The organism is Pseudomonas sp. Gutcm_11s (assembly GCF_028649395.1).
Classification (GTDB): Bacteria; Pseudomonadota; Gammaproteobacteria; order Pseudomonadales; family Pseudomonadaceae; genus Aquipseudomonas.
Genome location: NZ_JAQSUW010000009.1, coordinates 407,916 through 454,295 on the forward strand (window position 1 = coordinate 407,916; position 46,380 = coordinate 454,295).

At 65.9% G+C, this 46,380-nt stretch carries 36 protein-coding genes, 1 tRNA gene and 2 riboswitches (1 of these 39 cut by a window edge); of the genes, 14 read left to right on the forward strand and 23 right to left on the reverse strand.

What is annotated here, in order from left to right:
* The 6 genes in view from flgH to PTT45_RS04550 are tightly spaced (at most 16 nt apart) and all read left to right on the forward strand, a layout consistent with a single transcriptional unit that may run on beyond the window.
* Window positions 1–591, forward strand: partial view of a flagellar basal body L-ring protein FlgH gene (flgH, locus tag PTT45_RS04525; protein ID WP_273811737.1) — the 3' portion only. 69 nt of this gene lie to the left of the window's left edge; the window shows 591 of its 660 coding nt (coding positions 70–660); its start codon lies off the left edge, out of view; the stop codon is at window positions 589–591.
* A 13-nt stretch (window positions 592–604) separates the two neighbouring features.
* Window positions 605–1,705, forward strand: a complete 1,101-nt coding sequence (locus PTT45_RS04530; protein ID WP_273811738.1) for a flagellar basal body P-ring protein FlgI — start codon at window positions 605–607, stop codon at window positions 1,703–1,705.
* Between the two features lie 3 nt (window positions 1,706–1,708).
* On the forward strand, window positions 1,709–2,824 hold the full coding sequence (locus PTT45_RS04535; RefSeq protein WP_273811739.1) for a lytic transglycosylase domain-containing protein: 1,116 nt from the start codon (window positions 1,709–1,711) through the stop codon (window positions 2,822–2,824).
* Window positions 2,821–4,188 carry a flagellar hook-associated protein FlgK gene (gene flgK / locus PTT45_RS04540; protein ID WP_273811740.1) on the forward strand — a complete coding sequence of 456 codons (1,368 nt, stop codon included), beginning with the start codon at window positions 2,821–2,823 and terminating at the stop codon, window positions 4,186–4,188. Before PTT45_RS04535 ends, flgK begins: the two co-directional genes overlap by 4 nt.
* Before the next feature lie 14 nt (window positions 4,189–4,202).
* The gene (gene flgL / locus PTT45_RS04545) at window positions 4,203–5,120 is read left to right on the forward strand and encodes a flagellar hook-associated protein FlgL (RefSeq protein ID WP_273811741.1); all 918 of its coding nucleotides are present in this window, start codon (window positions 4,203–4,205) and stop codon (window positions 5,118–5,120) included.
* A 16-nt stretch (window positions 5,121–5,136) separates the two neighbouring features.
* Window positions 5,137–6,174: a hypothetical protein gene (locus tag PTT45_RS04550; protein WP_273811742.1), complete on the forward strand. Its 1,038-nt coding sequence runs from the start codon at window positions 5,137–5,139 to the stop codon at window positions 6,172–6,174.
* On the opposite strand, the gene yddG is transcribed toward PTT45_RS04550, so the two are convergent.
* On the reverse strand, window positions 6,158–7,063 hold the full coding sequence (gene yddG, locus PTT45_RS04555; RefSeq protein ID WP_273811743.1) for an aromatic amino acid DMT transporter YddG: 906 nt from the start codon (window positions 7,061–7,063) through the stop codon (window positions 6,158–6,160). The genes PTT45_RS04550 and yddG overlap by 17 nt on opposite strands.
* 236 nt (window positions 7,064–7,299) lie before the next feature.
* On the opposite strand from yddG, the gene PTT45_RS04560 reads away from it, so the two are divergent.
* Both PTT45_RS04560 and PTT45_RS04565 read left to right on the forward strand, forming a co-directional pair.
* Window positions 7,300–11,295, forward strand: coding sequence for an autotransporter outer membrane beta-barrel domain-containing protein (locus PTT45_RS04560; RefSeq protein ID WP_273811744.1), 3,996 nt, complete (start codon window positions 7,300–7,302; stop codon window positions 11,293–11,295).
* 45 nt (window positions 11,296–11,340) lie between these two features.
* Complete coding sequence (locus tag PTT45_RS04565) at window positions 11,341–11,799, forward strand: hypothetical protein (RefSeq protein WP_273811745.1); 459 nt, start codon at window positions 11,341–11,343, stop codon at window positions 11,797–11,799.
* On the opposite strand, the gene PTT45_RS04570 is transcribed toward PTT45_RS04565, so the two are convergent.
* On the reverse strand, window positions 11,779–13,572 hold the full coding sequence (locus PTT45_RS04570) for an ATP-binding protein (protein WP_273811746.1): 1,794 nt from the start codon (window positions 13,570–13,572) through the stop codon (window positions 11,779–11,781). The genes PTT45_RS04565 and PTT45_RS04570 overlap by 21 nt on opposite strands.
* A gap of 132 nt (window positions 13,573–13,704) precedes the next feature.
* Here PTT45_RS04570 and PTT45_RS04575 point away from each other — a divergent pair, with 132 nt between their 5' ends.
* Complete coding sequence (locus PTT45_RS04575; RefSeq protein ID WP_273811747.1) at window positions 13,705–14,457, forward strand: SIR2 family NAD-dependent protein deacylase; 753 nt, start codon at window positions 13,705–13,707, stop codon at window positions 14,455–14,457.
* Window position 14,458: 1 nt separating this feature from the next.
* Here the strand turns inward: PTT45_RS04575 and PTT45_RS04580 are convergent, their stop codons facing one another.
* Window positions 14,459–14,914 (reverse strand): Lrp/AsnC family transcriptional regulator, encoded by a 456-nt coding sequence (locus PTT45_RS04580; RefSeq protein ID WP_273811748.1) that lies wholly within the window; start codon window positions 14,912–14,914, stop codon window positions 14,459–14,461.
* 124 nt (window positions 14,915–15,038) lie between these two features.
* On the opposite strand from PTT45_RS04580, the gene PTT45_RS04585 reads away from it, so the two are divergent.
* Entirely contained in the window at window positions 15,039–15,575 is a 537-nt protein-coding gene (locus tag PTT45_RS04585) for an RBBP9/YdeN family alpha/beta hydrolase (RefSeq protein WP_273811749.1), read from the forward strand.
* On the opposite strand, the gene PTT45_RS04590 is transcribed toward PTT45_RS04585, so the two are convergent.
* The 4 genes from PTT45_RS04590 to PTT45_RS04605 all read right to left on the reverse strand — a co-directional run bounded on the left by PTT45_RS04590 (window position 15,576) and on the right by PTT45_RS04605 (window position 21,027).
* Window positions 15,576–15,875: a hypothetical protein gene (locus tag PTT45_RS04590; protein ID WP_273811750.1), complete on the reverse strand. Its 300-nt coding sequence runs from the start codon at window positions 15,873–15,875 to the stop codon at window positions 15,576–15,578.
* A gap of 15 nt (window positions 15,876–15,890) precedes the next feature.
* Window positions 15,891–16,883, reverse strand: a complete 993-nt coding sequence (locus PTT45_RS04595; RefSeq protein WP_273811751.1) for a TerC family protein — start codon at window positions 16,881–16,883, stop codon at window positions 15,891–15,893.
* 215 nt (window positions 16,884–17,098) lie between these two features.
* Window positions 17,099–19,390, reverse strand: coding sequence for an ATP-dependent DNA helicase (locus PTT45_RS04600; protein WP_273811752.1), 2,292 nt, complete (start codon window positions 19,388–19,390; stop codon window positions 17,099–17,101).
* A complete protein-coding gene (locus PTT45_RS04605; RefSeq protein ID WP_273811753.1) occupies window positions 19,387–21,027 on the reverse strand; it encodes a VRR-NUC domain-containing protein in 1,641 nt (546 codons plus the stop codon). Before PTT45_RS04605 ends, PTT45_RS04600 begins: the two co-directional genes overlap by 4 nt.
* A 168-nt stretch (window positions 21,028–21,195) precedes the next feature.
* On the opposite strand from PTT45_RS04605, the gene PTT45_RS04610 reads away from it, so the two are divergent.
* Complete coding sequence (locus PTT45_RS04610) at window positions 21,196–21,426, forward strand: hypothetical protein (RefSeq protein ID WP_273811754.1); 231 nt, start codon at window positions 21,196–21,198, stop codon at window positions 21,424–21,426.
* 395 nt (window positions 21,427–21,821) lie between these two features.
* On the opposite strand, the gene PTT45_RS04615 is transcribed toward PTT45_RS04610, so the two are convergent.
* The 14 genes from PTT45_RS04615 to PTT45_RS04680 all read right to left on the reverse strand — a co-directional run bounded on the left by PTT45_RS04615 (window position 21,822) and on the right by PTT45_RS04680 (window position 36,764).
* Window positions 21,822–21,896: transfer RNA gene (locus tag PTT45_RS04615), tRNA-Gly, on the reverse strand.
* Window positions 21,897–21,948: 52 nt separating this feature from the next.
* On the reverse strand, window positions 21,949–22,824 hold the full coding sequence (locus tag PTT45_RS04620; protein ID WP_273811755.1) for an alpha/beta fold hydrolase: 876 nt from the start codon (window positions 22,822–22,824) through the stop codon (window positions 21,949–21,951).
* A gap of 318 nt (window positions 22,825–23,142) precedes the next feature.
* Complete coding sequence (locus tag PTT45_RS04625) at window positions 23,143–23,835, reverse strand: pseudouridine synthase (RefSeq protein WP_273811756.1); 693 nt, start codon at window positions 23,833–23,835, stop codon at window positions 23,143–23,145.
* A gap of 2 nt (window positions 23,836–23,837) precedes the next feature.
* Window positions 23,838–24,068 carry a cysteine-rich CWC family protein gene (locus tag PTT45_RS04630; protein ID WP_337961732.1) on the reverse strand — a complete coding sequence of 77 codons (231 nt, stop codon included), beginning with the start codon at window positions 24,066–24,068 and terminating at the stop codon, window positions 23,838–23,840.
* Window positions 24,038–25,519 carry a sensor domain-containing diguanylate cyclase gene (locus PTT45_RS04635; RefSeq protein WP_273811758.1) on the reverse strand — a complete coding sequence of 494 codons (1,482 nt, stop codon included), beginning with the start codon at window positions 25,517–25,519 and terminating at the stop codon, window positions 24,038–24,040. Before PTT45_RS04635 ends, PTT45_RS04630 begins: the two co-directional genes overlap by 31 nt.
* A 31-nt stretch (window positions 25,520–25,550) precedes the next feature.
* Complete coding sequence (locus PTT45_RS04640; RefSeq protein ID WP_273811759.1) at window positions 25,551–26,399, reverse strand: DUF4824 family protein; 849 nt, start codon at window positions 26,397–26,399, stop codon at window positions 25,551–25,553.
* Window positions 26,396–27,463, reverse strand: a complete 1,068-nt coding sequence (locus tag PTT45_RS04645; RefSeq protein WP_273811760.1) for a DUF2157 domain-containing protein — start codon at window positions 27,461–27,463, stop codon at window positions 26,396–26,398. Before PTT45_RS04645 ends, PTT45_RS04640 begins: the two co-directional genes overlap by 4 nt.
* Window positions 27,464–27,502: 39 nt before the next feature.
* Entirely contained in the window at window positions 27,503–31,102 is a 3,600-nt protein-coding gene (uca, locus tag PTT45_RS04650; RefSeq protein ID WP_273811761.1) for an urea carboxylase, read from the reverse strand.
* Between the two features lie 175 nt (window positions 31,103–31,277).
* Entirely contained in the window at window positions 31,278–31,913 is a 636-nt protein-coding gene (locus PTT45_RS04655; RefSeq protein WP_043309581.1) for an urea amidolyase associated protein UAAP2, read from the reverse strand.
* A gap of 11 nt (window positions 31,914–31,924) precedes the next feature.
* Window positions 31,925–32,653 carry an urea amidolyase associated protein UAAP1 gene (locus PTT45_RS04660; protein ID WP_273811762.1) on the reverse strand — a complete coding sequence of 243 codons (729 nt, stop codon included), beginning with the start codon at window positions 32,651–32,653 and terminating at the stop codon, window positions 31,925–31,927.
* A 2-nt stretch (window positions 32,654–32,655) separates the two neighbouring features.
* A complete protein-coding gene (locus PTT45_RS04665; protein WP_273811763.1) occupies window positions 32,656–33,438 on the reverse strand; it encodes an ABC transporter ATP-binding protein in 783 nt (260 codons plus the stop codon).
* Window positions 33,435–34,250, reverse strand: coding sequence for an ABC transporter permease (locus PTT45_RS04670; RefSeq protein WP_273811764.1), 816 nt, complete (start codon window positions 34,248–34,250; stop codon window positions 33,435–33,437). Before PTT45_RS04670 ends, PTT45_RS04665 begins: the two co-directional genes overlap by 4 nt.
* Window positions 34,251–34,296: 46 nt before the next feature.
* Window positions 34,297–35,364: a putative urea ABC transporter substrate-binding protein gene (locus PTT45_RS04675; protein WP_273811765.1), complete on the reverse strand. Its 1,068-nt coding sequence runs from the start codon at window positions 35,362–35,364 to the stop codon at window positions 34,297–34,299.
* Between the two features lie 70 nt (window positions 35,365–35,434).
* Window positions 35,435–35,538, reverse strand: a riboswitch (guanidine-I (ykkC/yxkD leader).
* A gap of 167 nt (window positions 35,539–35,705) precedes the next feature.
* Window positions 35,706–36,764, reverse strand: a complete 1,059-nt coding sequence (locus PTT45_RS04680; protein ID WP_273811766.1) for a putative urea ABC transporter substrate-binding protein — start codon at window positions 36,762–36,764, stop codon at window positions 35,706–35,708.
* Between the two features lie 54 nt (window positions 36,765–36,818).
* A riboswitch (guanidine-I (ykkC/yxkD leader) is annotated at window positions 36,819–36,922 on the reverse strand.
* Between the two features lie 309 nt (window positions 36,923–37,231).
* Here PTT45_RS04680 and PTT45_RS04685 point away from each other — a divergent pair.
* The 3 genes from PTT45_RS04685 (at window position 37,232) to lapD (ending at window position 40,430) form a co-directional block, all read left to right on the forward strand.
* Window positions 37,232–37,714: a hypothetical protein gene (locus PTT45_RS04685; protein WP_273811767.1), complete on the forward strand. Its 483-nt coding sequence runs from the start codon at window positions 37,232–37,234 to the stop codon at window positions 37,712–37,714.
* 70 nt (window positions 37,715–37,784) lie between these two features.
* Window positions 37,785–38,477: a cysteine protease LapG gene (gene lapG, locus PTT45_RS04690; RefSeq protein ID WP_273811768.1), complete on the forward strand. Its 693-nt coding sequence runs from the start codon at window positions 37,785–37,787 to the stop codon at window positions 38,475–38,477.
* Between the two features lie 21 nt (window positions 38,478–38,498).
* A complete protein-coding gene (lapD, locus tag PTT45_RS04695) occupies window positions 38,499–40,430 on the forward strand; it encodes a cyclic di-GMP receptor LapD (RefSeq protein ID WP_273811769.1) in 1,932 nt (643 codons plus the stop codon).
* Between the two features lie 74 nt (window positions 40,431–40,504).
* Here lapD and PTT45_RS04700 read toward each other — a convergent pair whose 3' ends face one another.
* Window positions 40,505–40,846, reverse strand: coding sequence for a tryptophan synthase subunit beta (locus tag PTT45_RS04700; RefSeq protein WP_273811770.1), 342 nt, complete (start codon window positions 40,844–40,846; stop codon window positions 40,505–40,507).
* A 70-nt stretch (window positions 40,847–40,916) separates the two neighbouring features.
* Window positions 40,917–46,380, reverse strand: a 5,464-nt coding sequence (locus PTT45_RS04705) for an Ig-like domain-containing protein (RefSeq protein WP_273811771.1), incomplete at its 5' end; no start/stop codon positions are given.

The window sequence follows — 46,380 nt, forward strand, 5'->3', positions numbered from 1 at the left end:
CCGGACGAGGACTCCACCGCCTACCAGCCGCCGGAGCTGGACTACAGCCTGCCGCCAACCACCGGTGGCGGCCTGTACCGCACCGGCTACGGCTCGCTGACCCAGGACCAGCGCGCACTGCGTATCGGCGACATCCTCACCGTGGTGCTGGAGGAGCAGACCCAGTCGAGCAAGAGCGCCGGCACCAGCTTCGGCAAGAGCGGCAGCATCTCGCTGCCGATGCCGACCATCCTCAACAAGGAATACGACCAGCTGACCACATCGGCCGAGGCCGAGCGCGACTTCGACGGTTCGGCCAAGAGCTCGCAGCAGAACTCCCTGCGCGGCTCCATCGCCGTCACCGTGCACCGCGTACTGCCCAACGGCACCCTGGTGGTCAAGGGCGAGAAGGCGCTGCGCCTGAACCAGGGCGAGGAGTTCATTCGCCTCACCGGCCTGGTGCGGGTCGACGACATCAACCGTTTCAACCAGATCTCCTCGCAGAACGTGGCTAACGCGCGCATCTCCTACGCCGGCCGCGGCGTGCTCAACGACAGCAACTCGGCCGGTTGGCTGACGCGCTTCTTCACCAGCCCCATCTTCCCGCTCTGAGGCGACGCCGTTCATGCGCCCGATCTATTTCCTCCTGTCCTCGCTGCTGCTGTGCTGGCCGCTGGCGGCACGCGCCGTACCGCTGCTCGACCTGGCCGACGTCGAGGGCATCCGCGGCAACCAGCTGATCGGCTACGGCCTGGTGATCGGCCTGGACGGCACCGGTGACAAGAACCAGGTGAAGTTCACCAGCCAGTCGGTGGCCAACATGATCAAGCAGTTCGGCGTGAACCTGCCGCCGAACGTCGATCCCAAGCTGAAGAACGTCGCCGCGGTGATGGTCACCGCCGAGGTGCCGCCGTCCTACAGCCCCGGGCAGACGGTGGACGTCACCATCGCCTCGCTGGGCGACGCCAAGAGCCTGCGCGGCGGCCAGCTGCTGATGACCCCGCTGCGCGGCGTCGACGGCGAGACCTACGCCCTGGCCCAGGGCGCGCTGGTGGTCGGTGGCCTCAATGCCAGCGGGCAGAGCGGCTCCAGCGTGACGATCAACAGTGCCAACGGTGGGCGCATCCCCAATGGCGGCACCATCGAGCGCATGATCCCCAGCGACTTCGCGACCCGCCCGGACATCATGCTCAACCTGCGCCAGCCCAGCTTCCAGACCGCGACCAAGGTGGTCACCGCGCTGGAGCGGGTGTTCGGCCCAGGCACCGCGCAGGCCCTCGACGGCACCAAGATCAGCGTGCGTGCGCCGCAGTCGCCGAGCCAGCGCACCAGCTTCATGGCCCTGCTGGAAACGGTCGAGGTGCAGGAAGGCCGCGAACGGCCCAAGGTGGTGTTCAACAGCCGCACCGGCACCGTGGTGGTGGGGCAGGGCGTGCGCGTTAAGGCCGCCGCCGTGGCCCACGGCACCCTCACCGTGACCATCAGCGAGAACCCCCAGGTCAGCCAGCCCAACGCCTTCTCCCAGGGCCAGACCGCCGTTACCCCGCAATCCGATGTGGCGGTGACCCAGGACAAGAACGCCATGTTCAAGTGGCCGGAAGGCGCCAGCCTGGAGAGCATCATCAACACGGTGAACAGCCTGGGCGCCACGCCTGACGACGTGATGAGCATCCTGCAGTCGCTGGAGAAGGCCGGCGCGCTGAACGCAGAACTGATAGTGATCTGACGCATGAGCATCGTTTCCCTGCCGACCACCCTGAACACCCTGCGCCGCCCTGCCGGCAACGATCCGCGCGCGCAGCTGGAGGTCGCCTCCGAGCAGTTCGAGGCGCTGTTCCTGCAGCAGATCCTCAAGCAGATGCGCAAGGCCGGCGACGTACTGTCCGCCGGCAACCCGATGCGCAGCCGCGAGCTGGACACCATGCGCGACTTCTACGACGAGGTGCTGGCCGAGACCCTGGCTGAGAAGAAGCAGACCGGCATCGCCGACCTGCTGGTGCGCCAGCTCTCCGGCGGGACGCCGAGCGCCGCGCAACTGGCCGCCGCCGAACAGAGCGCGCGTGGCGCCGAGCTGCAGCGCAGCTCCATCGCCAGCGTCAACGTCACGCCGCTGGCCGGCGTCTGGCGGCGCGGCGTCGAGGCGGTCGAGCATGCCTGGCAGCGCGGCACCGATGCCTTCTCGGCACTGGTCGACAGCGTGATCAAGCACGAGTCGGCCGGCAACGTCGCCGCCGTGTCGCCCAAGGGCGCGCGCGGCCTGATGCAGCTGATGCCGGACACCGCGCGGGAGATGGCGGCCAAGCTCGGCCTGGACTTCGACGAGCAGCGCCTGACCGCCGACGGCGAATACAACAAGCGCCTGGGCATCGCCTACCTGGACGAGATGATGCAGCGCTACGACGGCCACCAGGCCTTGGCCGTGGCCGCCTACAACGCCGGCCCCGGCAAGGTCGACGAGTGGCTGCAGAGCCTAGGCGACCCGCGTACCGGCCAGGTCGGCACCGAGGCCTGGGTGCAGCGCATCCCCTACGAGGAAACCCGCAATTACACGCGCAACATCCTCCATGACCTGCGCCGCAACCAGGCCAGTGTGGAGCCTGCGCGCGAGCTGCCGCGTGGCGAGCTGGAACGTGCCCTGCAGCGCAACGAACAGCTGCGCAGCGGCGAGCTGCTGAGCCAGGTCGAAGACCTGCGCCCGGCGCTGCACGACGAATTTAATGAAGTGGCCGATTCCGTCGCCTATCAGCAGAAGAACTCCCCTGATCCGCAGGCGGGCCTGCACCAGTCGCTGTCCGCGGCCTTTGCCCAGCCCATCCGGATCGAGCCGAAAGGAAGAATTTCGTGAGCATCCTCAGCCAGATCGGCTACAGCGGCGTACGCGCCTCCCAGGTGGCGATGAACACCACCGGGCAGAACATCGCCAACGTCAACACGCCGGGCTTCAGCCGTCTGAATACCCAGATGAGCTCGCTGTCGGGGCGTGACCGCCTGAACGCCGGAGGAGGCGTCGAGGTCACCAGCATCCGCCGCCTGGCCGACGACTTCCAGAACCAGCAGCTGTGGCGCGCCACCACCGAGCAGTCCTACTTCGAGGGCGCGCAGCAGTACCTCGGCGCCCTGGAGAAGCTGATGAGCGGCGATGGTGCCAGCATCAGCGTGGGTCTGGACAACTTCTTCGCTGCGCTCAGCGCCGCCAGCTCCACGCCGGAATCCCTGGCCATGCGCCAGCAGATCGTCAGCGAGTCGAAGAACCTGGCGCAGCGCTTCAACAGCCTCAACGGCAACATCGGCGCCCAGCTCGCCGCGCTCAACGAACAGCGCGTGGCGATGACCGACGAGATCAACGGCCTCAACGCCAACATCGCCGAGCTCAACCGGCAGATCACCGAGACCCAGGCGGTCGGCGGCGATACCTCGGCCCTGCGCGATCACCGTGACAGCCTGGTCGGCCAGCTCAGCAAGTTCGCCAAGATCCGCACCCACGAAGTACCGGACGGCTCGCTCACCGTGTCCCTGGCCAACGGCCAGCCGCTGGTGGCCGGCAATTCCGCCGGCGCCCTGCAGGTCAGCCAGTTGCCCACCGGCGAACAGCAGATCGCCCTGACCTTCGCCGGTACCAGCTTCCCGTTGCAGCAGGACGGTATCGGCGGCTCGCTCGGCGCGCTGTACGACAGCGAGTACGACAACCTGCGGCCGATGCAGAATGCCCTGCACGACATGGCCGAGCAGCTGGCCGACATGGTCAACACCACCCTGGGCGGCGGCTTCGATCTGGCCGGCAACCCGGGCCAGGACCTGTTCGTCTACAACCCGGCCAGCACCAGCGCCATGCTCCAGGTTGCCGACCTGAGCGCCGAGGAACTGGCCTTGTCGTCGGCCTCCGGCGAGGTGGGCAACAACCAGGTACTGCTGCAGCTGCTCGACCTGAAGAGCCAGACCATCACCCTGAATGGCAGCTCGGTGACCCTCAACGACGCCTATGCCGGGCTGATCGGGCAGATCGCCAGCGACAGCCGGCAGAACCAGGCCGACCTCAAGTCGGCCACCGTGGTGACCCAGCAGGCCCAGGCCCAGCGCGACGGCGTTAGCGCGGTGAACCTGGACGAGGAGGCGGTCAACCTGATGACGTACCAGCAGGCCTACCAGGCCAACATGAAGGTCATCAGCACAGCCAAGGAAGTCTTCGACGCCGTGCTGGCGGCCTTCTAAGGGGAGTCGAAACCATGCGTATCACCAACGCCCAGATCACCGCGATGATGCACAGCTCGATGAACGCCAACTCGGCCGAGCTGGGCAAGCTGATGCAACAGATGTCCAGCGGCCAGCGCATCCTGCAGCCGTCCGACGACCCCATCGCCAGCGTGCGCATGCTGCGCATCCAGCGCGAAGAGGCGAGCCTCACGCAGTTCCGCAGCAATATCACCATGGTCTCCGGCAACCTGTCGACCCAGGAGACCAACCTCTCGGCCATGTCCGACCTCAGCCTCAACGTGCGCGACCTGCTGCTGTGGGCGGCCAACACCGGCGCCAACGCCGGCGAGGACGTGGCGGCGATGGCCGGCGAACTGGCCAGCCTGGAACAGACCCTGGTCAGCTATGTGAACGTGCGCGACGAGGAGGGCCGCTACCTGTTCGCCGGCACTCTCAGCGACCGTCCGGCGGTGGTGTTCGACGCCGCCACCCAGACCTACGTGGCCAACGGCAACGACAAGCATCGCCAGGCGGCAGTGGCCAACGGCGTGCTGGTCGACGAGAACACCACGGCGCTGGAAATCTTCGGCCCGGGCATGGACCTGCTCAACCAGCTGCATGCCACCGTCACCGCGCTGCAGGACCCCGCCCTGGACATCACCGACCCGGCAGTGGTCCAGCAGATCCGCGACACCATCGACCAGCTCGACCTGACCCACGGCGAAGTGCTCGGCGCCATCACCGAACTGGGCGGCCGGCAGAACACCCTGACCCTGCTCAATGGCAGCAACGAGGAGGTGTCGCTGGTCAACCAGAAGCTCGACGGCGAGCTGTCGCAGCTCGACTACGCCGGTGCCAGCATCGACCTGAACAACTATCAGCTGGCGCTGCAGGCCTCGCAGAAGACCTACCTGAAGATCAACCAGCTGTCCCTGTTCCAACTGTTGTAAGGCCCGGAGAGCGCCGATGAAGGTCGACAAGCAGCTGCCCGTACTCACGAGCATCGACACCCAGGGGCAGCGCCCGAGCGTGTTGCGCGAGAGCGCGCCGGCCAAGACCCGCCGCGCCGAACCGCGCCAGGCCGAGCAGGCGCCGCCCGAGCGTGGCCAGGGCAAGGGCGCCAGCTTCAACCTGCAGCTCAACCAGCAGCTGTCGTCGATGCAGTCGGCCGAGAGTTACCTCGATCAGCTGGCCAGCCGCCTGCGCCAGCTCAAGCTGAGCCTCAGCCGCGAGCTGAGCGGCAGCCAGCCAAGCGACCGCGAGGGCGTCAAGCAGGCCATGCGCGAGGTCGAGCAACTGCTCGACGAACGCAGCCAGCGCTCCGCCGGCACCCTCGATGCCAACCTGCGCCTGCGTCTCACCGAGCCGGTGCGCAGCCGCTTCAGCATCCAGGGCCTGGAGTCCATCGAGCAGGTGCAGCAGGCCGGCAAGGAGACCCTGCTGTTCGGTGCCGGTCGCCAGCTGGCCGAGCCGCTGGCCGTGGTGCTGGACGAGGGCATGAGCACCGAGCAGGTGCTGCGCCGCTTCAACGCCGGCCTCGGCCAGGCCGGCATCCGCGCTGAGCTGGAGCAGGGCGGCACGCTGAAGTTTTCCGCCCGCGAGAGCGACTGGCAGGAGTTGCGTGGCCAGCTCACCGTACAGGGTGAAGGCAAGCTGGCGGCCAAGGCCCAGAGCCGGGTGCAGACCCAGGAAGAGGAGCTGCTCAGCTTCCCGCCGGAAGTCAGCGCCGACAGCTACCGCGAGCTGCGCCGGGTGCTGGACAGTGTGGTGTCGGCCCTCGACCGGGTTGGCGCGATCCGCGACCAGATCAGCCATCGCCAGCAGGAGATTCGCGAGTTCCTCGCCCGTCAGGCCGAGCTGGACGAGAGCCAGTGGGCCCGCGACTACGCCGGCCAGGTGTTCAACCTGATGCAGCGCAGCCCGTCGAGCTACGCGGCGGTGACCCAGACCGTGGTGGCCCAGGCCAACATCAGCCGCTTCTCGGTGGTCAGTCTGCTTTCGTAGTTTCCCGGGTGGCCAGCCAGCACAGCAGCGAGCCACCGATCACCATCGCTACACCCTGCCAGAACGAGGCGCCCAACGGCGTGCTCAGCCAGACCATGGCGAACAGGGCGGACAGCACCGGGGTGAAGTAGGACGCCGTGGCCATCAGGGTCAGGTTGCCGCGCAGGATGCCCAGGTTCCACAGCGCGTAGCCGCCGGCCATGGCCGCCGCCGCGGCGAGCAGTTCCAGGCTGCCCGGCAGGGTGAAGACCAGTGGCTGCTGTTCACCCGACAGGTACTTCAGCCACAGCGTGGCCGCCACCAGGATGAAGAACAACACCACGCCGTTGCGGCCCTCGGCATAGCGCTTGGTCACGTTGCAATACAGCCCCCAGAGCACAGCTCCGGTGAACGCCAGGCCGTAGGCGAGCGGGTTGCTGGCAGCGTTGGCCAGGGTCCGCTGCAGCGACACCTGCTGGTCGCCGCTGGCCACCCAGACGATGCCGAGCAGCGACAGGGCAATGCCCGGCACTATCGGCCAGCGCGCGCGCTGGCCGTTCATGACGATGGCCAGGAGGATGGTGAAGCACGGCCACAGGTAGTTGATCACGCTGATCTCGATGGCCTGGGCGCGGTTGTCCGCAAAGCCCAGCGACAACGACAGGCACCATTCGTAGGTGACGAACAGCAGGCTGCCGAACACCAGGTAGATGGGCGGCAGACCCCGCAGGCGCGGGCGCCCGAGCAGCGGTATGAGCAGCAGGGCGCCGACCGTGTAGATCAGCGCCGCGCCGCCGATGACGCCGAACTGCTCGCTGACCCCACGGATCAGCCCGACGATGGTGCTCCACAGGAGGATGGCGGCGAAGCCGCAGAGGGTGGCCGCGTTGCGGCCGAGGGATGAGGACATGCTGACTCCGGAACTGCATACGAGGGTTGTTTACCCTCGGCACGCGAGTCTAGTGTCCTGCTGCGTCAGTTCAAAGGCTCCGCTGCGATTAACTGGCCTTGAGGCCGCCTTCGTGGAGTCGTGCATCGCGGCCAGGTAAATCGGATATCTACTACAAGGGTCTCGGAAAACCCTCGCATACCGCCACGAGTGCACTGCGGAGACTGCCAGCAACGAAACTTGCTGGAGTCGCCGTCATGAAACAGCCTCTTCGCGTTACCCCCCCGTCGCTGAGTCAGCTTCGCCGCAATCGCCTGGCCCAGGCCGTCAGCCTGGTGCTGGCGGGCATGTTCGGTCTGCGCATTCTCGAGGTCGAGGCAGAGGATGCCGTGGTCTCCGCCAGCCCGGAGGATCTCAGTCTGCCATCCCAGGCCGGACTGAACATCGATCGGCAGTCCTCCTACCTGGATATTGCCCTGCAGGCTGCACGCTCTGCCCCCATGGCTTTCGGCGCGCCAGCCCCGATCACCGTCACCACCAATGGCGGCGTAGGCATCGCCGCTGCGGGTGATCATGGCGAGGCGCTGGTGAAACTCGCCGCCGCCAATACCACGGGCGTGCTGGCCGGAGCGGGCGTGGTGATCGGTTTCGATCAGGGCAATATCGTCAGCACTGCCGTCTCCAGCTCCACCGCTGCCGGGCAGAAGGGCCTGGTAGCCAAGGATGGCGGCAGTATCAGCGCCAACGGCGCCACCATCAGCCTGACGCCGAAGGTGGTCGCGACCGGGGCGACCGTGAAGGCCAGCAACATGATTGGCGTCACGGCCGAGAGCGGCGGTAGCGTCGTGCTGGACAACACGCGGGTCGAGACTGCCGGCGGCACCGGTACGGGCAACCATGGCGTGCTGGCGAAGGGCGCCGGCAGCCGCGTCGAGTTGCGCGGCAGCGAGGTGAGCAGCCACTCGACGCTGTCCCATGGCGCCCTGGTGCAGGACTCGGCCAGCCTGGTGGTGAAGAACAGCAGCATTGCCACCCATGGCGCGTCCTCCAGCGGCGTGCGTGCCGAGACCGGCGCGCATGTGAGCCTCAGCGATAGCCATATCAGCAGTGATGGCAGCGCCACTTCCACCAGCTCCACCGCCGTGCTGCATGGCTTGTCAGGTGCCGAGATCGAGGGTGAGCGGCTGGTGGTGGAGGCCACCGGCAACTACCTCAGTGGCATCCGCGCCGATGGTGCAGGCAGCAGCGTGAAGCTGACGGCCAGCCAGATCGAGGTGACTGGTTCGGGCTCGGTGGCCGAGCCCAGCGCCGCCGCCCGGGCCAAGGATGGTGGGCACATCGGGCTGAGTGGAGCCGGCACCAGCCTCAGTGCCAATGGCACCTATGCCCATGGCCTGTCGGTGGAAGGCGCCGGCTCCAGTGCCGATGTGCTGGATGCGCGCATCCAGGTCCAAGGCCCGCGTTCGATTGGTATCAATGTGGTAAACGGCGCTACTGCCAGGATCGGCGGCAGCGAAGTGCTGCATTCCAATTCCGGCACCGGCGCGCCTGCCGTGCTGGTGGATGGCGCCGGCTCCGGCTTGGAGGTGGGCGCCAGTTCGATCACCTCGCTGACCGACAACGGCATCGGCCTGCGTGCCAGTAACGGTGCGGATGTGCGGATCGGCGCCAGCGCCATCACTACCTCTGGCAAAGACGCTGCTGGTCTGCATGCCGCTGGCGCCGACATCCTGGCCAACAATGTCACCATCGAGACCCATGGCGACAACAACGCCATGGGCGCGGTAGCCGACGGCAACGGCCACATCGTGCTCAACGGCGGCTCGGTCACCACCCATGGCGACTCGGTGCGCCAGGGCTCCTTCCCCCACGGCCTGGCGGCGCGCAACCCTGGCGGCACAATCGTCGCCAACGGCACCAGCGTGCACACCACCGGCAACACCGCCTACGGTGCGGTGACCGACGACGGCGGCAGCATGACTCTCAACGACCTGTCGGTGGTCACCGAGGGCGACAACTCCATCGGCCTGTATAGCGTGGTCGAGCAGGCCGGTCCGCAGTTCGCGGCCAGCATGAAGGGCAACAACATCAGCGTTGAGACCTTCGGCAATCGCGCTGCCGGTGCCATGGTGCAACAGAGCTTCCTCGATGCGCCCGCCACGCTGAGCCTGGATGGCGCGACCATCGCCACCCACGGCGATGCTTCGGTCGGCCTGCACGCCGGCACCGGTGGCAGCCTGGTGGGGCACAACACCAGCGTGGTCACCGAGGGCGATGGCTCCCATGGTGCGGTGGTGAAGAGTGCGCCAAGCTCGCTGAGCTTGCAGCAGGCCAGCATCCTCACCAGCGGCGAGGCTGCCCACGGCTTGCTGGCCCGCGATGGCGGCCGGCTCGACGTACTGGATGCCAGCATCCGCGCCAGCGGCCAGGACTCCTCGGCGCTGCATGCACAGGGCAGGGCAGACGCACTGACCGAGATCAGCCTGGGCAACAGCGTATTGAGCAACGCCAGCGGCGCCACTTTGGGTGTCGACGGCGTGGCGGATCTGAAGCTGGACCAGATTATCGCCGGTGGTAGCGGGCAGTGGCTGCAGGTCGGTGCGTTGGACGAGGCAGGCGTGGTGACTCCCGGCCTGGCCAATATCGACCTCGGCAAGTCATTGGTCAGCGGTTCGGCGCTGACCGAGGTGGGCAGTGCCTCGCACCTGAATATGCGCGACACCAGCCTCTGGCAGCTGACCGGTGACTCCAACCTGACCAGCCTGCGCAACGATGCCAGCCTGATCGACTTCAGCGCCCCGCTGGCTGGTGCCTTCAAGCGCCTGACAGTGCATGACTACCACGGGGCCAACGGCACCATCGCGCTCAATACCCACCTGTATGACGACGCCTCGCCGTCGGACCGCCTGGTAATCGATGGCGGCAAGGCCGACGGCAGCAGCAACCTGGCGATCAAGAACGCCGGTGGCGCCGGGGCACTGACCACCGGCAACGGCATCATGGTGGTCGATGCAGTCAATGGCGGAAGCACCGAGCAGGGTGCCTTCCGCCTGCTCGATCAGGTCAAGGCCGGGCCCTACGAGTACCTGCTCTATCGCGGCAGTCGCGACAACAGCAACGAGGAGGCCTGGTACCTGCGCTCGACGGTCGAGTCGGATGACCCAGATGATCCGGATGATCCGGATGATCCCAATCAGCCGATCGGTCCGAAGGATCCCGTTGATCCCGACAAACCCGTACCGCCACGCAAGCCGGCCAAACCCAACTACCGTGCCGAAACCTCGCTCTACAGCGCCGTGCCGGAGATGGCTCTGCGTTACAGTCACGCGCTGCTGGATACCCTGCATGAGCGTGTCGGCGAGGAGCGCCGCCTGTCCACCGATCCGCTACCAGCCGAGGAGGTGGACGAATACGGGCCATCCCTGGGTTGGGGCCGGGTGATCTACCAGACCGGTGAGGCGGCAGGACGTGGCGATAGCGCGGCCAGCTTCGACTACGACGTCAACGCGTTCCAGGTCGGCCTCGATCTGTACCGTAACGAGGATGTCGACGGCAGCCTCGATATCGCCGGCCTGTCCTTCTCTGCCGGCAAGATGTACGGCAGCGTCGACCATGTTGATGGCCGCGATGCCGGCCATGATCGGTTGCGCGCCCATAGCCTGGGCGGCTACTGGACCCACTTCGGTCCCGAGGGCTGGTACCTCGACGGCGTGTTGCAGTTCAGCACCTTCGATATCGAATCCAACTCCGTCGATGACCAGCACCTGGAGACAGACGGTCGGGGCATCAGCGCCTCGCTGGAGGCCGGTTATCCCATAGAGGTGGACGACGACCTGTTCGTCGAGCCACAGGCGCAGGTGGTGGTCAGCCGCATCGAGCTGGACGATGCCCATGACGAGGCTGCCGACGTGCGCTTCGAGGATGTCGATTCGCTAGTCGCCAGGCTGGGCCTGCGCATCGCCCAGGACTGGTTCGACGAGGACGACGATGGCGATATCCATCGCACTACCGCCTGGATTCGTCCGAGCATCTGGCACGAGTTCAAGGGGCAACCGCAGACCGAGTTTTCCTCGGCCTCCGGATACGTGCCCTTCGGCTCCGACATGCGTGGCACGACTGGCGAGATCAACCTGGGGATCGATCACCAGGTCGATGACGACACCACCATCACCTTCTCCGCCGGCTATCAGGAAGGGTTCGACGACGACAGCAGCGGCTTCGAAGGCATCATCGGCGTGAAGGTCGATTTCTGAGTCAGCGCCGCGGCCGGCTCTGCCGGCTGCGGCGGAGGAGGCATCATGAACAGCAGCACCAAGCGGGTGATCGAGCACTGCAGCAACTCTCTCAATCAAGGCCACGCCAGCCTGGTACAGGTCATCGACCGGCTTGGCATAGCCGGCGTCGAATCCTGCCACGCCGACTACCGGATTCCCGCATTGGTCTTCTACTCGGCGGAAGGAGACGCCTACAGCCTGCCGCTACCGCTTCCCGAGGAGCCTGTCGCCGCCACCTTCGACCGGCCCGCCCTGCAGATCGCCCTGGACGCCACTCATAGTTTCACCGAGTTCAAACGGTGCACCCTGGAGGCGGGTTGCATCGGTTTCTTCCTCTGGCTCGATGGGCGCCACGCTACCTTCCTCGGCCGGCATGGGGAGATCCACGACATGCCGCTCGAGGGTCACGACGTCGAGAGTGTCCGCGGCCAGGTGATCCCTTTCCGCCAGCCAGCCTGGCGCTCATTCCTGCATGACGCCTGAGGCCGGCGCGCGGGCCTCGGTGAGCATCAGTTCGATGCGAATACGAGTGCCCTGGCCGGGCTGGCTGTGCAGCTGGATTCGGCCATTCATCTGCTCCACCAGGCGCTTGCACAGCGCCAGCCCCAGACCACTACCGCCCCGGTGCAGATGCTGCGGATCGAGCGCCGCGGCGAAGGGTTCGAACAACCCGGCCTGTTCCCCTGTGTCGATGCCGGCGCCCTGGTCCTCGACTTCCAGGGCGACCTCCACCAGCCCGCGGCCGCGGCCGTGGGCATCCAGGCGCAGCACTATCTCGCCGTGCTCGCCAAACTTGAGAGCATTGTCCAGCAACTGGCCGAGCATCTTTCGCAGGCGCCGGGCATCGACCCAGACCAGCGGATGGCGCGCCGCGTCCAGGTCCAGGCTCAAGCGCAGGCCGGCGGCCTCGACGCGCTCGCGATAGTCGTCCGCCAGCTCCGTGAGCAGCCTGCGCAGATCCAGTGGCTCCGGCTCCAGCGGATAACGATCGGCCTCCAGCTGGTTGAACTGCTGCAGGTCGGCAATCACGGTCAGCAACTGGCGGGCCGTGGCACGTGCCACCTCCAGAGGTTCTTGTCGCGCTTCACCGCGTGTCTCGATCAAGGCCAGATCGAGCATGGCCAGCAGACTCTGCAGTGGCCCGCCCAGCTCGCTGGCCAGGGCGCCGAGGAAGCCGCTCTTCGCACGGCTGGCGGCCTCGGCCCGTTCGTTGGCATTGCGCAGGTCGAGCAGCGCGCTGTCGCGGTCGGTGAGTTCGACGTTGCCGCAGATCATGCCGAGCAGCCGGCCCTCGGCGTCGTGATATGGACGTGCCCAATGGCGGAAGGTGCGCTGCTGGCCGTGCAGGTTGAGCACCACGTCGCGGGTCCTTGGTTCGCCCTGGCTCAGCGTCTCCATGAAGCGCTCGTGGATCAGTCTGGCGTTCTCCGTGGGCAGCTCGTCGGTCTCGTAGATGCGCTTGCCGCGGATGTCCTCCAGGCGCACGCGGAACTGCTCCAGATGCTGGCGATTGCAGGTGACCAGGCGACCCTCGGTATCGCGTACCACGGCGGTGTAGGGGAGGGTGTCGAGGATGCGATGCAGTAGCTCCAGCTCCTTGATCTGTTCCTGGCTCGGCGGCTCAGCGTTGGCTTCAGGCTCCACCGTATCGACCAGCAGTCCCTGATGGCGGGCGATGTCGATCAGCTCCAGCAGCGAGCCAGCCTGCAGTTTCTGCTTGAGGCGGATCTTGTAGGTGCTGACAGTCTTGTCGCTCAGCGCCAGTTGCTCGCCGATGGCGATGTTGCTCAGGCCCCGGGCCAGCAGTTGCAGCACGCTCAGCTCGCGGGCCGACAACTGCCTGATGCCTTCGCCCGGATTGACGCTGCCGAGTGCATGGCTGGGGAAATGGCTATGCCCATGCAGCACGGCGCGAACCGCCAGCTTCAGCTCGGCGACATCCTCGTGCTTGCTGACGAAGCCAACGGCCCCGGCTTCCAGGCAGCGAATGGCGAAGTACTCGGAGTCTTGCCCGGTCAGCACCAGGATCTTCGGCGCCCCGGGCTGGGCGGCAAGCCGCTGGATCACCTCCAGGCCGCCCAGTCGTGGGATGGCCAGTTCGATGATCATCAGTTCTGCCTTCGCTGTCCGTGCCAGCTGCAGCGCCTCCAGGCCGTTGCCAGCCTCGCCGAGCACCCGGTGCCCCTCGGCCTCCATCAACAGGCGCAGGGCGTGGCGCGCCACCGGCTGTTCGTCGATGATCAGGATTCCGCTCATTCCCTGCTCCTCCTTGAAACTGCCATAAGCCTAGAGGGTCTGGCCCGGCGCGGAGGTGCGGCGGCGGACGAGTGGTCACGGTCGGCCTCTCTCGGCGAGAATGTGATCTCCCTTCCAGGCTGCGAGCCCGTCATGTCCCCTGCGATTGCCGAAGCGCTGCGCGACTGCCGTCACCTGCTGGTGTTCACCGGTGCGGGAGTGTCCGCCGAGAGTGGTATTCCTACCTTCCGCGATGCCTTGACCGGTCTGTGGGCGCGCTTCGATCCGGCGCGCTTGGCCACGCCGGAGGCCTTCGAGGCCGACCCCGAGTTGGTCTGGGGGTGGTACGAATGGCGCCGCCAGCGGGTGCTGCGCGCCGTGCCCAATCCGGCACATCGGGCCATCGCCGAGCTGGCCAGGCGAGTGCCGCGCCTGACCCTGGTGACGCAGAACGTCGACGACCTGCACGAGCGTGCCGGCAGCGCCGAGGTGATTCACTTGCATGGCAGCCTGCATGCACCGCGCTGCGTCGTTTGCGCTGCGCCCTATGCCGGGCTGAGCGATGAGCTGGATGAGCCGGAGGAGGGCCGCCGCCTGGCGCCGCCGCGCTGTACGTCCTGTGATGGGCTGGTGCGGCCGGGCGTGGTGTGGTTTGGCGAGTCGCTGCCGCAGGCTGCCCTGCAGCAGGCCTTCGATGCAGCGGCTCAGTGCGACCTGCTGTTGTCGATCGGCACGTCCGGGCAGGTCTACCCGGCCGCGCAGGTACCGCAGATCGCCGCGCAGGCCGGCGCTACCGTCGTGCATATCAACCCGCAGCCGGTGGCCTGCAGCGGCGCCTGTGAGCATGCGTTGCAGGGCGCAGCCGGCGTGCTGCTGTCGCAGTTGCTGGCGGCGGCCTTCGCTTGACTCAGGCCTCGCTGCGCAAGGGCTTGGTCGGATAGCTGGCCAGGACGATGGAGGTGGTGACCGGGCCGAAGGCGGCCAGGTGGTCGATGATCGCCTCCAGTCGCTCCATCTGCGCCACCACCACGCGCACCACGAAGCAGTCTTCGCCGGTCACGCGCATGGCCTCGATCACTTCCGGTAGCTCGTCGAAGGCCTGCAGGCAGGCGGCGATCTGCGCGTGGCTGGTGCGCAGGCGGATCAGTGCGCGGATGTTGCGCCCGAGCAGGCGTGCGTTGATCCGCGCCGAATAGCCCTCGATCACCCCCTGTTCCTCCAGGCGGCGGATACGCGCGGTGACCGCCGGCTGCGACAGGCCGATGCGCTTGCCCAGCTCGGTATTGCTGATGCGCGCTTCGGCTTGCAGGGTTTCGAGGATGCGCCAGTCGAGGCGGTCCAGTTCTGCTGGCTTTTGATTCATTTGCAGGGTGGCCAAATTTGCTGGGATTGAACGGCAATCTAGCAGGATTTCATCGGTTCCCGACTGGGGGCTTGCCGGGCCTTGGCTTAGCCTGTGCCTTCCATTTCTTCGCAGAGGTGCAGCCATGCAGCGTCCCGTTCTGATCGTTCCCGGCATCGGCAATTCCGGCCCGCAGCACTGGCAGAGCCTGTGGCAACAGGTCGAGCCTGGCTGGCGGCGGTTGCGCGTGCCGGACTGGGAGCAGGTGCAGGCCGGTGATTGGCTGGTGGCGCTGGAGCGCGAGGTCGCCGAACTGGGCGAAGGTGTGGTGCTGGTGGCGCACAGCCTGGGCTGCCTGGCCGTAGCGCAGTGGGCGGAGCAGTCGGAGCTGGCTGATGGTATCGCCGGGGCGCTGCTGGTGGCGCCGCCCGATCCGCAGGGGGCGGCCTTTCCTGCGCAGCAGGCGCAGGGTTTCCAGCCGGCGCGTGCGCCCTTGCCATTCTCGGCGCTGGTGCTGGCCAGTAGCGACGATCCCTATGCCGCCATAGAAAAGGCCCGCGACATGGCGCGGGCCTGGGCTGCCGAGCTGCTGGAGCTCGGCCCGCTGGGGCACCTGAATGCCGCCAGCGGTCTGGGCGAGTGGCCGCAGGGCAGGGCCCTGCTCAGCCGTTTCGGAGTCTGATCAGGTCTCGATCATGTCCTTCTGCTTCTCGGCTTCCTGCTGCGGCTGTTCTTGCTCGGACTTCGGCTGCGCCTGGTCCAGCCATTCGCGGGTGCCTTCCTGGGCCTGGTCGACCTTGTCGTTGAGCTGCTCGACCTGTTCATCGAGCCCCTTGAGGGTGTCGCCCAGGCTCTCTTTAACCTGATCGACGGCGGCCTGTTCGACCTTCTCGGCGAAGTTGGAGGCAGCCTGTTCGGCGCTGTCGCAGCCGGCCAGGGCGAGCAGGCCGAGGCCCAGTAGCAGCGGTTGGTAACGGTTCATGTGCGGGGCCTCCGATCAGGATTCGAGTTTGTGGGCGGGCTGGTTGCGGGTCTTCCACAGCGACAGCAGTACGCCACCGGCCAGCAGGCCCACGGTCACGCTGAGCGAGATCACGGCCGGCACCTTGCCGATGATGCCGTGCAGGAAGATCTTGCCGCCGATGAACACCAGCACCAGGGCCAGGGCGTACTTCAGGTAGGCGAAGCGATGGATCATCGCGGCCAGGGCGAAGTACAGGGCGCGCAGGCCGAGGATGGCGAAGATGTTCGAGGTGTAGACGATGAACGGGTCCTGGGTGATGGCGAAGATCGCCGGCACGCTGTCCACGGCGAACACCAGGTCGGCCAGTTCGATCAGGATCAGGGCCAGGAATAGCGGGGTGATCCACAGTTTGAGCTTGCCGCTGGCGTCTTCCTGGCGCACGAAGAATTTCTGCTCGTGCAGGCGGTCGGTCACTGGCAGGTGGTTGCGCAGCCATTTGACGAAGCGGTTGTTGGCCAGGTCCGGCTCGTCATCGACCTTGGAGAACAGCATCTTCACGCCGGTCAGCAGCAGGAAGGCGCCGAATACGTAGAGGATCCAGTCGAACTCGCTGATCAGCGCGGCGCCCAGGCCGATCATGATGGCGCGCAGCACGATCACGCCCATGATCCCCCAGAACAGCACCTTGTGCTGGTACTGACGCGGGATCGCCAGGAAGCTGAAGATCAGCGCCATGACGAAGACGTTGTCCATCGACAGCGACTTCTCGATGAGGAAGCCGGTGAGGTAGTCCATGCTGGCGTCGCCGCCTTTCTGGAAGAACACCCAGACGGCGAACAGCAGGCCCATGGAGATGTAGCCGGCCGACAGCAGCAGGCTCTCCTTGACGCCGATCTCGCGGTTGTCGCGGTGCAGGATGCCGAGGTCGAAGGCCAGCAGAGCGGCTACCAGGGCGAAGAAGGTCAGCCACAGCCAGGTGGCGGTGCCGAGCAGGTCGGCGAAGAGGAACGAATCTAGGGCAGTCATGAGCCCCTCCTTTCAGTCGTAGTTGTACCAACTATGACTCCGACATGGCGGCTGCAAACCGTCAGAGGGGCCCGGCGTCACGGCGCGCAGGATAAGGATTTTCCGGGCCGCCTCAAGCGCCGGGGTTTTGCAAAGTGTGTATTGCCTGGTTCGCTGCCGTCTGGCGCAGGGCGCGCGAGCCCTGCGGGTCGATACGATCTGACCGGCGGCGCCCGCTACGAACTGGGCTGCAGAGGCGGCAGGTAACGACTGCGCTCGACCTGCCACCAGCTGGGCAACAGCTGGCGTACCTCGCTGCGGGTGAAGCGGTCGTCCAGCAGATAGACCACGCCACTGTCCTCGGTGGTGCGGATCACCCGCCCGGCGGCCTGCACCACTTTCTGCAGGCCGGGGTAGAGGTAAGCGTAGTCATAACCGTTGCCGAACATCTGCTGCATACGTGCCTTCACCTCCTCATTGACCGGGTTGACCTGCGGCAGGCCGAGGGTGGCGATAAAGGCCCCGATCAGGCGCTTGCCCGGCAGGTCGATGCCCTCGCCGAAGGCGCCGCCTAGCACGGCGAAGCCGATGCCCTGGGAGCCTTCGCGGAAGCGTTCGAGAAAGGCCTGGCGCTCGGCCTCGTTCATGCTGCGCGACTGCGCCCACACCGGGATGTCCGGGTGCGCGCGGCGGAAGTTCTCCAGCGCCTGTTCCAGGTAGGCGTAGCTGCTGAAGAAGGCCAGGTAGTTGCCCGGCTGCTCGCGGAACTGGCGGGCCACCAGGTCGGTGATGGGCGCCAGGCTGGTTTCGCGATGCTGGTAGCGGGTGGACAGGTTGGCCAGCGCCTGGACCCTAAGCTGCTCGGCGCTGAACGGCGACTGCACCTCCAGCCACTGCCAGTCGCGCGGCAGGCCGAGAAGGTCGGCGTGGTAGTGGCCAGGGCTCAGGGTGGCGGAGAACAGCGTGGCGCTGTGGGCGTTGGCAAAGCGCTCGGCGAGGAAGCGCGCCGGCACTATGTTGCGCAGGCACAGGGTCGACAGGCTGCGGCTGCGGTGGGAGTCGTGGCGGGTGATGTCGAACAGCGAGTGCGGGCCGAACGCCTCGACCAGGCGGCAGAACAGCATGGCGTCGAGGTAGAAGCGCAGCAGCGTGGCCTGGTTGCCTTCCGGCTGGTCGGTGAGGTGATCGGTGATGGCGCTCACCGCCTTCTGCAGGGCGATGATGAACAGGTCGGAGATGGCCGGGTAGATCTGGTACGGCACTTCCTGGTCGCGGTGCAGCTGGTTCCAGTGGCGGCCGACGCGTTCCAGCACGCCCTTGAGGCCGGCCGGGGCGACCTTGCGCAGGGCGTTGAATTCGGCCTGGTCCAACTCGGCGCTGTACATGCCGCGGGCGCGGTCGATCAGGTTGTGTGCCTCGTCCACCAGCAGGGTGACCTTCCAGCCGTTGAGCACGGTCAGCCCATGCAGGAGGGCGGTCATGTCGAAGTAGTAGTTGTAGTCGCCGACCACCACGTCGCTCCAGCGGCACAGCTCCTGGGACAGGTAGTAGGGGCAGACCTGGTGCGCCAGGGCAATCTCGCGCACGGCCTCCTGGGTTAGCCAGCGGTGGTCGAGGGCGGCGGCGCGGGCGGCCGGCAGGCGGTCGTAGAAGCCCTTGGCCAGCGGGCAGGAGTCGCCATGGCAGGCCTTGTCCGGGTGCTCGCAGGCCTTGTCGCGGGCCACGTGCTCCAGCACCCGCAGCGGCATGTCGTTCTCCTGCTCGCGCAGGCTGGCCAGCGCGTCCAGCGCCAGGCGCCGGCCCGGGGTCTTGGCGGTGAGGAAGAACAGACGGTCCAGGCCCTGGCCGGGAAATGCCTTGAGTTGCGGGAACAGGGTGGCCAGCGTCTTGCCGATGCCGGTAGTGGCCTGCGCGACCAGGAAGTCGCCATCGCGGGCAGCGCGGTACACGGATTCGGCGAGCTGGCGCTGGCCGCGGCGGAAGCTCGGGTAGGGGAAGCGCAGCGTCTCCAGGCTGGCGTCGCGCTCCAGGCGGTGGGCGCTTTCCTGCTCGGCCCAGGCGACGAAGCACGAGCACTGCAGCTCGAAGAAGGTGCGCAACTGCTCGGCGGTGAAGTGCTCGCGAAACACCGTCTCCTTCTGCGAGAGGACGTTGAAGTACACCACCGCCAGGTCGATCTCCTCCAGGCCCAAGCTATCGCACAGCAGCCAGCCGTAGACCTTGACCTGGGCCCAGTGCAGCACCCGGTGGTTGTCCGGGATGCGCGCCACGTCGCCGCGGTGGGTCTTGATCTCCTCCAGCAGGTTCTGCGCCGGGTCGTAGCCGTCGGCGCGGCCGCTGACCAGCAGCCCGGGATACTCGCCGGCCAGCGGCAGTTCGGCGAGGTAGCCGGCACCGCGCCGGCCGACCACCGTGCTGTGCCCGGCCATGCCTTCGGCGGCGGTGGGTGCGGGGGTGAAGCGCAGGTCGAGATCGCCCTGTTTGGCGGTGAACTCGCACAGCGCGCGCACGGCCACGGCGTAACTCACGCGGTTGCACTCCAGCGCACGTAGCAGACGTCCACCGGCATGCCGTGCTCGGCACAGAAGGCCAGCCAGCGCTTCTGGTTGTCCTGCAGGCGGTCGCCGGGGCCCTTCACCTCGATCATCCGGTAGCGCCGCTCGGCCGGCCAGAACTGGATCAGGTCCGGCATGCCGGCACGGTTGGCGCGGATGTCACCAAGCAGGCGCTCGAACCACGCGCGCAGGTGCGCCGGTGGCAGGCAGTGCAGGGCAATCTCCAGTAGCTCGGGCGTCAGTACCGCCCAGTGCACGAAGGGCGAGACGATGCCGTGCTTGGCGGTGTAGGTGGTGCGGATCGCCTCGGCATGGCTGCCGTCATCGAGCCGCGCCAGGCAGCGCTCGAACAATTCGGCCCGGCGGCGTCGGAAGTCGGCGTCATGCAGGTCCACCGGCCCGGCGTGGAAGGGGTGGAAGAAAGCGCCGGGCAGCGGGGCGAAGATCGCCTCCCAGCAGAGCAGGCCGAACAGGCTGCAGACCAGGGTGTTCTCCACATAGAAGGCCGGCGCCTGCTCGTCGTGCAGGTGCTGCTGCACCGCCCATTCCACGCTGAGTTCCAGCGGTTGCGGCAGCTCTAGTTCGATCAGCCCGGCTTCGGCTGGCGGCTTGCGTGGTTGCTTGGGCAGGCCGAGCAGGCGCTGCAGGCGCGGTAGAGCGCGTTCCAGGGCCTGGGCTTCGGCGTCGTTGCGCGGGGTGAGCAGGGCGGTGGTTGCCAGGTCGTGGGCCTGTTGCAGCTCGCCGAGCTTTTCCAGCACTCGCACGCGGCGCTGACGGGCTTCGGCGTGGCTGCTGACGGCATAGAGCGCGGCGGCGCGCTCCAGCTCGACTTCGCGTTCCAGTTGCTGGCCGAGATGGAACAGCAGCTTGGCGTGGCGGCGGGTAAGGTGCGGGTTTTCGCTGGCGAATTCGCCCAGCTCGAGCAGCACTTCGGCAATCGAAAGGCCGGCCTCGAACAACTCGCGGCAGTGCTGCAGGTGCAGGTAGTCGTCCAGATCCTTGCGGCTGCGGAAGCCGCGCGACTCGGCGCCGATGGGCACGCTCTCGTAGCGGTAGACGCCCAGCTCGGCGAGCACGAACTCGGACCAGTCCTGCGCCAGGTTGCCGAAGAACAGCAGGCGCAGGCGATCGCACAGTGGTCCGATGGTAAGGCTGAACAGGCGGTCCAGTTGCGGGCACCAGTGCGCGAAGGCCTGTGCCTGCATATAGGAGGGAAGCAGCACCTGTAGCTGCTCGTCCTTCTTCAGTCCGCGTATCGGTGCCAGCTCGGCGAAGCTGGAAAGCAGCTCGTCCTTGCGTAGCAGGGCGAACAGTTCGGCCAACTCCAGCCTGGCGTCCTCGATCAGCCAACCCTGCTGCAGCAACGGCTCTGCGGCCGAGGCGATATCGCCGATCTCTGCATAGCTCAGCTTGCTCGCCCTGAAATGCAGGCCTTTGCGCATGATCAGACGCACCAGCAAGGCCTGGGATGCCTGCGGCAGTTCAGCGAATTGCTGCAGGAAGGCCAGCTCCTCGGCATCCAGCAAGTCGCCATAACGCTCGCTGATCCACGCCAGCGCGGTGCGGAAGTTGTCGAGGTAGTAGAGGGGCGAGTCGAGAGAGGCGAGCATGGTAAATAACTGGCTTTATATACAGTTATGGTGCGTGAGATACGCCAGCAGGGCAACCCTGCACCGACCGCCTGCATTGCCGTCTGGCTCATAGCCTGAACCGCAGGCTGCCACGCCGACTCGAAAGCTTTACGCAGGCGTCTGGCCCGCACAGCGCAGGAGGTCACCATGGCGCAATGGACCATCAGCTACAGCAAGGACAACAACACCTGCACCCTGGACATGCAGGCCCAGCAAAAGCCTGAGATGGAAGAGGCGGTACGTTTCGTCCTCGACTGGGCCGGCGCAAATCTGGAAAAGGGTGAGTATGGCGACGGCCAGGACAAGCGCAGCCGCGAGCCGGCGGTGCTCTTGCTACGCCACTACGGCATCACGATCACGGGAATTTCGGAGTCCTGAAGGCGGACATGAAACAGCCCCGGACAGGGATCGCCGGGGCTGGTGAGACACTACGCCGTCAGGCTGCAGCGGAGTTGCCGATCAACATGCCGTGTTGAACACGGAAGAGATGGCCTTGGATACGGAGAGTGAAAGGGCTGCGGTTGACTATCTGTGCTCCATCCCGAAGCAGGGTTTCGACATGCGCACGCAAAGCTAGGTATTTCCGTTGTTCCTTCATCGGAAAGCTCCTGGTTGAGTTCGCCAGAGGCTACCAGAGCTTGTGACCAAGTCGACATTCCAGATGGCGAAAAAGCGTGATGCGATTCGCATTTTGTAGTGGCTATTTGATACTCACCGCTGCCGCCGCCCCCGAAAACGACAAAGCCCCGTGAGGTGCGAGGCTTTGGAGAAAGTGGAGCGGGTGATGGGAATCGAACCCACGTCATGGGCTTGGGAAGCCCAGGTAATGGCCATTATACGACACCCGCTCGGGCGGCTGACTTTGTACCAGAATCGCCCGTGCAGGTGAAGCTGAGTTGCTCAGACTGCCACTGCGTGAAGCTCTCGCACCTCGTCGTGCGAGCGAAGATCTCGTGGCAGCAGGAAGGCCAGTAGCGCGTCGCGGGTCTGCATCCAGGCGGCCTTGTGTTCCATGTCGAGGAAGTGGCCGGCCTGGGCGATGGTGCGGAATTCGCAGTGGCGCACGTACTGGGTGAACATGCGCGCATCGGTCGGCGTGGTGTACTCGTCCCATTCGCCATTGACGAACAGCAGTGGGATCTCGATTTCGCCGGCGAAGCGGATGCATGAGCGGCCCTCCATTTTCAGCACGTTCTGCACATGGAAGTTCATCTGCTCGTATTCATAGGCTTCCAGGCTGGTGATGTGGCGGTGGTTGTAGCGCTTGAACAGCGAGGGCAGGTGCTTGCCGATGGTGGCGTTGAGCACCGCGCCGATGCTTTCCCGGTCGCAGGCATCCATCACTTCCACGCCGCGGGTCAGGTAGCCGAGCATGGCCTGGTTGACGATGGGCGAGAACGAGTTGATCACCGCCCGCTCGATCCTTGCCGGCTTGCGCGCTAGCGCCTGCAGCGTGGCGATGCCGCCCCAGGAGAACGACAGCACGACGTCGCAGGCGAAGTGCTCGATCAGTTCGAGGAGGATGTCGGCTTCTTCTTCACGGGTGAGGAAGCGCTCGTGGCGGTTGTGCTCGCGCGATTGCCCGGCATAGGGCAGGTCGAACAGCAGCACGTTGAAATGCGGGTGGAGATAGCGAACCGTCTGCGCGAAGGATGCTGTGGTCGACAGCGAGCCGTTGACCAGGATGATGGTCTGCTCGGCGTTGTCGGCCCGGTAGAACTCCGTGTAAACCCGATGTTGCCCCTGGATATCCAGCACAGTGGTTTCTGCTTTCATAGTCATGCCCCTGACAGCGTATTGCGGACGCGCAGCGAGACGTCGAGGCTGCGCGAGCTTCAGGACAGGTAGGCATGGGCCTGGGAAATGGGGCCTGGTCGGCTCGAGAGGCTGGCCGATGATTATTGTTGGAGGCGGGGCGCTTTTCGTCCGGGCATCGAAAGTTCGATTGGCAGACCCGTGTGGTGCGGCGAAAGGCGTGTTAGATGTCTTTTGAGACTTATCGGTCACTAATGGACCGTTGATTGGATTCAAGCAGCCTCGTGTTACCGATGCAAGTCATGCCGGTGAATTGCGCCTGCCGCTGGTCGGGCATCCTCAGACCAGCGCGATTTCCTCTGCGGACAGGGCGCGGTACTGGCCAGGCGCCAGCGCCGGGTCCAGTTGCAGCGGGCCCATGCGCTCGCGATGCAGGCCGATGACCTTGTTCTGGAAGTGGCCGAACATGCGCTTGACCTGGTGATAGCGGCCCTCGTGCAGGGTCAGCAGGGCGCTGTGGCTGTCGAGAATCTCCAGCTCCGCGGGCAGGGTGGTGAGGTCCTCGTAGGCGAAGTACAGGCCCTGGGCGAAGACCGCGATGTATTCCTCGGTGATCGGTTGCTCGGTGCGAACCCGGTAGACCTTGCCCAGGCGGCTGCGCGGCTCGGTGAGGCGGCGTGACCAGAGGCCGTCGTTGGTGATGACCAGCAGGCCGGTGGTGGTCAGGTCCAGGCGCCCGCCGATGTGCAGCTCGTGCTTGTCCGGCTCGTCGAACAGGTCGAGCACGGTGCGATGCTCGGGGTGTTCGGTGGCACTGACCACCCCAGCGGGCTTGTTGAGCATGAAGTAGCGCGCCGGCTTGCCAGCCTGCAGCAGTTCGTCGTCCAGTTCGATGCGGCTGAATTCACGCACCTCAAAACGGGCATCGCGTACCGCGACGCCATCCACCCGCAGACGCCCGGAGGCGAGGAGCAGGCGGGCATCGGCGCGGCTGAAGCGGGGCAGGTTGCTGAGGAAGCGGTCGAGGCGCATCGCTAGTCTGGCTTGCGCTCGTCCAGGGCGCGGGCGCAGTTGAGGCAGAGGCAGGTCTTGTCACGCAGCTCGGCTGGCAGTTCTTCGAGCACTTGTGGGGCGATCGGCGTATGGAAGCACCAGCAGTCCTGCACCGGCTGCTCCTGGCCGGCCTGTGTGCAGCTATTGGGCTTGCCGCAACGCGGGCAGCGCTCCGCATCACTCACTGCTGCAGGCCGCCGGTGTCTTCGCACACGCGGTTACGGCCGGACTGCTTGGCTCGATACAGCGCGCGGTCGGCGCGGGCGATGAGGCGCTCGAGGCTCTCGTCTCCCTGCAGTTCGGTGACGCCGATGCTGGTGGTCACCTGCAGGTCGACGCCATTGAACGGGAACAACTCTTCCTCGGTCTGCTGGCGGATCTTCTCGGCCAGCAGGCGTGCGGTGGTGGTGCCGGTGTCCTTGAGCAGCAGGATGAACTCCTCGCCACCCCAGCGGCAGATGATATCGGACTGGCGCAGATTGCCCTGCAGCGAGCGGGCGAAGCCGCGCAGCACCTGGTCGCCGGCCAGGTGCCCGTGGGTGTCGTTGAGCAGCTTGAAGTGGTCCAGGTCGATCAGTAGAGCGCTCAGAGGGCTGCGCTCGCGTACGGACTCATGCAGGGCCTGGGTGGCGAGCAGGTCGAAGCCGCGGCGGTTGGGCAGGCCGGTGAGCACGTCGGTGGTGGCCAGGGCGGCGATGCGCTTCTGGTAACGACGGGTCGCCAGGTAGACCAGTACGATCACCAGCAGGCTGACCAGGGCGCAGATCAGCAGGTTGAGGTATAGGCCCTGGCGGATGTCGGAGAGGGCGCCGTCCTCGATCTTGTCGACGAACAGGAACCAGTCCAGCTCGGGGATGTAGCGCACGTTGAGGAAGTGGCGGTGGCCGCCTTCCACGTATTCGTAGCGCCCGCTATCGGGCTTCGGCAGTACTGCCAGCAGCGGCTGCAGCGCGGGCAGATCGCCGAGCACCTGGCCACGCTGCAGGCCCAGCGGGCCGCCACCGGCGCTGGTCAGCACCAGTCGCCCGTTGCGGTCGGTGAAGTAGATGGTGCGGTCGTAGCGGCGCTGATAGTCGTCGACCAGCTTGACCACTGCATCCACGGTCAGACCGACGCCAGCCACGCCGATGAACTGTTCCTGGTAGTCGAACACCTTGAAGTTGATGAAGAACGTCAGGCGGTCGCTGTTGGCCATGTCCGGATCGACGCTGATCTCGTAGGGCTCGGCCATGCCTCGCACGCGGAAGTACCAGGCGTCGCGCGGTTCGTCTTCCTTGACCTGCTTGAGCACGCCCTTGGCCTGGTAGTAGGTTCGGGTGCGTTCGGAGATGAAGAAGCTGGTGAAGGTGCCGTAGTGGTCCTGGATCTCGCGCAGGTAGCGCGTCATCGGCCCGATGTCCTGCTCGCCGTTCAGCGCCCAGTCGCGCAGGAAGGTGTCGCGCGACATCATCGAGGCGATCTGCGTGGGGCGGATCAGGTCCTTCTGGATCTCCGAATAGATGTTGTCGGAGGTCAGCGGCAGCTCGGTGTTGACGATGTTGTCGCGGATGCTGTCGCGCGAGACGTAGTAGCTGACCAGGCTGGTGGCGAGGAAGCCGCCCAGCAGGAGAATGGTCAGGAGCAGCAGGGTGATCTGGGCCTTGCGGGACGTGCTGAGCGGCATGGGACTGAGGCCTTTAGGACGTGGCGCAATGCTAGCGCGGCGCGCCGTTTTCGTCATCGCGATTGCTGGTTTTATCGGTAATTCGCACGTCGCTCAGCCAGGGCTCCAGGCGTTGGCCGAAGCTGATCTCGGCGCTGAATGGCTGGTCCGCATCGTTGTAGTAGGTGGGCAGCCGCTCGGCCAGCGCCTGGCGCCAGGTATGGGGCACGTTGATGCTGGCGTTGCTCGGGTCGAAGGTACCGCTGAGCGATGTGTCGGTCTCGTTGTAGCAGCGGCGCCAGACGCGCACTGTACCGCGCAGCAGCATGTAGCGGTCGCGGTCCGGATAGCGCTGGCGCAGGGCCGCGGCCTCCAGGCCGACATCGGCGAGGAACAGCCGGCTCTCCTTGCTGCGCTCGTCTGCCAGGGCCTTGCTCGCCGCCTTCTCCTGCTCCTGCCGCTCCTTGTCGCCCGGCAGCTCCTGCAGTTTGGCGCTGGCCTGCTGCAGATGCTGCTCGGCCTGTTGCAGTGATTGCTGATAGAGCGGGCCGTCCAGCTCCAGGATCGCCCAGGCCGCGCGGGTGTCCTGGCGTGGCTCGGGGCCGCTGCTGGGCAGGCCCACGGCCTGCAGTTGCGCCTTGGTCAGTCCGCGGTCGCTGTAGCAGTGATTCTTGTCGGCCTTGGGGTGCACGGGCATGCGCCAGTCCAGGCGCATGCTCAGGCCGCTGTTCTCCTTTCTCGGACCGTCCCAGTCCCTGTGCAGCTCGCGCTGGGACAGCAGCAGGCGGCTCTCCGGCTCGCCCTGGCGGTTGTACCAGACGCCGGCGAGGGCCACGGCGTTGCTCAGCAGGATCAGGCCGAGGCCGGCAAGCAGGCCGTGGCGGGGTTTGATGGCGATCATGCGTGGTCACCTCCCTTGCTGCCGCGGCGCAGGCGGCCGAGCACCAGCAGCGCCAATATCGCCGTGAGGCCGAGGATGAGGAAGAACAGGTACTTGGGCAGCACGTCCCACCACCAGTCGACCATCTTGATGAACAGGAACAGCAGGAAGGACAGCTGGCCGAGCAGGGTGACTTCCGCCCAGTCGCGACGGATGCCGAGCCAGATGAACAGGGCCGAGGCGGCGAAGCCGAGCAACTGGTAGGCCTTCTCGATGCTGGCGTATTCGAACGGCAGGTAACTGCCTCGGCCCCAGTTGGCCAGCACCAGCATCGGCACCAGCAGCGCCAGCATGCCGACGATGCGGTAGGTGGCGGCGAAGCCGCTGAAGCGTGCCTGGGACAGCAGCGCCGGCAGCACGAACACCAGCAGGCCGCCGGGCAGGAAGTGTTCCGGCCTCTCGGCTGCTTCCAGCCACAGCCAGCCGCACCATTCGCTGAGGCGCGTGCCGCTGTAGGCCAGCAGGCAGATCAGGCCGGCGGCCAGCAGCAGGCGTGCATTGCAGGCGTAGGCCAGCAACAGGGAGTAGGCGGCCCAGCACAGCAGGGCGTTGTCCGAGGGCGTGATGTTGAAGATCTGCCCGAGCATATGGATGTTGAGGACGAAGCAGGCCAGGGCCAACACGCCGGCCAGCTTGGCGAAGTAGCCAGAAGCGTCGCGGCGCTGTAGGGCGAAGGTCAGCAGCAGGCTGCCGAGCGAGAAGCCGACCAGGATGCCGACCTGCAGCGCTTCGCCGAACAGGCCCCAGAACTGGTAGAAGAAGAACAGCAGGCTGGCGGCCAGGGCCACCGCACCGAGCAGCGAGACCACGCGCATGCTCAGCGACAGGCGCTTGGTCTGCAGGTCGTGGTCGATATCGAAGCTGCTGCGGTACTGGGCCAGCAACTGGTCATGATGGGCGGCGATGCGGGCAAGCGGTTCGTCGCCCAGGGCCAGGGCGTCCTCGGTGCGCAGGCGCTGGGCCTCGCGGCGGAACGCCTGGATATCGTCGGCCCGTTGCTGGGCCTGGTCGCGGGTCAGCGGCATGGTTCTTCCCTGTGGATGCGCTGCCCGCGACTGTAGCCCTTATGCCTCCTCCAGTACCACCACCCGTTGCCCGGCACGTACCGGTGAGCCGGGTTGCACGCGGACTTCACGGACCACGCCATCACGCGGGGCGGTGAGGGGGATTTCCATCTTCATCGACTCGAGGATCACCAGCACATCGCCTGCCTTCACCGAATGGCCTGCCTCGACCTGCACCTGCCAGAGGTTGCCGGCGATATGGCTGTCGATGCTGTGCTGGCCGGCCGCCAGCGGCGCGTCGTCGCCCAGTTCGGCGACCACTTCCTCGTTCTCGTAGTGGGCTTGGCCGGAGGCGATCCAGCGCTGGCGTTCGGCGTCGAAGGCGGCGCGTTGCTGGCTGCGGAAGGCGTCGATGCCTTCGGCTTCCTCGCTGAGGAAGTCCTGGTAGTCGGCCAGGGCCAGTTCGCTGTCTTCGATGCGCAGTTCATAGCGGCCGAGCGGGAAGTCGCGGCGGATCTGCAGCAATTCCTCGGCGCCCACCGGGTAGAAGCGGATCTGGTCGAAGAAGCGCAGCAGCCAGGGTTTACCGTGGAAGGCAGCGACTTCGCGGTAGCGGTTCCACATCTGCAGGGTACGGCCGACGAACTGGTAGCCGCCCGGGCCTTCCATGCCATACACGCACATGTAGGCGCCGCCGATGCCCACCGAGTTCTCGGCGGTCCAGGTGCGCGCCGGGTTGTACTTGGTGGTGACCAGACGATGGCGCGGGTCCAGCGGCGTGGCCACCGGTGCGCCGAGGTAGACGTCGCCCAGGCCCATCACCAGGTAGCTGGCGTCGAACACGGTCTTGTAGACCTCGTCGAGGTTGGGCAGGTCGTTGATGCGGCGGATGAACTCCAGGTTGCTCGGGCACCAGGGCGCGTCCTTGCGCACCGTGGTCATGTACTTGTCGATGGCCAGCTGGCAGGCCGGATCGTCCCAGGACAGCGGCAGATGCACGATGCGCGACGGCACCTTGAGGTCCTGTGCGTTGCACACCGCGTCCCACTCGCCGATCACCACCGCGAGCAGGTTGGCCAGCGACAGGGTTTCCGGCTGGTAGTGCACCTGCAGCGAGCGGATGCCCGGCGTCAGGTCTATCACCCCGTTGAGGTTCTTCGCTTCCAGGGCCTGCATCAGCGCATGACCACGGAAGCGCAGCACCAGGTCCAGCTCGGCCTGGCCGATCTCCAGCAGCAGGTGGGTGTCGCCGGAGAGGCGGGCGACCAGGCGTTTGTCCTGGCTGCCGATGTCGAGGATCACCGGCGGCTCCAGCGGGATTGGCTGCCAGTTGACGGCAACGGCCTCCAGCCCGGCGACTTCTGCCTTGCGCGCCTTGGCCAGGGTGCGGGCGGTCTCGATGTTCACCGGCACGAAGCGCAGCTTGTCGCCGGCCTTGAGTTGGCCGAGCTGCCACAGGTCGGCCTCGATGATGGTCACTGGGCAGACGAAACCACCCAGGCTCGGGCCGTCCGGGCCGAGGATCACCGGCATGTCGCCGGTGAAGTCCACCGCGCCGATGGCGTAGGGGTTGTCGTGGATGTTCGACGGGTGCAGGCCGGCTTCGCCGCCGCTGTCGCGCACCCACTCCGGTTTCGGGCCGATCAGACGCACGCCGGTGCGGCTGGAGTTGAAGTGCACTTCCCAGTCGGTAGCGAGGAAGGTGTCGATATAGGCCGGGGTGAAGTATTCCGGTGCGCCATGCGGGCCGTAGATCACGCGGATTTCACGCACGGCGGGCAGGGTGGTGCACAGCGCGGCGGGCAGCTGTGCGCCGTTGTCCGCATCGCTCAATGCCGGAATATGCAGCACGTCGCCAGCACGCAGGGCGCGGCCGCCGTGGCCGCCGAACTGGCCGAGGGTGAAGGTACTTTTCGAACCCAGGTATTCCGGTACTTGCAGGCCGCCACGCAGGCACAGGTACGAGCGCGCGCCTGAACCGGCAATGGTGCCGAGGCTCAAGGTGCTACCGGCTTTGATCAGCAGGGCGGTGTTCAGCGGCTGAATCACGCCGTCGAGGGTGACCGGGATTTCCGCGCCGGTGATCGCTACTACCGCATCGGTGTTGAAGCGCAGCAGAGGGCCGCTCATGGTGATTTCCAGGCCGGCGGCGCCTTCGTCATTGCCCAGCAGGCGGTTGCCCAGGCGCAGCGCGCGGTCGTCCATCGGACCCGATGGCGGTACGCCGACGGCCCAGTAGCCGAGGCGGCCGGGGAAATCCTGCACGGTGGTCTGGGTGCCGGCGGAGAGCACCTCGAAGGTGTTGGCCTGGTAGGTCAGACCTTCCAGGCAGCGGGTCCAGGGATTGCCTTCGGCGAACGGCGCGTCGACCAGGATCTGCCGCAGGTACTGGCTGTTGGTTTCCACGCCGTACAGCAGGGTATCGGCCAGGGCCTGGCTGAGTGCGGCGCTGGCTTGCTCGCGGGTTGGCTGCCAGGTGATGACCTTGGCGATCATCGGGTCGAAGTAGGGCGGAATCTCGCAGCCGGCTTCGACCCAGGTGTCGATGCGCAGGCTTTTGCCGTCAGCCGCCGGGAATTGCACGGCGGTGAGCAGGCCGGGGCTCGGCTGGAAGTCGCGGCCCGGGTCTTCGGCGTACAGGCGCGCCTGGATGGCGTGGCCGCTGGGTTTCAGGCTTTTCGCCAGCTCGCTCAGTGGCGCCAGATCGCCGGCCGCCAGTTCGATCATCCAGCGCACCAGGTCGACGCCCCACACCTGTTCGGTGACGCCGTGCTCGACCTGCAGGCGGGTGTTCACTTCGAGGAAGTAGAAGCGCTCGGCTGCGCTGTCGTAGACGAATTCCACGGTGCCGGCGCTGCGGTAGCTGACCGCCTTGGCCAGCTTGATCGCCGCCGCGCACAGCTCGTCGGCCATACCTGCAGGCAGGTTCGGTGCTGGGGTTTCTTCCAGCACTTTCTGGTTACGGCGCTGTACGGAGCAGTCGCGCACGCCGAGGGCCAGCACGTCACCTTTGCCGTCGCCAAACACCTGCACTTCCAGGTGGCGAGCACGCTGGATGTACTTCTCGATGAATACGCCGCTGTCGCTGAAGTTGTTCTGCCCCAGGCGCTTGACCGCCTCGAAGGCGTCGCTCAGCTCGGCCGCGCTGTTGCACACGCGCATGCCAATGCCGCCACCGCCGGCGGTGCTTTTCAGCATCACCGGGTAGCCGACTTCCTCACCGGCCTTGAGCGCGGCGTCGAGGTTTTCCAGCAGCTCGGTGCCTTCCAGCATCGGTACGCCATGTTGCTTGGCCAGGGCGCGTGCGGTGTGCTTGAGGCCGAACACGCGCAGCTGCTCCGGCGTCGGGCCGACAAAGGCGATGCCGGCGGCTTCGCAGGCTTCGGCGAAGGCGGCGTTTTCGGAGAGGAAGCCGTAGCCGGGGTGAATGGCTCGGGCGCCGCTGCGCTTTGCGATCCCCAGAATGTTCTCTACCACTAGGTAGGTCTGGGCGGCCGGGCCTTCGCCAAGGCTGAAGGCCTCGTCGGCCTGCTGGATATGCAGGCTGGCGGCGTCGGCCTCGGAGTACACGGCCACGCCTTTGACGTCGAGCTGGCGCAGGGTGCGCAGGATGCGGCAGGCGATGGCGCCGCGGTTGGCGATCAGGAGCTTGTCGAACATGAGGGTTTCCTCATGGGGTGGCGGGCCGTCCCGCCGTCATTCGGTTCGCATCGCGGCCGTCCGCGACGGTAGTCATTTCAGGCGTCGGGCTGGGCCGGCTTGTCTTGCGGGGCCGGTTGCAGGCACTGGCCGGAACGGCTCTGGCACAGGCGGAACAGCCACAGGCGCAGGCCTTTCAGTCCCATACCAGCACCTCGGCGGGGGTCGGGTTCCAGCCGTTGCAGGGGTTGTTCAGCTGCGGGCAGTTGGAGATCAGCACGATCACGTCGGTCTCGGCGCGTAGCTCGACGTACTTGCCCGGTGCTGAGATGCCGTCCTCGAAGGTCAGGCCGCCCTCAGGCGTCACCGGCACGTTCATGAAGAAGTTGATGTTGGCGCCGATGTCGCGCTTCTCCAGGCGGCCGTCGTGCAGGGCGCCACGCAGGAAGTTGTCGCGGCAGCTGTGCATGTAGCGCTTGTCCAGGGCGTAGCGCACGGTGTTGCTCTCCTGGGCGCAGGCACCGCCGAGGGTGTCGTGGCGGCCGCAGGTGTCAGCGGTGATGGTCAGCAGCGGGTTGCCGAGGTTGGACCAGAGCACGGTGCCGGTGGTCAGGTACACGCGGTTCTGCTTGCGCAGGGTGCGCTGCGGGTCGTAGCGCTCGCGCGGGTTCTTCGCGCTGAAGAACAGCGTGTCGACGGCCTGGTTGCCTTCGAGGTCGAGCAGGCGCAGGGTCTGCCCGGCCTTGACCTCGAACAGGTAGGGCTCGCCGGCCGGGATCACATGGCGGAAGGCGGCGGCTTCGGGATGCAGGGTGCTGGCGGTGAGACTCATGTGGGCAGCCCTCAGATGTACAGACGTTCGGTGTTGTGGAAGCCGCGGCCGTTCTCCGGGCGCGAGGTGCGGCAGAGCACGCTGATGCCGTCGCTCTCGACGCGGCTCCAGGCGAGCTGCACCGGCTTGGGCGCGTACTGCGTATTGGGGTCCAGCGGGTGCTGCAGGGCGGTGAGCACCATCAGGGTGTCCATCGGCGCGTACAGCTCGATGTAGTCACCGGCCTTGGAGTTGCCGGCTTCGAACTGGAAGCAGCCGTCTGCGTCGACCGTGACCTGGCTGAACAGGTTGAGGTTCATCAGCAGGTCCTGCAGGTTGAGGTTCCACTTGCCCATTTCCACCAGCAGGTTGTCCACGCCGTTGCGGAAGAAGCCGTTGCGCAGTTCCTGATAGCTGCCCTGGCCATACTTCTCGGCGGTCTCGGCAGCGTTGAGCACGCCGCCGAAGCTGTCGTGCCAGCCGCAGGTGTCGGCGGTAATGGCTGCCAGGACTCTGCCCATGTCCGAGTACAGGCAGTGGCCGGTGGTGAGCTTGGCGGTGTGCTGGCACTTGAGGGTGTCCGGCAGGTTGAGGCGCTCGCTTTTTTCGGCGGCCGAGAGCAGCAGCAGGCTGACGTTGGCGCCGCCTTCGAGGTCGGTGATGCGCAGCAGCTGGCCGCGCTTGAGCACGAAGGAGGTGTGGCCGCCGCCGGGGACGGTTTCCTCGTAGAGGGTCGGGCGCAGGGCGAGAGAGGCAGTCATGCTCAGGCTCCTTGGAGTTGTGGTTGCAGGCGCTCGGCCAGCTGGGCGGGCAGGGCCGCGCGGCGGTCGCTGTTGAGCGGAATGTCGTAGGTGATGCGGGCGCCGAAGGCGTTGGGTGCGTGCGGGTCGTGGCGCACCTTGTCGAATACCAGCAGGCGGGTGCCGAGGCTGAAGCCCTCGCTCAGATCATGGGTGACCATGAATACGGTCAGCCCGGTCTCGCGCCACAGCTCCAGCAGCAGGGCGTGCATGTCCTTGCGGATGCCCGGGTCGAGGGCGCCGAAGGGCTCGTCGAGCAGCAGCACGCGCGGCCGGGTGATCAGCGCCTGGGCGATGGCCAGGCGCTGCTGCATGCCGCCGGAGAGTTGGCTGGGATACTTGTCCAGGGCGTGGCCGAGGCCGACCTTGCGCAGCAGCTCGGCGGCGCGTTCGCGCGCCTCGTGCTTGGCGCTGCCGAACAGGCGGCCGAGCAAAGGCGAGCGCGGCAGCTCCAGGCCGATGGCGACGTTGTCCAGCACCGACAGGTGCGGGAACACCGAGTAGCGCTGGAACACCACGCCGCGGCTGGCGTCCGGCTCGGCAACCAGCGGCTGGCCGGCCAGGAGAATCTGGCCGCGGCTCGGCCGCTCCTGGCCCAGCAGCAGGCGCAGGAAGGTCGACTTTCCGCAGCCGGAAGCGCCGACCAGCGTGCAGAACTCGCCCTCGCGGACGATCAGGTTGAGGCGCTCCAGCACGATCTGGTCGCCGTACTCCTGCCAGACGTTGTTGACCTGAATGAAGCTCATGCCTTGGCTCCTTCGTACCAGGGGAAGCACAGGCGGGCGAGCTGGCGCAGGCCCAGGTCCATCAGCCAGGCGAGCAGGGTGATCCACACCACGTAGGGCAGGATCACGTCCATGGCCATGTAGCGGCGCACCAGGAAGATGCGGTAGCCGAGGCCGTCGGTGCTGGCGATGGCCTCGGCGGCGATGAGGAACAGCCAGGCCGAACCGAGCACCAGGCGCAGGGCGATCAGCAGGCGTGGCAGCAGCTGCGGCAGGACCACGCGCAGGATCAGGGTCCAGGTGTTGGCGCCGAGGGTCTGCGCCTTGATCAGCAGTTCGGTCGGGATCTCCCGGGCGCGCTGCTCCATGTCGCGGGCGAGGATCGGGGTGATGCCGATAACGATCAGCATCACCTTGGACAGCTCTCCGAGCCCAAAGACGATAAACAGGATCGGCAGGATCGCCAGTGGCGGGATCATCGACAGCACCGTGAGCAGCGGCGACAACGGCGCGCGCAGCAGCGGCAGGGTGCCGGCGGCGATGCCCAGGCACAGGCCGGCCAGGGCGGCGATGCCGATGCCCATGCCGAGGCGGCCCAGGCTGGAAGCGGTGTCCTGCCAGAACAGGTAGCCACCGCTGCGCTTGTCCTCGGTGAAGGCCAGGCGCTGCACCGCATCGACCATCTGCGTCGCGCCGGGCAGCAGCTTGTCGTTGGGGTTCTCCGCCAGGCGCGTCGCCGAACCGGTGAAGTAGGCGAACAGCAGCAGGGCGAAGGGCAGCAGGATCAGCAGCAGGCGGCCGCCGCGATCCGGGTGTCGGTTGATCAGGCGCATGGCGCTCCCTCGGATGGAGTGGGGCGCCGGGCGCCCCGTCGGGCTGTCAGAGCTTGCCGTCGGCCGCCATCTGCATGTAGCTCGGGTCGAAGCGCAGCTTGACGTTGCCCTTGTCGCCGGTGACCACGTCCTTGGCGAAGGCCATGCCTACCGCGTCGGCGCTCTGCGCACCCTCGCCGAGCAGGCCGTGGGAGAAGGAAAATTCGGCCACCTTGGTCATGGTTGCCGGCAGCTTCGGACTGTTGGCGAAGGCCACCGCGTCCTTGGCCGTGTAGAACATCTTGGTCGCGGCGAGCTGCGCCTCGTAGCCGGTTAGGTCGGTGCCGGAGGCCTTGGCCATGTGCTCGCGGGCGGCCTTGCCTTCGGCGGAGTCGGCGCCCATGGTGGCCATGATCTCGTACCAGGCGCCGGTCAGCGCCTTGCCCAGCTCGGGGTTGTCCTTCAGCGTCGCGCTGTTGACCACCATCAGGTCGATGATCTCGCCGGGAATCTGGCTGGAGTCGAATACCTTGGTCACGCTCGGGGTGGCTTCGATCTCGGCCAGCAGCGGGTTCCAGGTAGCCACGGCCTGCACGTCGTCGGTGGCGAAGGCGGCGACCATGTCGGCGTCGGAGGTGTTGACCACCTTGAGGTCTTTCTCGGCCAGGCCGGCACGCTCCAGGCCACGGGCCAGCAGGTAGTGGGAGACGGACAGCTCGACCAGGTTGACGTCCATGCCCTTGAGGTCGCCGAGGGTCTTCTTCTCGCCCTTGAGGACGATGCCGTCGTTACCGTTGGAGAAGTCGCCGATGACCAGCGCGGTGCTGTCCAGGCCGCCAGCGGCGGGGATGGTGAGGGCGTCCATGTTGGTCATGGTGCAGCCGTCGAACTGGCCGGCGGTGTACTGGTTGATCGACTCGACGTAGTCGTTGAGCTGGGTGACCTTGATCTCGATGCCGTACTTCTTCGCCCACTTGTCGACGATGCCCTGGGTGGCGCCGTATTCCCACGGCATCCAGCCGGCGTAGATGGTCCAGCAGACGTCGAATTGGTCTTTCTTCTCGGCGTGGGCGGGGAGGGCGAGTGCGGCGGCGAGGCCGGCGGCGAACAGCGAGGAGAGCAGGGGCTTGCGCATGGGTGAACCTCCAGTTCTGGGAATACGGGCAGGAGCGGCGCGGCACTGGCCTGAACTATCAGGTGGCGCGTTCTCCCGGGCTTTTGTCCCGCCGTGTAACCCCGAACGAGGTCGCCAACTCTCGGACCAGTCACTCGCCATCAGCAGCGAGCCGGAACCCTAGTCAGCCATTGCAATTTGTAGTGCCGTGCGCCCTTGCGGGGTGCTTCTGCATATCTGGTTCTTAGCGAACATCGTGCCAGTTGCCCGGAGTCGCATTGCTACGGGGCGCGCCGGCATTCATGCGGCGCCGCGCCCCGTTTTGTTGCGCGAATGTGGTGCGCGATGTTCGTTGTTGGTGCTTACAGCTGGTTGTCGGCGGCCAGCTGCATATAGGTCGGGTTGAAGCGCAGCATGATGCGCGAGGAGTTGCCCAGCACCTGGCTGTCGCCGAAGGCGATGCCCAGGTGTTGCAGGCCCTTGCCCTCGCCGAGCAGCTGCTGGATGTCGGCGAAGTCCGCCACGCGCTGCATCAGGGTCGGCATCTTCTCGCTGCGGGCGAAGGCTGCCGCCGAGCGCGGAGCGTAGAAGGAGCGGATGGTGCGCAGCTGTTCGTCGAAGTCTTCCGGGGTGGTATCCGCGGCGGCGGCCATGCTGGCGCGTGCCGCCTGGCCAGCCGGGGTGGGCAGGCCCATCAGGCGCATGCCCTCGAACCAGGCGCCGGTGAGGGCGCGGCCCAGCTCCGGGTGCTGGGCCAGGGTCTGGCTGTTGATCACCAGCAGGTCGAGGATCTCGCCGGGCACGTGGTGCGAGCTGAACACCTGCACGCTGTCGCCGTCCTGGCGCAGGTCGGAGAGGATCGGGTTCCAGGTCACCACCGCGTCACCCTTGCCGCTGCGCCAGACCTGGGCCAGGTCCTTGTCCGAGACGTTCTCGATCTTCACGTCAGAGGGTTGCAGGTGCGCCCATTCCAGGGCGCGGCTGAGCAGGTAGTGGGATACCGAGTTCTCCACCAGCAGGATGGTCTTGCCCTTGAGCTCCTTCAGGTCCTTGTTGCCGCCGCGCACCAGGATGCCGTCGGCGCCGGCGGAGAAGTCGCCGACGATCAGCGCGGTGGAGTCCACGCCCGCGGCGGCCGGGATGGTCAGGGCGTCCATGTTGGTCATGGAGCAGGCGTCGTACTGGTTGGCGGTGTACTGTTCGATGGAGGCGACATAGTCCGGCACCTGCTCGACCTGGATCTCGATGCCGTACTTCTTCGCCCACTTGTCGATGATGCCTTCCTGGGCCATGTAGCCCCACAGCATCCAGCCGGCGTAGATCGACCAGCAGACCTTGAACGGACGCTGTTCGGCGCTGGCATGGGTGGGTTGCAGGAGCAGCAGGGTGATCAGGGAAGAACACAGCAGGCGTTTGAGCATGGCTACCTCGGAACAATGAACGGGAGACAGGACGGCGGTCGCCGTGCCGCGCTTTTCTCCCGGGCTTTTGTCCCGCCGTGTAACCCCTGTCGAGGTCGCCCACTCTCGGACCAGTCGCTCGTCGTGGTGGACGAGCCGGAACCCTAGTCGGCCATTGCGTTTGAATTGTCAGCGACCGACCCTTCACTGGGGCGGCACATCCTGTGCGTCCTGCTCTTAGCGAATGGCGTGCCAGGGAGCTCTATTCCGGCTTTTTCGTGACCCCTGTCACGTCTGTGAGGGCGCGGTTGCGGCTGGCGGCGCCATGCTGGTGCATGGAGGGTTTTGCTTTGGTGCGCAATGCGCGGATACAACTTTCCAGCGCAGGGGGCGCAGCACTTCGCCGCAGGGGCGTGATCAAAGGTTGTGGGAGCAGTCCCGGGCGCCGGTATTCGTCGGCCCCACCCCAGCGGTCGAAGGAGGCCGCCATGTCCCGTCTAGCCCTTGCCCTTGCAGTGTTTGTCCTGAGCCTCAGTGGTTGCGCCGTCTACGGTGACGATTACGGCTATGACCGTCCCGGTTACAACGTGCGCTACTACGAAAGCTATTCCTCCCCACGCGTCTATTACTACGACGATGACCGCGACTACCGCTGGCATCGCGACCGCTATCAGGACCGCCGCCATTCGCACTACGCGCCCGGCTACGACGGTCGCTACAAATGGCATGACAACAACCGCAACCGCTACGACGGCCGCCGCGACCACGATCGCGATCGCTACCGGGGGAACGGGCGTGAGCAGCCGCGCTATGGCTGGGATCAGCGCTCCCGCGACCACGACCGGCGCCAGATCGGACAATTGCGCAACAGTGATCGCGGGCTGCACATGCACCGCGAGGTCAATCGTGGCCAGCGCCAGGAGTCCGGCTCGCACAAGCAGCGTCGCCAGGGATGGGGCGAGCGCCGCTAAGTACGCGAAGGATTGTGTTTAGGGCGGTCGCCGCTCAACATGGCGGCCGTCTATCGGTATGGATGTTCCGGTGTTGCCGATCCGTCGTCTGGTGTTCTTCCAGCAGCATTTCAACAGGCCAGCAAAAGCGTTCGTTTTGCTGGCCTGCTTGGCTGTGGCCGGCATTCTGCAGGCGGGTTGGGACTTCGGCCTGATCAGCTCGCGCGCCGAGAAACTCTATGGCCCGCTGGGCGAGGGGCGCTGGCGCATCGAGGATTGGCAGCGCCTGCTCGATGAGCAGGCCGGAAAGTCCGAACAACAGCAGCTCCGGGCGGTCAATCAGTTCTTCAATCTGCGCCTGCGCTTTCGCGATGACATCGAACTATGGCGGGTCAAGGACTACTGGGCCACGCCGGTCGAAGCGCTGTTTCGCGGCGCAGGGGATTGCGAGGACTTTGCTATCGCCAAGTACTTCAGCCTGCGCCAGCTCGGGGTGCCCAGCGAGAAGCTGCGTATTACCTACGTCAAGGCCCTGCGCCAGAACCAGGCGCACATGGTGCTGACCTATTACCCACAGCCCACGGCGATACCGCTGGTGCTGGATAACCTGATCGACGCCATCGAGCCGGCCAACCGCCGGACCGACCTGGTGCCGGTCTATGCCTTCAATGCCGAAGGCTTGTGGCTGCCCGGAGCGGGCGGCGGCAAGCAGGTCGGTGATGCCAAGCGCCTGTCGCGCTGGCAGGATCTCTTGAAAAAAATGCGTGCCGAGGGCTTTCCCTGATTTCGGCCGAGGGAGTCGTTCATGTCACTGTTCAAACAGCTGTTCATCGCCATCTGCGTGTTGATGCTGGTGAATTTCACCGGCAGCTTCCTGGTCAGTGTGGAAGGCTCGCGCGAGCAGCAGGTCAACCAGCTACGCGCCCATGCTCAGGACGCCGCCACGGCGCTTGGCCTGTCGCTGAGCCCGCATGCGGATGACGTGCCGATGATGGAGCTGATGGTCAGCTCGATCTTCGACAGTGGCTACTTTCAGAGCATTCGCGTGCTGGATGCCGAGAGTGGCGAGGTGCTGGTCGAGCGCAGTGGTGTGCCAGTCAGCGTGACCGCGCCGGAATGGTTCGCGCACCTGGTCGACCTGGCCCCGGCCAGCGGTGACGCCATCGTCAGTGATGGTTGGCGCCAGGCCGCGCGGGTCGAGGTGATCAGCCACCCGCTGTTCGCCGTCGGCAGGCTCTGGCAGAGCGCGCTGGGCACGCTGATGTGGCTGATGCTGAGCAGCCTGCTCTGCGTGTGTCTGGGTGTGCTGTTCCTCAAGCGCCAGCTGCGCCCGCTGGAGTATCTGGTGGAGCAGTCCAACGCCATTGCCCGCCGCGAATTCCTCAGCCTGCCCGCACTGCCGAAAACTCCCGAGTTCCGCCGCGTGGTCAGCGCCATGAACCAGATGGTGGAGAAGCTCAAGGCGCTGTTCGCCGAGGAGGCCTCGCGCAGCGAGAAGCTGCGTGCCGATGCCTACGAGGACAGCCTCACCGGCCTGGCCAACCGCCGCTACTTCGACCTGCAGCTGCAGGCGCGCCTGAGTGGCGAGAAGGCCAGTAGCGGCTTCCTGCTGTTGCTGCGGATCAATGACCTGGCCGGCCTCAACCAGCGCATCGGCGGGCAGCGTACCGACCAGCTGATCAAGGCGGTGGCCGAGCAGCTGCAACTGCTCAGCCGTGGTCGCTACGTGCTGGCCCGCAATCGCGGCGGCGAGTTCGCCCTGATGGCTGTCGGCCTGCAGCGCGACGAGGCCGAGCAGCTGGCCGAGACCCTCGACCAGGCGCTGAGCAGCCTGCAGCAAACCGGCATCACCGACAGCCTGCCGGTGGCGCATATCGGCATGACCGCCTTCGCGCCCGGCGCCGAGTCTGCCGGGGTCTACCAGGCCGCCGACGAGGCATTGGCTCGTGCGGCCAGCCAGACCGAACAGAACTGGGCCTGCCACGAGAGCGATATGCCGCAGCCGGTGACCGACGAGCGCCAGGCCTGGCATCGCCTGCTGGATGAAACGCTCAACCAGGGCCGTGTGCAGCTGTATGCGCAGCCGGTGGTCGATGCCAACCAGCCGCAGCGGGTGCTGCATCGCAAGGTCCTGGCACGCTTGCTCGACGAGCAGGGCAACCTGCTGCCCGCCGGTCGCTTCCTGCCGTGGCTGGAGCGCTTCGGCTGGGCCGCTCGTCTCGACCTGAGCATGCTCGATCAGGTGCTGGCGCATCTGCTCAAGGGCAGCGATTCGCTGGCGCTGAGCCTGTCCGGCAGCACCCTGCGCGACCCGCAGGCGCTGGCGGGCCTCTACGACAAGTTGCGCCAGCACAGCCAGCTCGGCCCGCGTCTGATCATCGAGCTGGACGAGGACCAGCTGCCCGAGCAGGACGAGCTGCAGGCGCTGGCCCAGCGCCTGCGCGCACTCGGCTTCGGCCTGGCGCTGCAGCACTTCGGTGGGCGCTTCAGCATGATCGGCAACCTGGCCAAGCTCGGCCTGAGCCATATCAAGGTGGACGGCAGCCATATCCGCGCCATCGACGAGGAAGACGACAAGCGCCTGTTCATCGAGGCCATGCAGCGCGCGGCGAACAGCATCGACCTGCCACTGATCGCCGAGCGTGTGGAGACCGAGGGCGAATGGCAGGTGCTGCGTTCGATGGGGATCGCTGGCGTGCAGGGTCGCCTGTTCGGCGAGCCGCAACCCTTGCAGTGATGGCAGCGCACAGGCGCTGACGCGCAGGAAAGCCAGGACGCAATGCCCTGGCTACCTATGGGGAAGGTGTGACGCTAGATCAGCCCGGATGCTTCGTCGTCGTTGATCAGGCTATGGGCGCCGCCGAGGGCATCACGCGCCTTGCTGCGGCCAACGAGCTTGGCCTGGGCCGCCTCGGGCAGGTCGGTGATGCGCACCACACCTTTCTGCATCAGGGCGGTGATCAGGTCCTCCAGCACGCGGATCATGTCCAGATCGCTCTGTTTGAGCTGCAGCAGGCTGCTCTCGACGGTCTGGTTGGCGAACCACGCCTGTGCTTCCTGGCTGTCCGCTACCAGCTCGCCGTCCATCTCATCGAACGGCGCCGGCTCCACTCGCTCCAGGTTGCCCCAGGCGTCGCGCTTCACATACAGCATGATCTAGTCCTCGACCATTGACGTCGTCCAAGCCTACCCGCTGCCTGCTGGCAGCGGGAGGCGTTTGTCATCAGTGGTCAACCTTGACGATGGCGTTGTCACCGCCAGCGATCAGCGAGTTGATCATCTGCGACGACGTGGTGCCGAAGTCGGCGGCGGGCAGGGTGGTGTTCTCCAGGGTGATGGTGACATCCGCTGCCGCACCATGGGCGAACTCGCCATGGGTGCTGACTTCCAGGGTGGTCGAGGTACCGTTGGTCACCACGCGCAGGTAGTCGCCGATGTTGCCGTCGTTCTCGCCCTGCAGCAGGTCACGCAGATCGATGGTGTCGCGATCGGTGCCGCTGAGGGTGAAGTCCTTGATCACGTCCTTGCCGGTGTGGCCTGCCTGCCAGACGAAGGTATCGCCACCCGCACCGCCGTAGAGGATGTCGTCACCCTCGCCGCCGATGAGGATGTCCTTGCCGGCATTGCCGTAGAGGGTGTCGTTACCGGCCTTGCCTTCCAGGTGGTCGTTGCCGGCACCGCCGTTCAGCGTGTCGGCGCCGCTGCTGCCGAGGATCACATCGTCGCCACTGGTGCCGTTCAGCGTGCCGCTGCCGGTAATCGGCGTCGGTGCGGTGTAGGCGGTGTTGCCGATGTTGATGATCAGGTTGGCGGTGTCGCTGTCGCCGTCGGGCTGACTCAGGGTGTAGGTGAAGGTCTCGCTCTTGCCAACGTTGCTGTAGGTACTGTGTGGCGTGTAGGTGTACGAGCCGTTGGCGGCAATCGACAGGGTGCCGTACTGGCCGTTGATGGTGGTGTTGCCGCTGCCGGCCACATTGAAGCCGTTGACTGCGCTGATCACCGCGCCTTCCTGGCCGAGGCTGTCTACCGAGCCCCAGGCATTGGTGCTGCCGACATGGTTGTTGGTGTCGGTGAGCACGTTGCCTGCTGCTGCGGCAGCTTCGATGACCGGGTTCACCAGGGTGGTAATCAGGGCGATGTTGGTCAGGGTTGCGACGGCGTTGCCGTTGTTCCTGCTCTGGTCCAGCACGTACAGGCGGAGGCGGTAGGTGCCGGCGGCCAAGTTGCTGATGGTATTGTTGCTGTCCAGGGTGACATAGCTTCCGGTCGTCCAGGTGCCGTTGGAGTTTTGCGTCTCCAGCGCGTACCGGAAGGTGTCGCTGCCATTTCCAGTAAGGTTGGCGCTGAAGGTGATGGAGCCCGTGCCGCCGGAGACAGTCATTGTCCCGCTGGTTACTACTGTGGAGCCCTGGTTGGGAGTGGTGTCGCTCGACGAGTTGCGCACATCGGATACCGAGAACCCGGCAACATCCGTTCTATCGATGGTCCGCTGAGTCAGTACCGCCTGGGCGAAGTTGTCATTCGCCACCGGGGTAGAGTCTTTGTCCGCCTGCAGGTTGATGGTCAGCGTACTGTTGAAGGTATCGCCGTCCTTATCACGCACGGTGTAGCTGAAGGTCGGGGCCGGTACCGCGCTGCCCGACTGGACCAGGGCATAGCCCTTCTCGTTGAGCACGAAGCGGTAGCCGCCATCGGCGCTGGTGGTCAGGGTGCCGTACTCGTTATTCAGGCTGCCCCAGGTCACGCTGGCGAAGCCATCGGCACCGGCGGTGCTGGCGATGCTGCCCGAGATGCTCGGCATGGCCAGGGTGGTATTTAGGCTGCCGTAGATCTCGAAGGTATTTGTAGCGTTTTCATTGGTGTAGATGGTGTTGACGATATTGCCGCTGCTGTCCTTGAAACCTTCGAGCTCGAACGAGTAGCTCTGGCCATTCAGCACCACTGTTACGTTCTGGCTGGGCAAGGTGATGATGTCCCGCGCAGACGGTGCACTGGCGTCGTTACCATTTGGCGTCTCGGTGTGATCGAGCAGCACGGTGAATGGAACATTCACTACGGTTCCGTTGATCACCACATCCATGGTCATGGTCATGGTGATGGTGTCCAGCGAGGCGATAGAGCTGCTTACCGGTCGGTTGACGTGGGAGAAGTCCGCCAGCTTGAACAGCGATCCCGCGGTGATCACTTGGCCAGTGCTAGTAGCTAGGGCTGCATTATCCACTAGCTCATAGCCGCTACCGCTGGTACCGCCCCAATAGATGGCGTCAACGTTGCTGTCAGTATCCCGGTTGATCGGCGTCGGGCTACCGGAGCCTGAGTCGAAGGTTGCCCCAGTCCAGCCGCCTTGCAGGTTCTTGATGATGATGGTGTCGACCGGCACCTCGAGAGTGCGCACGATGGCACCGCTCGGCATATCGTCCTCGACGCCCACGGTCAGCGTGCTGGTGGCGGTTTTTGCGCCGTCACTGACGGTCACGCCAATGCCGAGCGAGAGTACGTCCTCGACGCCGGCGCTGCCGTGATCCAGCGGCTTCGACAGGGTGACAGTGTAGTTGCCGTTGTTGTCGATGCTGACGCGGATGGCTTCATTGGCCGCGCTTGCGGTGCCGACATAACCGATCAACAGGCCGGTGCCCGCACCGCTCCAGGTGATGCTCTGGCCGCCGGAAGTCACGGCGGTGGTCGGCGCACTCAGGGTGACGGTGAGCGAGCTGCTGTCCGAGTCCTGAACCGACATCTGGCCGGAGAAGGTGGTGGAGTTGGTGGTGTCCGAGGTGCCTGTAGTATCGGCACGACCACCTGCCAGACCCTCTTCGGATACCCGCGCACTGCTGGCCGAGATGGTCGGCGCATCGTTCTGGCCGGTGACCCGGATGCTCAGGGTGGCCGTGTCGATACCGCCTTTGCTGTCAGAGACGGTGTAGGTGAAGCTGTCGGTGACAGTCGTGCCGGTGGGCACGCTGTTGGCGTTGTTGGCCACGTAGGTATACGAGCCATCGGTGTTGAGGGTCAGGGTGCCGTAGGTGCCGTTCAGCGAGCTGCCGACGGAGCCGGCAGTACCGGTGCCGGTTTCAGCACCGGTGCGGATAGCGGAGATGGTCAGAGCATCACCATCGATGTCGCTATCGCGGCCAGTACCCTGGATCACGCCATTGGCGGCAGTCACGGTCAGGGTCGCGTCTTCGTTGACCGCGCCGCTGTCATCGACGGCGACCGGAGCATCGTTCTGGCCGGTGACGGTGATGGTCAGGGTCGCAGTGTCGTTGCCGCCTTTGCCGTCGGACACGGTGTAGGTAAAGGTGTCGGTGCCGGTAGTGCCCTGGGCCAGACGATCAGCGTTGTTGGCCACGTAGGTGTACGAGCCGTTGGCGTTGAGGGTCAGGGTGCCGTAGGTGCCGGTCAGCGCACTGCCGACAGTGCCGGCGGTGCCGGTGCCACCTTCGGTACCAGTGCGGATGGCGGAGATGGACAGGGTATCGCCGTCGACATCGGTATCGCGGCCAAGACCGGAGATCACACCATCGGCGACGGGGACGGTCAGGGTGGCATTTTCGTTGACGGCACCGCTGTCATTGACCGCGACCGGCGCATCGTTCTGGCCAGTGACGGTAATGGTCAGGGTGGCGGTGTCGAGGCCGCCTTTGTTGTCCGATACGGTGTAGGTGAAGGTGTCAGTGGCGGTCACGCCCTGAGCCAGACGATCAGCGTTGTTGGCCACGTAGGTGTACGAGCCGTTGGCGTTGAGGGTCAGGGTACCGTAGGTACCGGTCAGCGCACTGCCGACAGTGCCGGCGGTGCCGGTACCGCCTTCGCTGCCGGTGCGGATGGCGGAGACGATCAGGCTATCGCCATCGACATCGGTATCACGGCCAACGCCAGCGATCACACCATTGGCGACGGGGACGGTCAGGCTGGCGTTCTCGTTGACCGCGCCGCTGTCGTCGACGGCCACCGGTGCATCGTTCTGACCGGTGACGGTGATGGTCAGGGTCGCGGTGTCGTTACCACCTTTGCCGTCGGACACGGTGTAGGTGAACGTGTCGGTGGCGGTCACACCCTGGGCCAGACGATCGGCGTTGTTGGCCACGTAGGTGTACGAGCCGTTGGCGTTGAGCGTCAGGGTGCCGTAGGTGCCGGTCAGCGCGCTGCCAACGGTGCCAGCAGTGCCGCTGCCACTTTCGGTACCGGTGCGGATGGCGGAGACGGTCAGGCTATCGCCGTCGACATCGGTATCGCGGCCAACGCCAGCGATCACACCATCGGCGACGGGGACGGTCAGGATGGCATTTTCGTTGACCGCACCGCTGTCGTTGACTGCGACCGGCGCATCGTTCAGGCCGGTGACGGTGATGGTCAGGGTGGCGGTGTCGATACCACCTTTGCCGTCGGACACGGTGTAGGTGAACACGTCGCTGCCGGTAGTACCCAGGGCCAGACGATCGGCGTTGTTGGCTGCGTAGGTATACGAGCCGTTGGCGTTGAGGGTCAGGGTGCCGTAAGTGCCGGTCAGCGAGCTGCCCACGGTGCCGGCGGTGCCGGTGCCGTTTTCGGCGCCGGTACGGATGGCGGTGACGGTCAGGGTATCGCCATCGACATCGGTATCGCGGCCAAGGCCGGCGATCACGCCGTTGGCGGTAGTGACGGTCAGGCTGGCGTTCTCGTTGACGGAGCCACTGTCATCGGAGGCTACCGGTGCGTCGTTCACCGCGTTGACGTTCACGGTGACGGTGGCGGTACTGGTGCCGCCGTGACCATCGGAGATGGTGTAGGTGAACGTGGCCGGGCCGTAGTAGTTGGCCGTCGGTGTGAAGGTAACGGTGCTGCCATCGGAGCTGAGCGAGACGGTACCATGGCTCGGGTTGCCGACGCTGATGATTTTCAGGCTGTCGCCGTCTGCGTCGCTGTCGTTACCCAGCAGGGTACCCGCCGAAATATTCAGGGACGTGTCTTCCGCGGTCACCAGCGCAGAGTTGGCCGGCTGCGGGGAGAACTTGTCCAGCGTCTGGTAGGCGCCGCCATTGAAACTCAGGGTCGGTTGCAGCACGGCCTGGCCGCCCTGATCCCAGTAGATGATCTCGATGGTGTGGTAGCCCGACTCGCTGATGGTGAAGGCACCACCGTTGGAGTTAGGCGACTGGTTGCCGTCGAAGCTGGCGACGACCACGCCATCGATGGCGATGCTGTAGCCGTCGTCGGCACGTACCTGGAACTGGTAGCTACCGGCCTGCAGTTGCACGGTGCCGTTCAGGCGAATGATGGCATCGCTGCTGTTTTCCGGATCTACGCCATTCAGCGAATTGGCGTCCGAGCCCAGGAAGGTCTGCAGGTTGTGGTTGCCACCGAGGTCGCCACCACTCAACGAGTAGTTGATGTTGTTGGCGGTGAAGGTGGCGTCTGCCTGGTTTGCACCGATGAAGGTGCGTACCTGGCTCAGCGAGCTCAGGTTTCCGCCGTCCGTACCTTCGTGATAGGCGTAGTACTGGCCGGTCAGGCCGGTCAGGGTACTGCCCGGGTCATTGACGGCGACGGGAGCATTGTTGACCGCAGTGACGGCCGGATCAGCGCTGACCGGCGCACCACTCACGGTGCCGTCGCTCGGAGTCAGGGTGAAGGCCGGCAGGTCCTGACCACTGTTGACCAGGTTCAGACCGGCCTGAGTCAGGGTGACGTTGCCATTGCCATCCAGG

What these genes read in the sequence shown, in the direction of transcription:
- PTT45_RS04580 (WP_273811748.1), bottom strand. Translation starts at nt 14,914, where the DNA reads ATGAATCAAAAGCCAGCAGAACTGGACCGCCTCGACTGGCGCATCCTC.
- PTT45_RS04700 (WP_273811770.1), bottom strand. Translation starts at nt 40,846, where the DNA reads ATGCTGTATGTGAAGCGCGACGCCTGGGGCAACCTGGAGCGAGTGGAG.
- PTT45_RS04590 (WP_273811750.1), bottom strand. Translation starts at nt 15,875, where the DNA reads ATGAACCGTTACCAACCGCTGCTACTGGGCCTCGGCCTGCTCGCCCTG.
- PTT45_RS04565 (WP_273811745.1), top strand. Translation starts at nt 11,341, where the DNA reads ATGAACAGCAGCACCAAGCGGGTGATCGAGCACTGCAGCAACTCTCTC.
- PTT45_RS04680 (WP_273811766.1), bottom strand. Translation starts at nt 36,764, where the DNA reads ATGCTCAAACGCCTGCTGTGTTCTTCCCTGATCACCCTGCTGCTCCTG.
- PTT45_RS04575 (WP_273811747.1), top strand. Translation starts at nt 13,705, where the DNA reads ATGTCCCCTGCGATTGCCGAAGCGCTGCGCGACTGCCGTCACCTGCTG.
- flgL (WP_273811741.1), top strand. Translation starts at nt 4,203, where the DNA reads ATGCGTATCACCAACGCCCAGATCACCGCGATGATGCACAGCTCGATG.
- PTT45_RS04665 (WP_273811763.1), bottom strand. Translation starts at nt 33,438, where the DNA reads ATGAGCTTCATTCAGGTCAACAACGTCTGGCAGGAGTACGGCGACCAG.
- PTT45_RS04660 (WP_273811762.1), bottom strand. Translation starts at nt 32,653, where the DNA reads ATGACTGCCTCTCTCGCCCTGCGCCCGACCCTCTACGAGGAAACCGTC.
- PTT45_RS04570 (WP_273811746.1), bottom strand. Translation starts at nt 13,572, where the DNA reads ATGAGCGGAATCCTGATCATCGACGAACAGCCGGTGGCGCGCCACGCC.
- PTT45_RS04640 (WP_273811759.1), bottom strand. Translation starts at nt 26,399, where the DNA reads ATGATCGCCATCAAACCCCGCCACGGCCTGCTTGCCGGCCTCGGCCTG.
- PTT45_RS04635 (WP_273811758.1), bottom strand. Translation starts at nt 25,519, where the DNA reads ATGCCGCTCAGCACGTCCCGCAAGGCCCAGATCACCCTGCTGCTCCTG.
- PTT45_RS04655 (WP_043309581.1), bottom strand. Translation starts at nt 31,913, where the DNA reads ATGAGTCTCACCGCCAGCACCCTGCATCCCGAAGCCGCCGCCTTCCGC.
- PTT45_RS04620 (WP_273811755.1), bottom strand. Translation starts at nt 22,824, where the DNA reads ATGAAAGCAGAAACCACTGTGCTGGATATCCAGGGGCAACATCGGGTT.
- PTT45_RS04625 (WP_273811756.1), bottom strand. Translation starts at nt 23,835, where the DNA reads ATGCGCCTCGACCGCTTCCTCAGCAACCTGCCCCGCTTCAGCCGCGCC.
- PTT45_RS04585 (WP_273811749.1), top strand. Translation starts at nt 15,039, where the DNA reads ATGCAGCGTCCCGTTCTGATCGTTCCCGGCATCGGCAATTCCGGCCCG.
- PTT45_RS04675 (WP_273811765.1), bottom strand. Translation starts at nt 35,364, where the DNA reads ATGCGCAAGCCCCTGCTCTCCTCGCTGTTCGCCGCCGGCCTCGCCGCC.
- PTT45_RS04560 (WP_273811744.1), top strand. Translation starts at nt 7,300, where the DNA reads ATGAAACAGCCTCTTCGCGTTACCCCCCCGTCGCTGAGTCAGCTTCGC.
- PTT45_RS04670 (WP_273811764.1), bottom strand. Translation starts at nt 34,250, where the DNA reads ATGCGCCTGATCAACCGACACCCGGATCGCGGCGGCCGCCTGCTGCTG.
- lapD (WP_273811769.1), top strand. Translation starts at nt 38,499, where the DNA reads ATGTCACTGTTCAAACAGCTGTTCATCGCCATCTGCGTGTTGATGCTG.
- PTT45_RS04530 (WP_273811738.1), top strand. Translation starts at nt 605, where the DNA reads ATGCGCCCGATCTATTTCCTCCTGTCCTCGCTGCTGCTGTGCTGGCCG.
- PTT45_RS04595 (WP_273811751.1), bottom strand. Translation starts at nt 16,883, where the DNA reads ATGACTGCCCTAGATTCGTTCCTCTTCGCCGACCTGCTCGGCACCGCC.
- PTT45_RS04550 (WP_273811742.1), top strand. Translation starts at nt 5,137, where the DNA reads ATGAAGGTCGACAAGCAGCTGCCCGTACTCACGAGCATCGACACCCAG.
- PTT45_RS04605 (WP_273811753.1), bottom strand. Translation starts at nt 21,027, where the DNA reads ATGCTCGCCTCTCTCGACTCGCCCCTCTACTACCTCGACAACTTCCGC.
- yddG (WP_273811743.1), bottom strand. Translation starts at nt 7,063, where the DNA reads ATGTCCTCATCCCTCGGCCGCAACGCGGCCACCCTCTGCGGCTTCGCC.
- PTT45_RS04685 (WP_273811767.1), top strand. Translation starts at nt 37,232, where the DNA reads ATGTCCCGTCTAGCCCTTGCCCTTGCAGTGTTTGTCCTGAGCCTCAGT.
- PTT45_RS04645 (WP_273811760.1), bottom strand. Translation starts at nt 27,463, where the DNA reads ATGCCGCTGACCCGCGACCAGGCCCAGCAACGGGCCGACGATATCCAG.
- PTT45_RS04610 (WP_273811754.1), top strand. Translation starts at nt 21,196, where the DNA reads ATGGCGCAATGGACCATCAGCTACAGCAAGGACAACAACACCTGCACC.
- PTT45_RS04535 (WP_273811739.1), top strand. Translation starts at nt 1,709, where the DNA reads ATGAGCATCGTTTCCCTGCCGACCACCCTGAACACCCTGCGCCGCCCT.
- uca (WP_273811761.1), bottom strand. Translation starts at nt 31,102, where the DNA reads ATGTTCGACAAGCTCCTGATCGCCAACCGCGGCGCCATCGCCTGCCGC.